We start from the raw sequence: 56,191 nt of genomic DNA on the forward strand, positions 1-56,191 counted from the left end.
GGGGAGAGGCGGGCGGGCCGCTCGGCCGCACGGGAGACCGCGATGCCGTCGAGGACCGCGAGGAGAAGCGCGGCGTCGTCGGCGCCGAACGACGCCGAGGGATGCGCAGCGCGCAGCAGCTCCAGGACGACGTCCTCCGTGCGCGACCAGCCGGCGGTGTGGATCGCGCGGATCTCCGGATCGGTGCCGGCGCGGGAGGCGAAGGCGGTCCACACGATCGCATCGGGGACGTCCTCGTCCGCGACGCACGCGATCTCGTCGCAGAAGACGCGCAGCCGCACCTCGGCCGAGGGTTCGGCCTCCAGGCGGCTCCGCATCCGCTCGCGGAAGCGCTCCTCGACCCGGGCCATCGCGCCGGCCAGCAGCGCCTGCTTCGTCGGGAAGTGGTGCTGGACGGCCCCCACCGAGACGCCGGCCTCGGCCGCGACGGTGCGGATGCTGAGGTGCTCCGCCCCGCGGGTCGAGAGGACGGCGACGACCGCCGAGAGGATGTCGCTCCTGCTCTCGCGCCGATCCGGCATGGCGTCCCTCTCGTTCGACTGCTCGAGCAGGCTACGCTCTCGGACATGACCAATACGACCGTATTGCCACCCCGTGCCGGAGCCGGCCGCCGCAACGCGACCCTGGACGTCGTCCGCGGTGTCGCGATCATCGGGACCCTCGGCACGAACATCTGGATCTTCTCCCACCCCTGGGGGATGCTCGGACTGCTCTCCGTCCCGGTGACGCCGGAGACCTCCTCCTCCGCCGGGACCGCGCAGCTCCTGCTGATGGCGCTGGCGCAGGGCAAGTTCCTCGCCCTCCTCTCCCTCGCCTTCGGGATGGGCCTCGCGATCCAGCACGCCTCCGCGGTCCGGCGCGGGACGCGGTGGCCGGGCCGCTACCTCTGGCGCGCGACGCTCCTCCTCCTGGACGGCGCGGTCAACTACGTGCTGATCGCGGAGTTCGACGTCCTCATGGGATACGCCGTCACCGGAGCGGTCGTCGCCTGGCTGCTGCTCACCCGGCCGACGACGCAGCGCCGCGTGATCCTCGTCTGCGGCGCTCTGCACGTCGTCCTGATCTCGGCGCTCGTGGCGCTCGTGGCGGCGAGCCCGGACGGTGCCGGACAGGGGCCGACCGGCCGGAGCCCCTACGCGGACGCGTCGTTCCTCGGCCTCGCCGTCTTCCGGCTGCAGAACGCTGGCGTCTTCCGTGCGGAGCCGGTGCTCATCGGGCTCCTCAGCATCGCGATGTTCCTCCTCGGCGTGCGCCTCCATCGGGCGGGGGTCCTCGCCCCCGAGGGCGCGACACTCCGCCGCCGCCTGATGGTCCTCGGCGCCCTCGCCCTCCCCGTCGACCTCGCGCTGGGCGTCGGGGGGAGCGCCGCCGGTCTGCTCGCCGAGCGCTACCTCGTCGCGCCCCTGGTCGGGCTCGGCGTGCTTGCGGCCCTCGCCGAGGCCTGCCTCCGCCGGGGCGCTGAGGGCTGGGCGGCACGCCGGGCGCGGGAGGTCGGCCGGGTCGCCCTGAGCGCCTACCTCCTGCAGAACCTGCTCGGCGGCGCCCTCTTCTACGGCTGGGGACTCGGGCTGGCGGTGACCGCCGCGCAGTGGCGCGTCCCGGCGACCGTCGGAGCGTTCCTGCTCATCGCGGCGGTCGTCGTGCTCGCGGCGCACCTGTGGCTGCGCCGGTTCGAGCTCGGTCCGGTGGAGTGGCTCTGGAAGCGGGGCGAGCGGATCGGTGTCCGCGCGCCCCGCTGACCGGAGGGGGACCTACGCGAGGAGCTCCGCGGCGCCGGTGCGCAGGGCGGCGAGGCGGGACGAGACGGCCGACCGGCGGGCGTCGGCGTCGGAGTCGTGCGACCAGGCGTCGAGGTAGAGCTTGACCTTCGGCTCCGTGCCGCTCGGGCGCGCGATGAGACGGGCACCGTCCAGGGAGAAGCGGAGCGCGTCGGTCGGAGGCAGCGCGCCGCCCTCGGCGAGCAGGTCCTCGCTCCGCTCGACGGCGAGCCCGCCGATCGCGGTCGGAGGCGTCGCGCGCAGTCCGGCCATGATCCGGCCGATCTCGGAGAGGTCGGTGACGCGGAGCGAGATCTGCTCCGATCCGAAGAGCCCGAACCGCTCGGCGAACGACTCCAGCTCGTCGTCGATCGTGCGCTCCTCGGCGGCGAGCCCGCTCGCGAGGGAGAGGAAGGCGAGCGCGGCCGAGACGCCGTCCTTGTCGCGGACCGTCCCGGGGTTCACCAGGTAGCCGAGCGCCTCCTCGTAGCCGAAGACGAGGTCGGGGACGCGCGAGATCCACTTGAAGCCCGTGAGCGTCTCGGCGAAGTCGAGGCCGTAGTCGGCCGCCACAGCACCGAGGGCGGGGGAGGAGACGATCGAGCAGGCGAGCGCTCCTCCGGTGCGGCCCTCGCGGCGGGCCTGCTCGGCGGCGCGCCAGCCGAGCAGCGCTCCGACCTCGTTGCCGGTGAGGCGCCGGAAGCCCTCCGGGGCGGAGGCGTCGGGCACGGCGGCGGCGAAGCGGTCGGCGTCCGGGTCGTTCGCCACGATCAGCTGCGCGCGACCGGAGCGCGCGGTCGAGAAGGCGAGGTCGAGGGCGCCCGCCTCCTCCGGGTTCGGGAACGCGACCGTGGGGAACGCCGCGTCGGGCTCGATCTGCTCGACCACGACGGCCGGCTCGTCGAATCCCGCCGCGGAGAGCACCCGGTGCGCCGTCTCCCAGCCGACCCCGTGCATCGCCGTGTAGACGACGCGCAGCGGAGCGGACTGGCGGCCGACGGAGGCCGTCGCCTCGATGTAGGCGGCGACCACGGACTCGTCCGCGAGCCGGTACTCGCCGCGCGGAAGCTCCGGAACGCGCCGGTCCCGCGCGACCGCGAGGATCCGCTCGGCGATCTCGGAGTCGACCGGCGGGACGATCTGCGAGCCCTCGTCGGCGCCGCCGAGGTACACCTTGTAGCCGTTGTCCTGCGGCGGGTTGTGGCTCGCCGTGACCATCACTCCGGCGTCGGCGCCGAGGTGGCGCACGGCGAAGGCCAGCACGGGGGTGGGCAGGAGCCGGGGCAGCAGCACCGCGTCCACGCCGGCGCCCGCCATCAGCGCGGCGGAGTCCTCCGCGAAGACGCGCGAGTTCCTCCGGCCGTCGTAGCCGATCACGACCACGGGCCGCTGGACGCCCTGCGCCAGCAGGAAGTCGGCCAGGCCGACGGCGGCCTGCGAGACCAGCACGCGGTTCATCCGGTTGGATCCCGCCGCGATGGCGCCGCGCAGGCCCGCGGTGCCGAACGCCAGGCGGGCGCCGAAGCGGTCCTCGAGCTCGGCGCGGGCGGAGGCGTCGCCCGAGTCGGAGGCGGTCAGCAGGCCGACCAGCTCCTCCCGCGTCTCCGGGTCGGGGTCCTGGGCGAGCCAGGCCTCGGCGAGCTCCCGGACGTCGGCGCTCACAGGGCGCCCGTGATCCCGGCGAGCAGGCGGGCGAGGTCGTCCTCGGCGTCGCGGCCGGCCTCGAGCACCTCCTCGTGGCTGAGGGGGGTCTTCTGGATGCCGGCGGCGAGGTTCGTGATGAGCGACATGCCCAGCACCTCCATGCCCGCCTCGCGCGCGGCGATGGCCTCGAGGGCGGTCGACATGCCGACGATGTGGCCGCCGATGATCCTCGCCATCTGCACCTCGGCCGGGCTCTCGTAGTGCGGCCCGCGGAACTGCACGTACACGCCCTCGTCCAGCTCAGGACGCGTCCCCCGGGCGAGGTCGCGCAGGCGCGAGGAGTAGAGGTCGGTGAGGTCGACGAAGGTCGCGCCCTCGAGCGGCGAGTCGGCGGTGAGGTTGATGTGGTCGCTGATCAGCACGGGGGTCCCGGGCGTCCAGTGCTCCTTGATGCCGCCCGCGCCGTTGGTGAGGATCATCACCGTCGCGCCCGTCGCGGCGGCGGTGCGGACGCTGTGCGCGACGCGGCGCACGCCGTAGCCCTCGTAGTAGTGGGTGCGGGCGCCGATGATCAGCGCGCGCCTGCCGGTGGGGAGCAGGACGGAGCGCAGGGTGCCGCCGTGCCCGTGCACGGCCGGCTTGGAGAAGCCGAGGATCTCGGTGGCCTCCACCGTCGCGGTCGTCTCGCCGATCGCGTCGGCGGCCTTGCCCCAGCCGCTGCCGAGGGTGAGGGCGATGTCGTGCTTCTCGACCCCTGTCGCCTCGGCGATCTGAGCGGCCGCGCGGGCCGCGATCTCGAAGGGATCGGCGTCGGGGGCGTCGAGCGGGTGCAGGGTCTGGTCGGACATCCTCCCACCCTACCGACGGGCTGCGCGGCGGCGGAGGGCGACTCCCGCGGCCGATCCGACACCCCGCGATTGGGCGAACACTCAGTAAGAGAGGACAATGGGAAGCATGGCTTACGAGTTCGAGCGCGCGCAGAGGATCGCTGTACTCGGAGGGGGGCCGGGCGGCTACGAAGCCGCCATCGCGGGAGCGCAGCTCGGCGCCGAGGTCACCCTGGTCGAGCGGGTCGGAGTGGGCGGCTCGGCCGTCATCACCGACGTCGTCCCGTCGAAGTCGCTCATCGCGACAGCGGAGGCCACCAACGCCATCGGCGAGGCCGCCGACCTGGGCGTGCAGTTCTTCACCCGCTCGGAGCTGAACAAGCCGGTGCGCCCGGACGTGGCGGTCAACCTGGCGACGGTGAACAAGCGCCTGCTCGGCCTCGCGCGCCAGCAGTCCGAGGACATGCGCGCGAACCTGGTGCACCACGGCGTTCGCATCGTCCAGGGGGACGGGCGCCTGGACGGCTCGAACGCCCTGATCGTCTCGACGGCGGCCGGTGGCGAGGGCATGGACTTCGACCGCATCGAGGCGGACACGATCGTGGTCTCGGTGGGGGCCAGCCCGCGTGTGCTCCCGACCGCGGCACCCGACGGCGAGCGCATCCTCAGCTGGACCCAGCTCTACAACCTCAAGTCGGTCCCCGAGCACCTGATCGTGGTGGGCTCCGGCGTGACCGGCGCGGAGTTCGCCTCCGCCTACCGTGCGCTCGGCGCCCGCGTGACCCTCATCTCCTCCCGCGACCAGGTGCTGCCCGGCGAGGACGCCGACGCGGCCGCTGTGATCGAGAACGTCTTCAAGCGCAACGGTATGGTCGTGCTCTCGAAGTCGCGCGCCGACCGCGTCGAGCGGACCGAGAAGGGCGTGCAGGCCGTGCTCTCGGACGGACGCGTCGTCGAGGGCTCGCACTGCCTGATGGCCGTCGGGTCCGTGCCGAACACGGCGGGCATCGGCCTCGAGGAGGCGGGGGTGCAGCTGACGGAGTCGGGGCACATCCGCGTCAACCGCGTCGCCCGCACCAGCGTCCCCTCGATCTACGCGGCCGGGGACTGCACCACGTTCCTCCCGCTCGCCTCCGTCGCCGCCATGCAGGGCCGCACCGGCGTGTTCCACGCCATGGGCGACGCCGTGAACCCGACCGAGGTGCGCAACGTCGCGGCGAACATCTTCACGCAGCCCGAGATCGCGACCGTCGGGTGGAGCCAGCGCGAGATCGAGGAGGGCATCGCGCAGGGCGAGATCTACAAGCTCCCGCTCGCCGCGAACCCGCGGGCGAAGATGATGGGCATCCGCGACGGCTTCGTGAAGCTGTTCGCGCGCACCGGCTCCGGCACCGTCATCGGAGGCGTCATCGTCGCTCCGAAGGCGAGCGAGCTGATCTTCCCGCTCGCCCTCGCCGTGGAGCACCGCCTGACCGTCGACCAGGTCGCGCGGGCCTTCACCGTCTACCCGAGCCTCACCGGCTCGATCTCGGACGCCGCGCGCGCCATGCACATCGTCACCTGACGCGCCCCTCCGCCGGGCCGCGCGAGGTGCGGCCCTTCATCGGCAGAGCGCGCGACCGGGAATCGCGTGCGAAGCGATTCACGGCAGCGCGACGCGACCCGCTCTGCGGTACCCCCCCCACGTCGAGGAGCCGACCGCGCCGGGCCGCGCGGGGAGCGGCCCGGAACGGGTTCAGACGATCTGGAGGAGCACGTGTCCCGCGGGGACGGTCGCTCCGGCCGTCGCGTCGAGGCCCTTCACGACACCGTCCTTGTGGGCGGTGAGCGGCTGCTCCATCTTCATCGCCTCGAGGACGACGACCAGGTCGCCGGTGACGACCGTGTCGCCCTCGGCGACGGCGACCTTGACGATGGTGGCCTGCATGGGCGAGGCGACGGAGTCGCCCGTGACGGTGCTGACGGAGGAGGAGCCGCGGCGCTTCGGGGAGGCGGCAGCGGCCCCGCGGGCGGGTCCCGAGCCGACGAGGTCGCCGGGGAGCGTGACCTCGACGCGGCGCCCGTCCACCTCGACGACCACGTTCCGGCGGGCCGCCGGCTCGTCGGTCGCTCCGGGCTCGCCGCTCCAGGCCGGGATCGTGTTCTCGAACTCGGTCTCGATCCAGCGGGTGTAGATCGTGAAGGGCGCGCCGCCCTCGGGGGCGAAGGCCGGGTCCTCGACGATCGCGCGGTGGAAGGGGAGGACGGTCGGCAGTCCGGTGACCTCGAACTCGGCGAGGGCGCGGCGCGAGCGCTCCAGCGCCTGCTCGCGGCTGTCACCGGTGACGATCAGCTTCGCGAGGAGCGAGTCGAAGGAGCCGGAGATCACGTCGCCGGCGACGACGCCGGAGTCGACGCGGACGCCGGGTCCGCCGGGGGCCTTGAAGACGTGCACCGGGCCCGGAGCGGGGAGGAAGCCGCGGCCCGCGTCCTCGCCGTTGATGCGGAACTCGAAGGAGTGGCCGCGGGGCGCCGGGTCGTCGTAGTCGAGCACGCCGCCCTCGGCGAGGCGGAACTGCTCGCGCACGAGGTCGATGCCGGTGATCTCCTCCGACACGGGGTGCTCGACCTGGAGGCGGGTGTTCACCTCGAGGAAGGACACCGTGCCGTCCTTGCCGATCAGGAACTCGCAGGTCCCGGCGCCGAGGTAGCCGACCTCCTGCAGGATCGCCTTCGAGGCGCGGTAGAGCTCGGTGTTCTGCGCGTCCGTCAGGAACGGCGCGGGCGCCTCCTCGACGAGCTTCTGGTGGCGGCGCTGGAGGGAGCAGTCGCGGGTGGAGACCACGACGACGTTGCCGTGCGCGTCGGCCAGGCACTGGGTCTCGACGTGGCGCGGCTGGTCGAGGTACTTCTCGACGAAGCACTCGCCGCGGCCGAAGGCGGCGACGGCCTCGCGCGTGGCGGAGGCGAACAGCTCCTCGACCTCGTCGCGCTCGCGGGCGACCTTGAGGCCGCGACCGCCGCCGCCGAAGGCCGCCTTGATCGCGACGGGGAGGCCGTACTGGTCCACGAACTCGAGCACCTCGGCGGCACCGGAGACGGGGTTGAGGGTTCCCGGGGCCAGCGGCGCGCCGACCTTCTCGGCGACGTGGCGGGCCGAGACCTTGTCGCCGAGGCGCTCGATGGCCTCGGGGCCGGGGCCGATCCAGATCAGGCCGGCGTCTATGACGGCGCGGGCGAAGTCGGCGTTCTCGGCGAGGAAGCCGTAGCCGGGGTGCACGGCGTCGGCACCGGAGCGGCGCGCCACCGAGAGCAGCTTGTCGATGACGAGGTAGGTCTCGGCGCTGGTCGTCCCGCCGAGGGCGTAGGCCTCGTCGGCGAGGCGGCTGTGCACGGCGTCGCGGTCCTGGTCGGCGTAGACGGCCACGGAGGCGATCCCGCTGTCGCGGGCGGCGCGGATGACTCGGACGGCGATCTCGCCCCGGTTGGCGACGAGCACCTTCGTAATCTTCGGCATGGTCCCCAACCCTAGGGGGCGGCTCCGCCCGGCCCGGCGCGGCTCACCACAAAGAAGCGGAGGGCCTTCGTCGGTTCCTCACAAGGGCGGGACGGGCCTCAGCGGTTCCAGAGCGCGGTCCAGTCGACGCCGAGGCTCCGCACCAGAGTGCGGAGGGTCGGCACCGACATCCCGATCACCGTCGAGGGGTCGCCCTCGATCGCGGTGATGAAGCCGGCGCCGCGGCCGTCGATGGTGAAGGCGCCGGCCACCTCGAGGGGCTCGCCGGTGGCGACGTAGGCGTCGATCTCGGCGTCGTCGATGTCGTCGGCGAACGTGACGGCGGCGGAGGTGACCGCTCCGGCCTCGGCGACGATACTCCCGCCGCGGTGGTCGACGAGCCAGTGGCCGGAGTGGAGGCGGCCGGTGCGTCCGCGCTGGGCGCGCCAGCGCTCCCGGGCCCGCTCGGGCTCGTGCGGCTTGCCGTGGACGACGCCGTCGAGGACGAACGCGGAGTCGCCGCCGAGCACCAGACCGTCGATGTCCGGGCGCAGGACGGCGTGCGCCTTGGCGCGGGCGAGCAGCGAGACGGTGGCGTCCGCGTCCAGCGCCGCGCCCCGCTCCTGCTCGGCCCGGGCGACGGCCGCGGGCTCGTCCACCTCGGAGGGGACGACGACGGGCTCGATCCCGGAGGCCCGCAGCAGCGCGAGGCGCGCGGGGGAGGTGGAGGCGAGGTAGAGGCGCACGAGGGCTCCCTGCGGCCGGGCCCACGCTGTGGGATGCTCGACGGATGGCACAGACCCCGTCCCGAGCATCCGCCCGCCCCGACGGGGCCGACGACGCACTCGGGACCGAGATCGAGCTCGACATTAGCAACGTCGCCCACGGCGGCGTGTTCGTCGCCCGGCACGAGGGCCGCGTCGTCTTCGTCCCGGACGTCCTCCCCGGCGAGCGCGTGCGGGCGCGGATCAGCGAGGTCCGGCACGACAGCTTCTGGCGTGCCGAGGCGCTCGAGGTGCTCGAGGCGTCCGAGCACCGGGTGGAGCACGTCTGGCCCGAGGCCGCCCTCGACCGCCGCCCGGGGGAGCGCGTCGGCGGCGCCGAGCTCGGCCACGCCGACCTGGCCTACCAGCGCGAGCTGAAGCGCCTCGTGCTCGTCGACTCCTTCTCCCGCTTCGCCCGTCGCGAGGTCGAGGTGGAGGTCTCGCCGATCGGCGGGGACGACGCGTCCGGCGGCCTCGGCTGGCGCACGCGGAACCGCCTCCACGTCGACGACGACGGACGGGTCGGCCCCTACGCGGCACGCAGCCACCACGTCGTCACCGTGGAGTCGCTGCCCCTCGCGACCGCCGACTCCTCCCTGGCCGCACCGCTCGGCGAGCGCCTCGCTCCCGGCTCGGTGGTCGACCTCGTCGACGCGGCCGGGTCCGAGGGGGCCGCGGTGCTCGTGCACGACCCCTCCGACAAGCGCGCCCGCCGCGACCGCGCGGTGGTGAGCGAGTTCGTCGCCGACCGCACCTTCCGGGTCGACCGCACCGGCTTCTGGCAGGTGCACCGCGGAGCCGCCGCCGCGCTCTTCGAGGCCGTGCAGGCCGCCGTCGACGCGGACGCGGCGGACCCGTCGGCCGCCAACCACGACCTCTACGGCGGGGTGGGCCTGCTCGCCGCGGCGCTGGCCGACCGCCTCGGCGCCGGAGTGCGCGTGACCAGCGTCGAGAGCGACTCCCGCGCCACCGAGCACGCGCTCGAGAACCTGGCCGACCAGGTCGGCGCCCGCGCGGTGACCGCCCGCGTCGACCGCTACCTCCGCGACGTCGTCGCCCAGGCCGATGCGCGCGAGCGGGCGCGGTGGCGCGCGGCGACCGTGGTCCTCGACCCGCCGCGCTCGGGCGCCGGCCGAGCGGTCACCGACGCTCTGGCGGAGCTGCGGCCGGCGCAGCTCGTCTACGTCGCCTGCGACCCGGTCGCGCTCGCCCGCGACGTGGGCGCCCTGACCGGGGCCGGCTACGAGCTGGAGCGCCTCGAGGGCTTCGACCTCTTCCCGCACACCTCCCACGTGGAGGCCGTTGCGCGACTGGTCCGCCGAGAGGACTGACCGCGGGCCCGCGCCTGCGTACCATGGGCGGGATGGAGCCCCACGTCGACGCAGCCGAGGCCCCGCGCGTGCGCGTGGCGATCGTGGACGACCACGAGTCGGTGCGCCTGGGCGTGGCCGCCGCCGTCGAGAGCGCGGGGATGCAGGTGGTCGCCGCCGCCGAGACCGTCCAGGCCCTCGAGAGCACGATCGGCGGCGCCGAGATCGAGGTGCTCGTCCTCGACCTGTCCCTGAACGACGGCTCGAGCATCACCAGCAACGTCAAGTGGGGGCAGGTGCGCGGCTCCGCCGTCCTCGTCCACAGCATCGCGGACCGCGTCGTGGCCGTGCGGGAGGCGCTCGCCGCGGGAGCGGCCGGCGTCATCCCGAAGTCCTCGCCCATGTCGACGGTCGTCGCCGCCATCCGCACGGTCGCCCGCGGCGAGGTCCTCAACAATCTGGAGTGGGCCTCGGCCATCGACGCCGACGACGACTTCGCACGGGCCGTGCTCGGTCGTCGCGAGCGCGACGTCCTGCACCTCTACGCCTCGGGGCTGCCGCTGAAGCTGGTGGCCGAGCGGCTGCAGATCTCGGTGTCGACGGCGAAGGAGTACCTCGACCGGATCCGCGACAAGTACGTCGAGATCGGCCGTCCCGCCCCGACGAAGGTCGATCTGCTGCGGCGCGCGGTGGAGGACGGCATCCTGCCGGGCATCGACCCGGACGACGGCGATGGCGGGCGCTGAGGCGCCGATCGCCCGCCGCAACGCCGGGCGCGAGCGGATCGACCGGATCATCAGCACGGTCGTGTCGTTCTTCGGCTTCGGCTTCGGCGTGCAGACCGTCCCGCCGATCCTCGCCCAGCTGCCCCTGCTGCGCCCCGAGGTGGCCTGGCCGGTGCTGGTGCTGGTCTTCGGATCGCTCACCGCCGCCGTGGTCACCGCCGTGCTGCGGCGGGGCACGCGGATCACGGCGGTCCTGGTCGCCGTCGGTGTCCTCATCGCCCTCCTGACCTGGCCGGCCGCCGTCTCCACCGGGGGCGCGGACCGCGAGACCCCGTGGATCTGGTACCTGCTGACCATCGGCACCGCCTTCTGCACGATCGCGGCTCCCCTCCGGATCGCGATCGCGTACGTGTCGGTGACGACCGTGCTGTTCGGGCTGCTGCGCGTCCTCCCCTCCGGCGGCGGGGCGGAGCCGACCCGCGCGATCCTCGACGCCGCCTACGTGGGCATCGTCGGCTTCGTGATGCTGGTGCTGATCACCGTGCTCCGGCAGTCGGCCGACCAGATCGATCGCGCGCAGACGACGGCCATGGAGCAGTACGAGGCGGCGATGCGCCAGCACGCCGGCGAGGTGGAGCGGGTCGAGGTCGACGCCCTGGTGCACGACAACGTGCTCGCGACGCTGCTCTCCGCCGCCTCCGCCGAGTCGCCGGCCGAGCGTGCGCTGGTCTCCTCGATGGCGCAGCGCACCCTCGCCGTGCTGCTGCCCGACCACGAGCCGGAGCCGCCCGAGGGGCTGGTCCCGCTCGAGCTCCTGCAGCGCCAGCTCGCCCACGCGGCGTCCACCTTCGGGACCGAGATCGCGGTCGCGACGGCCGCCGGAGTGGATCCGCGCGCGACGACGCTGCCGCGCCCGGTGGCCGAGGCGCTGCTCGGCGCGGTCTGGCAGGCGCTCGCCAACAGCGTCCAGCACGCGGGTCCGAGCGGCAGCGTCCACCGCGCCGTGCACGGGCTGCTGGGCGACGGCGCGGTGGAGGTCGTGGTGGAGGACGACGGCCGCGGCTTCCGGCTCGCCGACGTCCCGCGCGAGCGGCTGGGCATCCGGCTCTCCATCCTCGAGCGGGTGCACAACGCGCGGGGATCGGCGCGGGTCGACTCGACTCCGGGCGAGGGCACCCGAGTCCTCCTCTCCTGGCGGGCGGACGCGGGAGGAGGGCCGTGATCGCCTACCCGCGCCCCCTGCTCCAGGCGCTCGGCGCCGGCTTCTCGCTGTACCACGTGGTGCTCGCCTTCTTCTCCTTCCGCATCGCCCCGGCCACGCCGGCCGACCTCGTCGCGGTCGCGCTGTACGTCGCGGCGACCGTCGTCGCCCTCTGGCCGGGAGCGACGACCCGGCTCGCCCTGCCCGTCGCGGTCGGGATGACTGCGGTCGCCGTCGCGCTGCCGCTGCTGGTCGCGCCCTCGCTCGATCCGGGTGCCTCCAACGGCTACTCCACCTGGTACATCGCCGCGGTCGGCACCCTCATGACGATCGTGTGCGCCCGCCGGCGCGCGGCCTGCGCCTGGGTCGGCGTCGGGTTCCTGATCGTGCACACCGTGTTCTGGGCCGGCCCGGCCGCGCTGGCCACTCTCGGCGTCGTCGGGGGGATCGCCTGGGTCGCGATCGCGCAGCTGCTCATCGTCGAGCTCGGGCGCGCGGGCTCCGAGGCGCGCGTGCTCGAGGCGGCCGAGCGCGCGGCCGCGTCGTGGCGGGCCGCGGAGGAGGCGCACCTCACGGAGCGCGAGGTCCGGCTGGAGCAGACCCGCGCCCTCGCCGCCGACATGCTGCTGCGCATCGCCGAGCCGGGACCGGGCCTCACCGACGAGGAGCGGCGCGAGTGCCGGCTGCTCGAGGCGGCCGTGCGCGACGAGATCCGCGGCCGGCGGCTGCTGGACGACGAGGTGCGGCGTCTCGTGCTCGACGCGCGGCGGCGGGGGGTGACCGTGTCGGTGCTCGACGACGGCGGCCTCGACCGCACCTCCGAGGGCGAGAGCCGACGGGTGCTGGGGGAGCTCGCTCAGGCTCTGAGCGGGATCCGCGAGGAGGTCGACCGCGTGGTGGTGCGCACCGCGTCGGCCGATTCGGCCTCAGCCGTCACGGTCGTGGGCCTGCGGACGGCCGGCGACGGCAGCGCGGGCGCCCTCGGCTCCGACGACGCCGGGGACGAGGTCGACGCCTGGGTCGAGATCCGGCGCGACGGCGTCGGCGGACGGGACGTCTGAGCGGCGGAGCGCGCGCGGATGTCGGATCGGTGCCGCGGGCGGGACGCTCCGGCTCTCAGCACGGCTCAGGTCTCGGCGCGTCCGGTCTCTCGGCGCGGACCGATCGATGGCGCGGCACGAGGGTGAGCAGAGCCGTCATGAGCAGGGCCCGTCGAGCGCACAGCGCGTGATGAGAAGAGCCTGTCAACGGAGTGCGGCGGGCCGTCCACTCCTCCGAAGAGGGGGCCCGGCCCGCCGTCAAACCCCGAGTGAGGGTAACAACCCGAATATTACCCTCACTCGCCCCCAACACACCCGCCTGCTTACCCTGGTCGGCGAGTGATTGGCGGTGCCCCTTCCGAAGGAGGAGCACCGTACGTCCACTAGTGTGCTCGCTCCGCCAGGAGGCGCATAGTCAGCACTTTAGGGGACTAATCGGGGGACAAATTTCACGTTCCGCGTCGCGGATCGCTCGTTCCCCGACGGGCTGCGTCTGCGAGTCCGCTCAGCCGGAGAAGGAGCGCCACGCTCCGGGTGCCGGCCGGAGCGGCCTGCGGACCGCCGCGGCGCGGTCGTTCCAGCCCCCGCTGAGCTCCTGCGGGGTCTCCGGCTCGGCCTCGGTGCGCGAGGTCAGTGCGGTGACGACGGCCGTGACGGCGGCGATCTCGGCGGCGTCGAGGCCGGGGGTGGAGATGACGACGGCGGGTGCGGAGTCGGAGGCGGTCATCCCGTGACGCTATCGCATGCCGTTCACGGCGCCGGTCGGCGGGGCATGGCTATGCTGACGCCGGATGCCGCCGGAGCGTCGTCCGTCCGTTGCGAACAGGAGCGTCCCCGCATGCCGACGTGGTTCCCGAGGAGCGGTGCCGCGGCGCTGCGCCCCCTGCGTCTGCTGGTCCGGAGGTCGCCCGCGGCCGTCTCGGTCGTCCTGGTCCTCCTGGCCGCGAGCGCGATCACGGGGACGCTCGTCGCCCCCGCAGGAGCCGAGACGACGTCCTGGTGGGCGGCGGGCCCGATGACGACCCTCGACGGCCGTCCGTGGACAGCGGTGACCGCCCTCCTGATCGCGGCGGACCCGCTGCAGCTGCTCCTGGACGTCGTGCTCGTGCTCCCGATGCTCCTCGCCGCGGAGCGCCGCCTCGGCTCGGCCCGCACCCTCCTCGCCTTCCTCGCGACCGGCGCCGTCGGGATCGTCGTCGGGTCCTCCGTGCAGTCGATCGGCGCTCTCGCCGGCGAGTGGTGGGCGGGCGACACCGTCGGCGACCACACCTTCGACCCGCTGATCGGCGCGGTCGGCGCCCTCATCGCCTCGACCGCCTTCATGGGCGCTCTGTGGCGTCGCCGGCTCCGGGTGACCGTCTTCGCCGTCGTGCTGATGTTCGTTCTCTACGCGGGCGACTCCGCCGACGCGTACCGGCTCCTCGCGGGCGGCGCGGGGCTCGTGCTCGGCGCGGTGCTCGCGCGGGGAGCGGCGGGGCTGCGTCCGCAGCGTCCGGCGCCGAGCTCGCACCGCGAGTCCCGGGGGCTGCTGGCGGCGGTCGTCGTCGTCACCGCGATCGGTCCGCTCGTCGCCGTCCTCTCGGACTCGGGCTACGGTCCGTTCTCGTTCCTCGGCCGACTGCTGCAGAGCGCCTTCACGGGGACGACGGACCTCGAGGACCCGTGCAGCCGCGCCCTCCGGCACTGCGCGCACCACGTGAAGCTGAGCCTGGTCGCCCCCGGGCCGATCCTGCTGACGTTCGTCCCGCTCCTCCTCCTGCTCGTCGCCGCCTACGGCCTGCGCTCCGGGCGCCGCCTGGGCCTGCTGCTGGCGGTCGGGGTGAACATCGCGATCGCGATCCTGGAGGTCTTCTCCCTCCAGCGCGCCGCCCGTCACCCCGAGTTCCTGTACTACGCCGAGTACCTGCTCTGGGTGGCGACGACGGTGCTGGTGCCGCTGGCCGTCGTGGCGATGCTCGTGTTCGGGAGGAGGCACTTCCGCATCCGCGCGCCCCGTGCCGCCGCGAGGCTCTGGACGCGGGTCGTCGCCATCGCCTTCGTCGTGTCCCTCGGCGGCTACCTGGCGCTCTCGGCCGGCGTGCGCACGAGCTTCGAGCCGCTCCTGGGCCTCGGGAGGCTCCTCCTGGACGGGCTGCTGCGCTTCGTCCCGGTGAGCTTCCTCGGCGGCGCCGGACTGCTCGCCGTGCCGCGGGAGCCCGTTGCGCGGATCGTCTTCGAGTGGGTCGGCCCGGTGTTCTGGCTCGTGGTCGTCGTGGCGGTGGTCGCTCTGCTCCGGGCCACCGACGTGCAGCGGAACCGCGGCGACGAGGCGCGGTACCGCGCGCTCCTGTCCCTGCACGGCGCCGGCAGCCTCGGCCACCAGGGGACCTGGGAGGGCAACGCGCACTGGATCTCGGCCGACGGGACCGGCGGAGTCGCCTACCGGGTGATCGGCGGCGTGGCGATCACCCTCTCCGACCCCGCCTGCGCTCCCGAGCGGCGGGAGGACGTCGTGGCCGAGTTCGTGCGGTTCTGCGACGAGCGCAGCTGGACGCCCGTGTTCTACAGCATCCACGACGAGCTGCTCCCCGTCTTCGACCGGCTCGGCTGGTCGCGCCTCTCGGTCGGCGAGGAGACGATCATCGAGCTCTCCTCCTTCGAGCTCACCGGCAAGCGGTGGCAGAAGGTGCGCTACCCGCTCACGCGCGGCATCAAGCTGGGCATCGAGGCGCAGTGGACCAGCTGGCCCGAGCTCTCCCTCGGCATGGCCAACCAGATCGTCGACCTGTCGGAGCGCTGGGTCGCCGAGAAGGCGCTGCCCGAGATGGGCTTCACCCTCGGCGGCATCGACGAGGTCCGCGATCCCGACGTCGCCCTCCTGCTCGCGGTCGGACCGGACGGCGTGCTGCAGGGGGTGACGAGCTGGCTGCCCGTGCACCGGGAGGGGCGCGTGGTCGGCTGGACCCTCGACTTCATGCGCCGCTCCGACGACTCGATGCCCGGCATCATGGAGTTCCTCATCGCCTCCGCGGCGCTGCGCGTCAAGGAGGAGGGCGCCGAGTTCCTCTCGCTCTCGGGCGCACCGCTCGCCACCGCACCGGTCGAGGAGGGGGAGGAGCCTCCGGAGCCGACGGTCCTCTCGCGCCTGCTCGAGTTCCTCTCGCGGACGCTCGAGCCGGCCTACGGCTTCACGTCGCTGTTCCGCTTCAAGGCCAAGTTCCACCCGCGCTACGCGGGCCTCTGGATGACCTACCCCGACGCGCTGCAGCTGCCCCGGATCGGAGCCGCGCTGGGTCGCGCCTATCTGCCCGACCTCTCCGCCGCGCAGGCGCTGGCGTTCGCGCGGGTGGTCGGGGCGAAGCCGGAGGAGAAGCCGTCCGAGGCGTCCGCGGCGAAGCCGGATGCTCCGGCCGCCAGGGCAGGCGCTCCTGCGGCGAAGGCGGGTGCTCCGACAGCCGAGCCGGACGGTCCTGGGGTGAAGGCGGGTGGTCCTGCGGTGAAGGCGGGTGCTCCGGCTGCGAGGGCGGATGCCCGGGAAGCGAAGCCCGATTCCGCGACAGGGGAGCCGGATGCTCCGGCTGCGGAGCCGGGCGCTTTCGTCGTGCGGCCCGATGCTCCCGCGGAGTCCGCTGCCCGGCTGCCCGGCCCCGGCCCCTCCGACTGATCGTTCCGCCCCTCCGCCCCGCGAGGAGGTGGTCGCAGCGGAACGCCGCGGCACGGACGGTCTCCCGTCTCCTGCCGCGGCGTCCGAGCGAGCCGGGTCAGAGCGGGATGTTGCCGTGCTTCTTCGCGGGCAGGTTGGCGCGCTTGGTGCGCAGCGCCCGCAGCGCCTTGATGACGGAGACACGCGTCGCCGAGGGCTCGATCACGCCGTCGAGCTCGCCGCGCTCGGCCGCGAGGAACGGGCTCGCGACGTTGTAGGTGTACTCGTTCGCCAGGCGCGTCCGGACGGCTGCGACGTCCTCGCCGGCCTCCTCCGCCTTGCGGATCTCGTTGCGGTAGAGGATGTTCACCGCGCCCTGGCCGCCCATGACGGCGATCTCGGCGGTCGGCCACGCGAGGTTGATGTCGGCTCCCAGCTGCTTGGACCCCATCACGATGTACGCGCCGCCGTAGGCCTTGCGCAGGATGACCGTGACCAGCGGCACGGTCGCCTCGGCGTAGGCGTAGAGCAGCTTCGCGCCGCGGCGGATGACGCCGGTCCACTCCTGGTCGGTGCCGGGCAGGTAGCCCGGGACGTCGACCAGGGTCAGGATCGGCAGCGAGAACGCGTCGCAGAAGCGGACGAAGCGGGACGCCTTCTCGCCTGCCTCGATGTTCAGCGTGCCCGCCATGGCGCTCGGCTGGTTCGCGATGATGCCGACGGAGCGGCCCTCGACGCGGCCGAAGCCGATCACGATGTTCGGCGCGAACAGCGGCTGCACCTCGAGGAAGTCGCCCTCGTCGACGATGTGCTCGATGACGGCGCGCATGTCGTACGGCTGGTTCGGGCTGTCCGGGATGACCGTGTCGAGGAAGCGGTCCGCGTCGGTCGTCTCGAGATCGACCTCGGTCTCGAAGACGGGTACCGGCGACAGGTTGTTGTCCGGGAGGAAGGAGAGGAGCGTCCGCGCGTAGTCGAGCGCGTCGTTCTCGTCGCTCGCGAGGTAGTGCGAGACGCCCGAGATCTTGTTGTGGGTCAGCGCGCCGCCGAGCTCCTCCATGCCGACGTCCTCGCCGGTGACGGTCTTGATCACGTCGGGCCCGGTGACGAACATCTGGCTGGTCTTGTCGACCATGATCACGAAGTCGGTCAGGGCGGGGGAGTAGACCGCGCCTCCCGCGGCAGGGCCGCAGATGATCGAGATCTGGGGGATCACGCCGCTCGCCGCGGTGTTGCGGCGGAAGATCTCGCCGTACTTGCCGAGGGCGACCACGCCCTCCTGGATCCGTGCTCCGCCGGAGTCGAGGATGCCGATGATCGGGACGCCGGTCTTCAGGGCGAGGTCCATCACCTTGATGATCTTCTCGCCGGCCACCTCGCCGAGCGAGCCGCCGAAGATCGTGAAGTCCTGCGAGTACACGGCGACCTGGCGGCCGTGGATGGTGCCGGTGCCGGTGACGACGGCGTCGCCGTAGGGTCGCTTCTTCTCCATGCCGAAGGCGTGGGTGCGGTGGCGGACGAACTCGTCCAGCTCGACGAACGAGCCCGGGTCGAGGAGGGTGTCGATCCGCTCCCGTGCGGTCATCTTGCCCTTGGCGTGCTGCTTCTCGATCGCCGCCTCGCCACTGGCCGTGACGGCCTCGTGGTAGCGGTTCCTGAGGTCCGCGATCTTCCCCGCGGTCGTGTACAGATCGGGCGCGGGACGTTCGGTGTTCGCGGTCACCCGCTCACCCTACCGGCGGGGCGGACGCCTCCTCTTGTCGCACTCGCACAGGGAGGGCCGCTCCGAACGGGAGGATCCGGACAAGGGCGGGACGTCGCGAGCGGCGCTCGGAGCGGCCTCGCGGGAGCCGCCGCTACCGTGGCGGCATGCTCCTCCCGCTCTCCTCCGCCGTCTCCCCCCGCGTCCTCGCGCTCGAGTCTGCGGGGTCGACGAACGACGAGCTCCGCGAGCGGGCGGCCGCCGACCCCGCCGCGTGGCCGCACCTCTCCGTCGTCGCCACCGCCGACCAGCGCGCCGGGCGCGGCCGGCTGGGGCGCGTCTGGCAGGCGCCCGCGGGCCGCACGCTCGCGGCCTCGACTCTGGTCGACGCCTCCGCCCTCGGCGCCGAGGCCTCCGGCTGGCTGCCGCTCGTGGCCGGCGCCGCTCTCGCCCGGGCCCTCGCACCCCTCGTCGACGGGGACGTCGCCGTCAAGTGGCCCAACGACGTCCTGATCGACGGCCGGAAGGTCGCGGGGATCCTCGCCGAGCGCCTGCCGGACGGGCGGGTCGTCGTCGGCACCGGCGTGAACCTGCTGCTGACGGAGGCGGAGCTGCCGGTCCCGACCGCCACCTCGCTCGCCCTCGCCGGAGCACGGACGACGAGCGCCGACGAGGTGCTCGCCGCGTTCCTGACCGGATTCCAGGGGCTGCTGGCTCCGCTGCTCGCCCAGGGCGACGCCGAGGCCTCCGGAGCGGCCGCCGCCGTCCGCGCCTCCTGCGGCACCCTCGGCACGCGCGTCCGGCTCGAGCTGCCCGACGGCACGCAGGAGGAGGGGACCGCCGCCGCACTCGCCCCGGACGGCTCGCTCCTGCTCGAGCAGGGCGGCGCGCTGCGCTCGTTCCCGGCCGGCGACGTCACGCATCTGCGCTCCTGATGGCCAGGACCGACCCGGCCGACCGCGAGCTGGCGCGGCTGACCCCGCGCGCCCGCCGGGCGGTCGCACCTGTCGTCGGCCTCCTCCTGCTCACCTGGACGGGCTTCTACTTCGCCGCGCAGTTCGAGCTCGCCCTGCAGCGCTGGATCATCGGGCTCGGCACCGCACTTCTGGTGCTTCTCCTCTGCGCTCCCGGGATCGCGGGCTGGGCGAGCGTGCGCTACCGCGTGACCGCCTCCGGCCTCAGCGCGCGCCGGGGCGTGGCGTCGATCCGGCGGGCCGAGGTGGTCTTCGATCGGAGGATGGAGGTCGCGGTCGAGCGCTCCCTCGGCCAGCGCCTCGCCCGGTGCGGCGACGTCCGGATCCTGCAGGCGGGAGCCGAGGTGTTCGTGCTGCGGGACCTGCCGGATCCGGAGCTCACGGCCGACCTGCTGCGGGAGGCGATCGGCGCGGCTCCCGCTCTCGAGCAGGAGTGGCCGCCGCCCGCGTGAGCGCGTCGGGGCCTCGGTAGCATGGAGCCGCCCCGCGCCAGCGGGCGGAGACGGAGGAGCGCCATGCGCATCGGCGTGATCGGGGGCGGCCAGCTCGCTCGGATGATGATCCCCGCGGCGGTGGAGCTCGGCATCGAGATCGCCGTGCTCGCCGAGAGCGAGGGCGCCCCGGCGGGGCTCGCCGCGACACGGGTCGGCGACCACCGCGACGAGGCGACCGTGCTCGCCTTCGCCGAGACCGTGGACGTGGTCACGTTCGACCACGAGCACGTTCCCCAGCCGATCCTCCGCGAGCTCGTCGCCCGCGGCGTCGCCGTGCACCCCGGGCCCGACGCCCTGCTGTTCGCCCAGGACAAGCTGATGATGCGGCGCCGCCTGACCGAGCTCGGCGTGCCCGTGCCCGAGTGGGCCGAGGTCTCCTCCGCCGAGGAGCTGGGGGAGTTCCTGGCCGAGCACGGCGGCAGCGCCGTGGTGAAGACCGCGCGCGGCGGCTACGACGGCAAGGGCGTTCGCGTGGTGCGCGGCGCCCACGAGGCGGACGACTGGTTCACCGCCCTCGCCGAGGACGGCCGGGGCGGCTCGCTCCTGGTCGAGGAGCTGGTGGGCTTCCGCCGCGAGCTCGCGCAGCTCGTCGCCCGGCGTCCCTCCGGCGAGAGCATCCTCTGGCCGGTGGTGGAGTCCGTGCAGCGCGACGGCGTCTGCGCCGAGGTGATCGCTCCGGCCCCCGCGTCCGCCGGCCGGCTCGCAGCCGCCGCGGCCGAGATCGCGCAGACGATCGCCGACAGCCTCGGGGTCACCGGCGTCCTGGCCGTCGAGCTGTTCGAGACGACGGACGACCGGATCCTGGTCAACGAGCTGGCCATGCGCCCGCACAACAGCGGCCACTGGACGATGGACGGATCGACCACGTCGCAGTTCGAGCAGCACCTGCGCGCGGTCCTCGACCTGCCGCTCGGCGCGACGGGCTGCCGGGATCCGTGGACCGTGATGGTCAACGTGCTCGGCGGCCCGGTGGGGGAGTCGCTGACCGACCGCTACCCGCGGGTGCTCGCCGATCATCCGGGCGTGAAGGTGCACAACTACGGCAAGGAGCCGCGACCGGGCCGCAAGGTCGGGCACGTGAACGCCACCGGCGACGACCTCGACCTCGTGGTCTACGAGGCTCGCGCGGCGGCGGCCGTTCTCACGGACTGACCCGTACGATGGTCGCCGTGACGAGCCTGCCGACCTCCCCGACCCCTGCCGGAGCCCTCTCGTGAGCGCGGACGCGCTCGTGAACGGGCCCGCGCCGCTCGTCGGCGTCGTGATGGGCTCGGACTCGGACTGGTCCGTCATGCAGGCGGCGTCCGCCGTCCTCGCCGAGTTCGGCGTGGCGCACGAGGTCCGCGTCGTCTCCGCGCACCGCACCCCGGAGGCGATGATCGCGTACGGACGCGAGGCCCGCGGCCGCGGCCTGAAGGTCGTCATCGCCGGGGCGGGCGGAGCCGCCCACCTCCCCGGCATGCTCGCCGCCGTGACCTCGCTCCCCGTCGTCGGAGTGCCGGTCCCGCTCGCCCGACTCGACGGGCTCGACTCCCTCCTCTCGATCGTGCAGATGCCCGCGGGCGTCCCCGTCGCCACCGTCTCCATCGGCGGAGCGCGGAACGCCGGACTGCTCGCGGTGAAGATCCTCGCGACCGCGGACGACGCCCTCTCCGCAGCGCTCGACGCCTTCGCCGCCGACCTCGAGGTGCAGGTCGCCGCGAAGAACGACGCCCTGGTGGCGGGCCTGTGACGGCCGTCGCCCTGCCGCTGCGGCACCCGGACGTCGCCTCCCGCGCCTTCATGACGCGGCGGGCGTGGTGGCTGCTGATCGTCAACCTGCTGGTGCCCGGGTCCGCTCAGGTCCTCGCGGGCAACCGCCGGCTCGGGCGCCTGGGGCTCGGCTTCACCCTCGGGCTCTGGGTCGCCCTCCTGGTCGCGGTGCTCCTCTACTTCGTCTTCCCGACCGGCCTCTACACGCTCGCGACCTTCGACCTCTCGATGCTCGCGCTCCAGGCCGCGCTCGTCGTCTACGGGGTGGTCTGGGCCGTGCTGACGCTCGACACCCTCCGCCTGATCCGCGTCGTCCGGGTGCGCCCGCGGATGCGCGGCGTGCTCGCGTTCGCGACGATCGCGCTGATGGCGGTCTCGGTCGGCACCACCGCCTACGGCACCTACCTGCTCGGCGTGACCCGGGGGACGCTGTCGTCGATCTTCGGCGGCGGAGCGATCGAGCAGCCGATCGACGGCCGCTACAACGTGATGCTCCTCGGCGGCGACGCGGGGGAGGACCGCGACGGTCTGCGCCCCGACAGCATCTCGGTGGTCAGCATCGACGCGTCGAGCGGCAAGGCCTCGATCATCGGCGTCTCGCGCGAGTTCGTCGACTTCCCGTTCCCCGAGACCAGCCCGATGCACGAGCTCTATCCCGACGGCTACGACACCGACAACTGCGCCGTCGACGTCTGCAAGCTCAACTCGGTCTACACCGAGGTCGAGCTGAAGCACCCGGAGCTCTACCCCGACGCCGTCGACCACGGCAGCGAGCCCGGCATCGAGGCGATGCGCGACGCGGTCGAGGGCATCCTCGATCTGAGGATCCAGTACTACGCGCTGATCGACATGGAGGGCTTCGCCCAGCTGATCGACGCGCTCGGCGGCATCGACATCGACTACGTGGCCGACGAGCCGCTGCCCCTGGGCGGGCTGCCCGACTCCGACGGCGTGATGCAGGGCGTCAACCAGTGGATCGATCCCGGGCACTGGCACTTCAACGGCGAGCAGGCCCTCGCCTACGCCCGGTCTCGCTACACCACGAGCGACTACGACCGGATGGCGCGCCAGCGGCAGGTGCAGGAGGCGCTGCTCGCCCAGTTCGAGCCGGGCAACGTCCTCGCCAAGTTCCAGGACGTCGCGTCCGCCGGGTCCCAGGTCATCAAGACGGACGTCCCGCAGGGGATGCTCGGCTACTTCGTCCAGCTGGGGCTCAAGACGAAGTCGCAGCCGGTGGATCCGATCGAGCTGGTCCCGCCGGCCGTCGACCCGGAGGACCCGGACTACGACGTCGTGCACTCGCTGGTGAGTGCCGGACTGTCGGGCGACTCCGCGCCGTAGACGGCCGGGTGCCGCACGCCTCAGAGGTCGGCGTGCAGCGCCCAGACGCGCTCCGCGGAGTCGCGCCAGCTGAAGGCGCGGGAGCGGTCGCGGCCGGCCACCGACATCCGCTCGCGCAGACCGGTGTCGGCGAGCACGCTGCTCATGGCGAGGGCGAGGCGGTCCGGGTAGTCCTTCGCGTCGCCGCGCTCGACGGCGACGCCGGCGTCCGCGGCGACCTCCATCAGCGCGGGGTCGTCGGAGTGCACCACCGGCACTCCGAAGTGCATCGCCTCGAGCACGGGCAGGCCGAAGCCCTCGGCGATGCTCGGGTAGACGAAGAGCGTGGCACGGGAGAGGACGACGGCGAGGTCGGCGTCGCTGAGGACTCCCAGGGCGCGCACGCGCGTCTCGTCGAGGCCCTGCTCATCGGCGACGGAGGCCACATCGAGGTCGCCCCAGCCGGTCGGGCCGACCAGGAGCAGCGGGATCGCCGGCGCGGACGCTCCTCCGAAAGCCGCGATCAGCGAGACCAGGCCCTTGCGCGGCTCCAGCGTGCCGACGCTCAGCACGTACTCCGGGGGGAGGCCCAGCGCCGTGGCGCGCTCGTCGGCGTCCTCCGTCACGACCAGGCCGGAGCCGACGGCTCCGCCGATCACGCGCAGTCGATCGCCGAAGTCCATCAGCTGGGAGAGCTGGTGGGCGACCGCGTGGGTGGGGACGACGACGGCGTCCGCGTGCTTGCGGGCGCGCTTGGCCATCGCCCGGTGCCACTTCGCGCCGTGCGGGGTGAGAGTCTCGGGATGTGTCCACGGCACCGTGTCGTGGATCGTGACGGCGATCTGCTGGCCCTCGCTCCCGTCGTGGCTGCGCAGCGGAGCGAAGAGGCTCGGGGCGTGCATCATGCCGCCGCCGGCCGGGATGGCGATCCCGTACTGCCAGGCGCGCGAGAGCTCGCGGCGCCCGAGCGGCAGCCGGTGGATGCGCGCGAGGCCGGGCAGGCGCAGGCGCAGCTCCTCCTCCTTCTCGGGCGGGTGGGCGGAGACGACGGCCTCCACCTCGCAGTCGCGGGGAGCCGTCGCGATCAGCTCGCGGGTGAGCTCCTCGGTGTAGCGGCCGATGCCGCCGGGCACGCGGGCGAGCATCTGGTCGACGACGACGCGGAGGGTGGTGGTCACGGGGTCACCGCCTCGAGGGGTGCGGCGGCGAGCGCGTCCTGCCAGGAGCGCAACGGCGGCAGGCCCGCCCGGCTCCAGCCGTCGTGTCCGAGGACCGAGTAGGCCGGACGCGGAGCGGGGCGGACGAACGAGCCGCTGTCGGTCGGGCGCAGGCGCTCGGGATCGAGGCCCGCCTTGGCGAAGACGGCACGGGCGAAGCCGAGCCAGGTCGTCTCGCCGGAGCTGGTGCCGTGGTAGACGCCGGCCGGGGCCTCCGCGTCGACCAGCTCGATCAGGCGCGCGGCGAGGTCGGCGGTCCAGGTGGGCTGGCCGTGCTGGTCGTCGACCACGGTCAGCGTCTCGTGCGCGCCCGCCAGTCGCACCATCGTCTTCGCGAAGTTGCCGCCGTGCTCGCCGTAGAGCCAGGCCGTGCGGACGACGTACCCGCGCTCCGGGTTGGCCTCGAGCACCAGGCGCTCGCCCTCGGCCTTCGTGCGGCCGTAGGCCGAGATCGGGTTCCGGGGGTGGTCCTCGGAGTAGGGGGTCGTCGCGGAGCCGTCGAAGACGTAGTCGGTGGAGACCTGCACGAGTGCGGCTCCCGTCTCGGCGGTGGCGAGGGCGAGGTTGCGCGCTCCGACGGCGTTGACGCGGTGCGCCTCCTCCTCGTCGGTCTCGGCGTCGTCGACGCGGGTGTACGCGGCGCAGTTCACCACGGCGTCGTGTCCCGCGACGGCGGCGCGCACGGCGTCGAGGTCGGTCACGTCGAGGTCGGAGCGGCCGAGGGCGGTGCTGGGGCGGGAGCCGAGGGCCGCGCGCAGGTCGGTGCCGAGCATGCCGGAGGCGCCCGTGATGAGGAAGGTCACCTCCTCATCATGCCCGAGCGGTCCGTCGGCCGACGGTCGGCGCTCCGGCACGCCGCCGGGTGGCGCAGAGGGGCGTCGCGGGCCCGTGACACGCCGTCGTTACACTGGCGACCGTGCAGATCCGAGAGCTCGACATCCCCGACGTCTACGAAGTGACTCCGCGCCAGTTCCCCGACGATCGCGGGGTCTTCTACGAGTTCTACCGCTTCGACCGCCTGGCCGAGAAGGTCGGGCACCCGCTCTCGCTGCGGCAGGGCAACACCTCCGTCTCGCGGCGCGGCACCGTCCGCGGCATCCACTTCGCGCAGATCCCGCCGTCGCAGGCCAAGTACGTCTCGTGCTTCTCCGGCGCGGTCCTCGACTACGTGATCGACGTGCGCGTCGGGTCGCCGACCTTCGGGCGCTGGGAGTCGATCCTGCTCGACGACGTCGACCGCCGCTCCGTCTACATCGCCGAGGGGGTCGCGCACGCCTTCGTGGCGCTGACCGAGGGCGCCGTGGTCTCGTACCTCGTGAACGCCACCTTCGACCCGGTGCGGGAGAAGGGGATCGACCCGCTCGACGAGCAGATCGGCCTGCGCTTCCCGGAGGAGGCCGGCGAGCTGCTCCTCTCGCCGAAGGACACCGACGCACCGACGCTGGCCGAGGCCGAGGCGCAGGGCCTGCTGCCGACCTGGGACGAGGCGCGGGCCTTCTACACGGAGCTCGACTCCGCGTCCTGACCGCCGATCCGGTGGGCGGGCCGCCCGGCGCCGGCCAGGCGGCCCGCCCGATCGGAGCGGATCAGCTCTTCGAGCGCAGGCGCATCAGCGCGACCCGGGCGCCCAGCCCGGCGCGGACCGCCGCGCGAATCGGCGCCTGATACCAGGCGCCGTACTTCTGCGCGAGGTAGAGGTAGGCGCTGCGGTGGTGGACCGCGAGCATCCGCGCCGAGGCCAGGCGGGTGGAGTGCCCGCCGAGGTGGGAGACGACCGCGTCGGCGAGGTAGACGTTGGTCCAGCCGCGCTGTCCGAGCGAGTCGCCCAGCTGGACGTCCTCGAAGTACATGAAGTAGCGGTCGTCGAACCCGCCGATCTCCTCGAAGGCCGTGCGGCGCACCATCACGCAGGCGCCGGAGAGCCAGCCCGCCTCCATCCGGCCGTGGCGGAGGGTCTCGACCGCGCGCGAGCGCCGGTAGGTCGCCGACCACGGGTTGCCGGGCCAGACGTGGGCGAAGACGGCGTGCCCGACGCCCGTGCCGAGCGAGGGCAGAGCGCGGGCGGAGGGGTAGATCGTGCCGTCGGAGTCGAGGATCCGCGGCCCGATCGAGCCGATCCGGTCGTCCGCCGTCGCGGCGGCGTAGAGTGCGTCGATCGAGCCGGGGAGGAAGACCGTGTCCGGGTTGGTCACCAGGATCCACTCGACCTCGGGCCCGAGGCGGTCGACCGCGTAGTTGACGGCCCGGCCGTAGCCGAGGTTCTGCCCGGTCTCGTGGAACTCGACGTGGGGCAGGCGCTCGACGACGCTGCGGACGGAGTCGTCCGTGGTCAGGTTGTCGACCACCACGATGCGCACGTCGTGCTCCGTCGCCTCCGGCACGGACTCGAGGCACGCGCGGAGGACCTCACCCGAGAAGTGGGTGACGACGACGACCGCGATGGGCAACGTCGAGCGGGCGATGGGAGCCTCCGGGTGGTGCGGCGTCGACGGGAGGAGTGCCCCGTCGGAAGAACTCGACGAGGCTAGCACGCGGCTCGAGCGGTGCCCGGGAGCCTGCGGCCCTCAGCGGACGATGTCGACGGGCTCGGTGCTGACGGCCACGGCGGCGGGGGAGACCGTCTCGATCGCGGGCAGAGCATCGTGCGCCGGACGGCGGAAGACGACGAACTTGTACATGCAGAAGTTCCACACCAGTCCCACGAGGACGGCGACGGCCTTGGCGATGTTGATCGCGAGGAAGGCGTTCTCGCCGGAGCTGGGGAGGAAGAGCAGCGAGTTGCCGAAGCGGGTGTCGAAGAAGACCTCGAAGCCGTAGATGATCGCCGACTGCAGGACCAGCGAGCTGAACCCGGTGACGAGGAAGAACTTCGCGAACGTGGCGACCGAGACCCTGCCCGGGTGGCGGAAGACGAAGAAGTGGTTCAGCGCGTACGAGATCGTGATGCCGACCAGGACGGAGAAGACGTTGGCGACGAGGGTCGGCAGACCGAGCAGGAGCACGAGCGTGTTGAGGATGAGGAAGTCGATCGCCGTGTTGGTGCAGCCCGCGATGAGGAAGCGGACCTTCTGCGATTCGAGGAGTCTCTTCATCTGCGGTGCTCTTTCCCGTCCCCCTCTGGCGTCGATGCCCGACCGTCGGGCTCCGACGGGCGTCCATCGGGGCAGGCGAACAAGGGGTGAACCGCCGTGCACTGTCGTCCATCGTAACCGCGGAGCCCTGCCGGGCGGTCGAACGGCCGGTGCCATGTTCCTGAGAGAGTGCGCGGGCGGGGCGGCGGGCCGCGGGGCGCGCTCGGAGGCTCGCGAGCACCGCCTCGTTATACTCGCAGGGCTCTCACCGGTCAGCCGGTGCACCGGAAGAACGGATCCTCCCCGCCTCATGCGCTCCCTCGCCGTCGTCGTCCCCACCTACAACGAAGTCGCGAACATCGCGACGGCGCTGCCGCGGGTCGCGCTCGCGGCGTCCCGCAACCCCGACTTCCACGTGACCGTCGCCGTCATCGACGACAGCTCCCCCGACGGCACCGCGGACCGCGCGCGCGAGCTCGCGGCCGAGCTCGGATCCGACACCTTCGAGGTCCTCGTGCTGTCGCGCGAGAAGAAGGAGGGGCTCGGCGCGGCGTACATCTGGGCCTTCCAGCACCTCCTCGCGGCCGAGCGCCGCTACGACTACCTGCTGCAGATGGACGCCGACCTCTCGCACGACCCGGACTACATCGACGCCTTCCTCCGCGAGGTGCGCGCGGGCGCCGACTTCGTGGTCGCCTCCCGCTACATCGCGGGCGGGGGCACTCCCGACTGGACGCTCGACCGCAAGCTGCTGAGCGGTGGCGGCAACCTCTACACGCGCCTCTTCCTCGGCTCGAAGATCACCGACTGGACCGGCGGCTTCAACCTCTTCAGCGCGGACCTCCTGCGCACCCTCCACCTCGAGACGATCCGCGCAGCCGGCTACGGCTTCCAGATCGTGCTCAAGTACCGGGCGCTGCGCCGGGCCCGCGGAGTGAAGGAGATCCCGATCGTCTTCCTCGACCGCACGGTCGGCAACTCCAAGATCCCGAGCGACACCCTCCTGAAGAACCTCCTGCTCGTCCTGGCCATCCGGTTCGGCGGGAAGCACCGGTGACGGCGGGTCCGACGGGATCCCCTCGGACCCGGAGGGCCCTCCTCGAGCTCGCCGCCCTCGCCGTCGTCGTCAGCGGGACCCTGCTCGTGCTCGGATTCATGGTCGGCACGCCGTGGCGGCCGCTGCTCTTCCGCGACGGCGACTCGCTGGCGCTGCCGCTGATCCTGCAGTCCTTCGCCGAGGGCCGCCCGGCGGCGTGGGTGATGACGAGCCAGCTCTTCCTCTTCCCCGAGCTCCCCGTCTTCGGCGTCGCGTGGCTGCTGACCGGTGGCGATCCCGCGGCGGCGCTCGCGGTCAACGCCGTGCTCAACGTCGTTCTCCTCTACGGCGTGCTCCGGATGCTCGCGCGACGGCTCGTCGCGGACCGGCACCGCCGGCTGCGGCCCGCGGCCGCGCTCGCCGGCATCGCCGTGCTGCTGGTGCTCTGCTTGACGGAGGGCCGCGCGCTCAACAACGAGGGGGCCCTGGCGACCACCTTCCTCCTCACGACCTACTACTACGGCGCGGTGCTCACAGGCCTCGCCGGGCTCGCCGTCGCTGTGGGCGCGCTGCGCGAGCGCCGTCCGGCGGCGCGTCCGCTGCTCCTGGTCGGAGCGGCCGTCGCCGCGACGACCCTCTCCGATCCGCTCCTCCTCGTGCAGTTCGTCGGCCCCCTGCTGGTGGTCCTCGTCGTGCTGCTGGTGCTCGCTCTCGCTGCTCCCCGAGCGGTGCTGATCGTCGCGGGAACGGTCCTCGGGGCCGCCGCGCTCGGGGCCGCGCTGCGGATCCCGCTCGGCTTCCTGATCGGGACCGACGCCGGCGGGTACCTCCGGCTGCCGCTCGCCGGGACGGCCCTGGACGACCTGATCGTGCAGTTCCTGGTGCTGAAGGCGCCGCTGATCGGCAAGCTCGAGGTGGCGCTGCTGGGTCTGCTGCTGCTGGCGGCCCTCGCCGTCGTCGTGGCCGGTGTCGCCCGACTGGCGCGGGGAGCCGCCCTCGACGAGGCGGCCCGTGCGCGCTTCGCGGTGTGCGCGTTCCTGCCGGCGCAGACGGCGGTGCTCCTGGTGGTGCAGGTCTTCACCGGCAGCTCGGTCAGCCGCTACCTGATGCCGATCCCGGTGACCGCGACCGTGGTCGTGATCGCCCTGATCGGCGCCGCGGCGGCGCACCGGCGTGCTGCGGGCGCGCGGCTGGCGCCGGTCGTCCGCGTCGTCGCCCCGCTGGCCGCCGCAGGCCTCGTCGTCGCCGCCGTGCCGGCCACAACGGCGGTCGCCTCCGCGGCGGCCGAGGCGCGATCGGACCCGGACGCCGACTGCCTGGAGCGCTGGATCGACGGCCGCGAGCTCGCGGGCGTCGGCTCGTTCTGGTCCACGCGGCCGCTGGACCTCTACGGGCCGGCCTCGCTGCACGTCCAGCAGGTCAACTTCGACTTCACGGTGCAGCTGTGGATGAACAACCTGAGCGACTACCGCGACCGGCAGTACAGCTTCGTCCTGGCCGACCGCTCGCCCGACTGGGCGGGGCTCGCGCGCGGGACGCTCGGCGCTCCCTCCGATATCGTCGCCTGCGGGGGGTTCGACATCTACGACTACGCGGGCACCGACGGCGAGACCGAGCTGAACCGGATCGTCCAGACCAGCGTGGAGGAGCAGCGCCGTGAGCGCGGCTACTGACGTGCGCGGCCCGCGGACGGCGAGTCGGCGGCGCCGGACGCTCGTCGAGCTCGGATGGGCCCTCGTCGCCGCCCTCGTCTCGGTCGTCGCCGCCGTGCTCGCGCTCGGGATCGGGCCGCAGGACCTGACGGCCCGCTGGACCGTGGGCGGCGACGACCAGATCCTGCACTACACGCTCTTCACCAGCGCCACGCAGGCGTTCCCGTTCGACGGCAACGCGGCGCTCGGCTTCCCCGACGGGTTCAACGCCTTCTTCAGCGCGCAGTTCGACGTCGCCTCCGCCCTCGCCGTGTCGGTCCTGGCCCTCGTGGTGCGCGACGGGACGACGCTCCTGAACGTCTTCTACCTGGGCACGTTCGCGACGGTCGCCGTCAGCGGCTACGTGTTCTTCCGCGCCCTCCGCACGCGGCCCTGGGTCGCGGCGTTCTCCGCGGTCCTGCTGTCGCTGCTGCCGTACCACTTCCTCCGGATCGGATTCGGCCACGCGTTCCTCGCCAACTACTGGGCCATCCCGCTCCTGGGCGTGATGGTGCTGATGGTCGCCGGACCGCGCACCGATCCTCTCCGAGCCTGGTCCGAGCGGGGCGCGACGCGGAGGAGCCGCGTGCTGCGCTCCGTCGTCCCGGGAGTCGTGCTCGGGCTCCTGGTGGCGAGCACGGGCGGCTACTACTACGTCTTCGCGGTCCTGGTCCTCGGAGCGACCTGGGCGGTGAGCACGGCCGCCGGGCTCCTCTCCCGCGAGCGGCTGCGCGTGCTCGCGGTCTCGTCGGTGCCGATCCTCGCGCTCGGCGTGTTCGTCGGGCTCTCGCTGCTGCTGCTCTCGCTCGACTTCGGGGAGCGCTACAGCCCGTACTTCACGTCGCGGACCGTGGGGGAGTCGGAGGCCTACGCCGGCAAGCTGGTGCTGCTGGGCCTGCCCTGGTCGGGGACCGGGCTGCCGCAGGGGTACGGCCTGCTGAACACCTACGCGGGCCAGTCCGGCGTGGCGCCGACGACGGAGCCGCCCGGGTTCTCGATCCTCGCCAGCGTCGCGCTCCTGATCACGCTCGTGGCGCTCCCGATCACCGCGCTCGGCGGCGGACGGGCGCTCCGTGCGACCGCGGTCGGCCGGTTCTTCTCGGACGCCCGCGTGCGCGTCCTCGCCGTGGCGACACTGGCCGCGCTCCTCTTCTACACGGTGACGGGCCTGGGCGTCGTGGTCTCGCTGGTGGCGGGGCCGACGATCCGTGCGTGGGCGCGGATGTCGATCGTCATCGCGGTCCTCGTCCTCGGCGTGCTCGCGCTCCTGCTCGATCGGATCACGGCCCGTGGCGGTGTCCGGATCCTCGTGGCGGCGCTGCTCGCCGCCGTCGCCGTGGTCGATCAGCTGGCCGGAGTATCGGCCGCGGTGCCGATCGCTCCGACCGACGACTCCGAGATGCGCTCGTTCGTGTCGGAGGCCGACGCGCAGCTGGACGACGGCTGCGGAGTGGTGGAGCTCCCCCTGAAGAGCTTCCCCGACAGCGGGCGGATCGGAGCGCTCTCCGACTACGACGAGGCGCTGCCCTACCTCGCGACCGAGGAGGGACGCCTCCGCTGGAGCTACGGGGCTGTGGAGGGCACCTACGGCTGGGACGTCTGGGGCGACGTCGACGACCCCGCGGAGTTCGCCGACGCGGTGGCGGGCAGCGGCGCCTGCGCCGTCTACGTGGACACAGCCGGCTACACCGACGACCCCGACGGCTGGCGGGCCTACGTCGAGGCGGCGACGGGGGACGTCGAGCCCGAGGTCGCCTCCGCCTCCGGGCGCTGGCTGCTGTTCACGACCCGGCGCTGATCAGCGGTCATCGAAGGCCAGCTCGAGCAGGCGCCGGGCGGTGCGGTCCCACCCCGGGATGGGCTCCGGTGCGAGTCGCCGGGGGCGGCGCAGCGCCTCTCCGATCGCGGCCGACCACCCGGTGCGGTCCGCCGGGTCGATGAAGACGGCGGCGGACTCCCGCCCGGCGAGCGCGTCGCGGAGGCCGGGGATGTCTGCCGCGAGCACCGGAGTGCCGCAGGCGACGGCCTCGAGGGCGGGCAGGCCGAAGCCCTCGTGCCAGGAGGGCATGGCGACGGCGTCGGCGCCCGTGAGCAGGGCCGGCAGATCCTCGTCGGCGACGTAGGAGGAGGCGAAGCGCACGTCGGCTCCTGCGGCGACCGCGCGGGCGACGGCGGAGTGGACGTCCTCGTTGTCCCAGCCGTCCCCGCCGACCAGGAGCAGTGTGTGGTTCTCCGGCCGCTCGGCCTGCCGGTACGCGTCCACCAGGGTGACGAGGTTCTTGCGGCGCTCGATCGATCCGACGAAGAGCAGGTAGGACCCGAGCCCGTGCTGCGCGCGGACCCGCGCCACCTCCTCCTCCCCGCGGGCATGGAAGAGGTCGGCGTCGATCGTGGTCGGCAGCACGCGGACGCGCTCGGGAGCGACGCCCAGAGCGCTCTCGACCTCGGCTGCGGACGACGGGGTGCCGGTCAGGACCAGATCGCTGCGCCGGATCCACCGGGGCACCGACCGCGACAGCAGCTCTCGGCGCTCGCGAGGAACGAGCTCGGGCATCACAGCGAAGCAGACGTCGTGCACGAAGGTGAGCGAGCGGGAGCGGGCGAGCGGCCAGCTCCGGAAGTTCGGGAAGAAGTAGGCGCCGCGGCCGAGCAGGAGGTCGATCCCGGGCGCGGGCAGTCGGGTCAGTGCGCTCCACACCGGCCGGGGCAGCGGCACCGGTCGGACGCGCAGCGTACGGAAGCCGAAGCGCTCGATCGAGCCCGCCTCGCTCGCCGGCACGACGAGGAGCACCTCGACGTCTGCGGCGGTCGCGTCGGTGTCCAGCGCGTGCAGCAGGCCGAGCAGGACGCGGCCGACCCCGGTCAGGCGCGGCGCCGCGAGGGCGGTCGCGTCGACCAGGAGGCGGCGGCGCCGCGCGGTCACGGCCTGCTGAGGCGGACGGTGGAGTCGATGTCGACGACGCCGTCGTGCACGGAGGCCCGCTCGACCGTGAAGGTCGCGGCGACCGGGATCCGCATGGTCTCGCCCTGCGAGAAGGTGGCCGAGGAGGCGTGCACGGCGTAGTTGCCGGCGCCGAGGTGCAGGTCGGGGAGGGTGAACGTGACCGTCATCTCTCCGTCGACCGCGCTCAGCGGCGTGCCGATGCGCTCGGTGTTCGTCCCGAAGACGCGCTGGCCGAGGGGGGTGTCGATGCCCATGCCGATGTTCCAGTCGTCGACCGGGCGGCTGGTGCGCACCGTGACGTCGAACTCGAGGGTCTCGCCGCTGCGGACGACCGTGCCGCCGTGCTCGATCGATCCGCCGCGCAGTCGGCAGCCCAGGATCTCGATGAGCTGGGGGGCGGGCTCGTCCGCGGCCTCGGCGGCCTCGGCCTCGCGCTCCTGGCGGGCGGCCCGACGGTCCTCGAAGCTCTCGCGGAGGACCTGGAGTCCCTCGGAGGTCTCGCCGTCGAAGACGACGGTGCCCTTCTCGAGGACGATGGTGCGGTCGCAGAGCTCGCCGACCTGCTCGAGCGAGTGGGTGACCAGCACGATGGTCTTCCCCGCGCGCTGGAAGGCGCGGATGCGGTCCATGCACTTGCGCTGGAACGGCTCGTCGCCGACGGCGAGCACCTCGTCGACCAGCAGCAGGTCGGGATCGGTGTGGATCGCGATAGCGAAGGCGAGCCGCACGTACATGCCCGACGAGTAGAACTTGACCTGGGTGTCGATGAACTCGGCGATCTCGGAGAAGTCGACGATCGAGTCGAACTTGCTGTCCAGCTCGCTGCGCGAGAGTCCGAGGATCGCGCCGTTGAGGTAGACGTTCTCGCGCCCGGTGAGGTCGGGGTGGAAGCCCGCTCCGAGCTCGAGGAGCGCGGCGAGGCGCCCGCGGCGCTCCACGGTGCCGGTCGTCGGCTGCACGATGCCGCCGATGAGCTTGAGGAGGGTGCTCTTGCCCGAGCCGTTCGCGCCGATGAGGCCGACGGTCGAGCCCAGGGGGATCTCGAGGTCGACGTCGCGGAGCGCCCAGAACTCGTCGCGGTGCTTGCGCCCGCGGCCGAAGTTGACGATCCGCTCCTTGAACGACTTGTCCTTGCGGATGACGAAGCGCTTGGAGGCGTTGCGCACCCGGACGACGGTCGGGGTGCCGGAGGAGGCGGGCACGGACTCCTGCTTGCTGGTGAGGGTCACGATCAGATCTCCTGGGCGAAGTTGCCCTCGAGGCGGCGGAAGATCCGGTGGCCGATCCACACGAACACCAGCCCGACGACGAGGACGATGAGAAGGCGCAGCTCCATGTCCGGCGGCCACACCTGGGGGGCGATCTCGTTGCCGTCGATGATGCTGACGCGCGAGCCGTCTCCCCAGATCGCGCGCTGGAAGGCGAGGATCGCGTTCGAGATCGGGTTGATCAGGTAGAGCTGCTCGGCCCAGCCGTGGCCCGCTCCGGTGGAGGCGGCGACGACGAAGTTCCACGCGTAGACGATGGGGGAGAGCCAGAAGAAGATCTGCAGCCCCACCTCGACGAGGAACTGGACGTCGCGGAGGTAGACGTTGAGGGCCGAGAGGGCCAGGGCCAGCGCGAGGCCGTACACGAGCACGATCGCCAGCGCGGGCACGATGTAGAGGAGCTGGACGCCGAAGATCAGCGAGCCCGTGAGGACGGCTCCCGCGATCAGGACGACGAACTGCACACCGAAGTTGAAGAGGGCCGAGCCGATGGCCGCCACCGGGAAGATCTCCCGCGGCAGGTACACCTTCTTGATCAGTCCGCCGTTGCCGAGGATCGACGTGGTGCCCGCGGTCACGATCTCGCTGAACAGGCCCCAGAGGGTGAGCCCCGAGAAGACGAAGATCGCGAAGTTCGGGACGCCGCGAGAGGCGCCGAGGATCTGGCCGATCGCCACGTAGTAGATGAGAAGCATGATCAGCGGCCGGACGAGGCTCCAGACGAAGCCCAGGCTGCTGTCCTTGTAGCGCGACTTCAGCTCGCGCCCCACGAGCAGGCGGAGCAGCTCGCGGTGCCGCAGGATCTCGGCGAGGGAGGCGACGAAGCCGCCCGAGCCGCCGCCGACGGCCGACGTGGTGCCGGCGATCTGGAACGGCTCGTCGGCGATCGCGCGCGCGCGATCCACAGCTTTGCTGGGCATGGAACTCCAAGCTCTCGGCCTCCGCCGGGCGACGGACCGCATCATTATACGTGCGGCCCACCCTGGAGCCCCCTGGCTGGCGTGCCGGTGCGCGGCGCATGGCGGGTAGTCTTGCTCCCGCTCGCCGACTGAACGACACGAACGAGGTGTTCGCCATGCCCACGCAGCCTTCCGACGTCCCCCTGGACCCGGCGCCGCAGAGCGCTGGGGACCCCGCCCCCGTCCTCGGCGGCACGGGCGAGGACGCTCCTCCCGCTCCCGACCCGAGCCTCGAGTCGGCCGTCGGCGACGCCGCTCCCGCAGCCGTCCCGGCGGAGCCCGCGCGCACGTCCGGGGTTCCGGTGGAGCCCCGTCTCGCCGAGCCCGAGTCCCCGGACGAGGAGCTCGCCCGCCTGCGCGCGCAGGTCGACTCCCTCCTCAACGACCCCTTCGACGAGTGGGTCGAGCGGATCCAGGTGGGCGGAGTGACCGCCTCCGGCTTCGAGCGCACCCTCTCCTGGCGGGTGACGAAGCCGCTCCGCCTGGTGCGCACCTTCCAGATCCGCGTCGAGCAGCTCGGGCTGTCGGGCGCCGTCGGCCACAGCGCGCGCTTCGTGAAGCGCCGCCTGTCCGGTCGGGCGCGATGAGCGACCGGTCGCAGGTCTCGGCCGCCGGCTCGGCCGCCGCGCGCGCCCACCGCACGGAGGCGATGCTGCAGCGCCTGGAGCAGATCGGCGCGCTCCTCTTCGACGAGGAGCGCCGCGCCTCGCTGCGCACCCGCGGGCCCGGCCCGTACCTCGACGAGGTGGCCCGAGAGATCCGCTCGCGCCAGGACGACGAGCTGACCTGGGTCGCGCTGGTGTCGTTCACGGCCGCGTACCCGACGAGCGAGCTGTTCGACTGGTTCCGCCGCGCCCTCGAGCTCGCCCCCGAGGAGGCGGCGCTGCGCATCTTCCTCGAGGCGGGCTCCCGCACCGCGACCGGGTTCGCCGATCTGGACGCCCGCGTCGAGGTCGTCACCGGGGCCGTCCTGATCGACGTCGACTTCCCCGCCCGCCACGGGCACAACACCGGCGTCCAGCGGGTCGTGCGCCAGACCGTGTCCCGCTGGGACGCCGAGCACGAGATCGTCCCGGTCGCCTGGGTCCACGGATCGATGTCCTTCCGGCGGCTGAGCGCGATCGAGCACGAGCGCGTCGTCGACTGGTCCTCCGCCGGGCGGCGCGACTGGGAGCACGGCGATCCGGAGCGCATCGAGTTCGTCGTGCCCTACCGCAGCGTCGTCGTCATCCCCTCGGTGCCCGACTACAACCAGTGCGGGCCGCTCGCGGCCCTCGCCGAGTACTCCGGCAACGAGGTCGTCGTCCTCGGCCACGACGCCATCCCCGTCGTCAGCGCCGACACGGTGCCGCCGGAGGAGACGGTGCGCTTCGTCAACTTCCTTTCCGTGGTCAAGCACGCCGAGCGCGTCGCCACGGTGAGCGCCGCGGCCGCGCTGGAGTTCGAGGGCTTCGTGCGAGCGCTCCCCGCTCAGGGCCTCACCGGCCCGACCGTCGTCCCGGTCCCGTTGCCCGTGGAGCTCCCGGACGGCCTTCGCTCCGAGGGCCGGAGCGCGTCCGGCCTGCCGCTCGTGCTCTGCGTCGGCAGCCAGGAGCCCCGCAAGAACCACCTCGCGGTGCTGCACGCCGCCGAGGTCCTCTGGCGCGAGGGCCTGCGCTTCCGCGTCCGCTTCATCGGCGGGGCCAACCCATGGGCGCACCAGGTCTTCGATCCCCGCGTGCGCGAGCTGGTCGCCGCCGGACGCCCGGTCGAGGTGCTCCGCGGAGCCGACGACGACGTCCTGATCGCGAGCTACCGGGAGGCGCTGTTCCTGGCGTTCCCGTCGCTGCACGAGGGGTACGGCCTGCCGGTCGCCGAGGCGCTGTCGATCGGGCTCCCCGTGCTGACCTCGCGCTACGGCAGCACGGCGCAGATCGCCGAGCACGGCGGATGCGTCCTGATCGACCCGGAGTCCGACGAGGAGATCACCGACGGCATGCGCCGCCTGCTGACGTCGCCGGAGCTCGTCGACGAGCTCCGCCTCGAGGCGGCCGAGCGGCCCGAGCGCACCTGGGACGACTACGCCCGGGAGCTGTGGGCCGCCCTGATCGGCCCCTCGGCCCTCATCGAGCACGAGGAGGCGCCCCGTGCGCTCTAAGCAGTACCTGGTCGACCGTCTCGCCACCCTGGTGCGCACCCTGGCCCCCACCGTGGAGCCGCTGGGCAGCGTCGACGCCCTCACGGGACAGCTGAGCGTTCTGCTGCCCGCCCCCACCGACCGCGAGGTCTGGCTGGTGCTCGCCGTCCTCCGCGGCACGCTCCCGCGCCGGGAGGACGTCGTCGACGGCCGCCGCCGGGCCCGGCTGGACGGCACCGCCGGTCTGCTCACCCACGCCGCGTCCACCATCGCCTCGAACCGGGTCTTCGCCCGCTTCCACCACCCCGAGGTCGAGGTGGTCGTCGGCGCGGTCGTCGTCGACGTTCACCACACCGCGCGCACGGGACTGGCCACGGGCATCCAGCGCGTGGTGCGCCAGAGCCTCGTCCGCTGGACGCGCGACCACGAGATCCTGCTCGCCGGCTGGGACTCGACCCACGAGTCGCTCGTCATGCTCACCCCGGAGCAGAGCCGGAACGCCGTCTCGGGCGACGTGCCCGACGCCGCGGAGGACCGCTCCCGCGTGATCGTCCCGTGGCAGGGCACCTACCTCCTGCCCGAGCTCGCCGTGGAGGACGAGCGGACGTCGCGCGTCTCCGCTCTGGCCGAGTTCAGCGGCAACCGCACGGGCACCATCGGCTTCGACTGCGTGCCTGTCACCACCGCCGAGACGGCGAGCACCGGCATCAGTGCCGCCTTCTCGCGCACGCTCGTCGCCGTGTCGCACATGGACCGCATCGCGACCATCTCCGAGGCGGCCGCGACCGAGTACTCCGGCTGGCGCCACATGCTCGGCAGCGTCGGGATGCAGGGGCCGGACATCCGGCCGATCCTGCTGCCCTCGCAGCCGGAGAGCGTCTCGGACGAGGAGCTGGCCACCGCCGCGCGCTCGCTGGTGACCGGCGACCTCCCGCTCGTCGTCTGCGTCGGCAGCCACGAGCCGCGGAAGAACCACCTGGCGGTGCTCCAGGCCGCCGAGCTGCTCTGGCGCCGGGGCGTTCGCTTCAGCCTGGTCTTCATCGGCGGCAACGCCTGGAGCAGCGCCGAGTTCGAGTACCGACTCGAGGTCCTCGAGGGCCAGGGCCGTCCGGTCCGCTCGCTCTCCAAGATCACCGACGCGCTGCTCTGGAGCGCCTACCGCCTGGCCCGGTGCACCGTGTTCCCCTCGATCAACGAGGGCTACGGTCTCCCGATCGTGGAGTCGATCTCGGTCGGCACCCCGGTCGTGACCTCCGGCTTCGGCAGCATGCACGAGGTCTCCGCCTCGGGCGGCGCGCTGTTCGTCGATCCGCACGACGACCACGACATCGCCGCGGCCCTCGAGCGGCTGCTGACCGACGACGAGCTGCACGCGCGGCTCTCGGCGGAGGCGCTCGCGATCGACGGCGGCACCTGGGACGAGTACGCCGCCCGCGTCTGGTCGTACCTCGTCGAGGGCGAGGGCGTCGACGAGCGGGGCCGGGCCGCGCAGTCGGACGCGACCGCCTAGGCGTCCTCGACCCACCGCGTGCAGAAGGCCCCCGCTCCAGGAGCGGGGGCCTTCTGCACGCGGTGGGCGCGGCTCAGCGGGAGCGGCGCGCCAGCTCGAGGTCGTTCTCGACCATGCGGGCGACGATCTCCTCGAAGCCGACGGTCGGCGCCCAGCCGAGCACCTCGCGGGCCCGGGAGGCGTCCCCGCGCATCTCGGGGGCGTCCACGGGGCGCGCGAACCGCGGGTCGATCGTGACCCGCTGCTCCCAGTCGTCGATGCCGGCCGCGGTGAAGGCGGCACGGACGAAGTCGCGGACCGAGTGCGCGACTCCGGTCGCCACGACGTAGTCGCCCGCCTCCTCGGCGCGCGAGGCGCGCACGAGGGCGTCCACGTAGTCGGGAGCCCAGCCCCAGTCGCGGCGCGCGTCGAGATTGCCGAGCGAGAGCTCCGACTCGGCGCCCGTCGCGATCGCCGCGACTCCGGCGGTGATCTTGCGGGTGACGAAGCCCAGCGGCCGTCGGGGCGACTCGTGGTTGTAGAGGATGCCGGACGAGGCGTGCAGCCCGCGGCCGCGGTAGACCGCGACGAGGTGGTGCGCGAACGCCTTCGCGGCTCCGTAGGGCGAGACCGGGCGGATCGGGGTCCGCTCGGTCTGCGGGTTCTCGGTCGCGGCCCCGAAGATCTCGGAGGACGAGGCCTGGACGAAGCGGACCTCCCGGCCCGCCGACTCCTGGAGCGCCAGCGAGGCCTCCAGGAGCGCGGCGACCGCGGTGCCGGTCACCTCGGCCGTGAGCACGGGCTCCTTCCACGAGAGCGCGACGGAGGAGAGGCCGGCGAGGTGGAAGACCGTGTCCGGCCGCGCCTCCGCGACGATGCGGCCGAGGCCGGAGGCGTCGCGGAGATCGCCCTCGAAGGGGCGGACGGCGGCGGGAAGAGCGGCGTCGTCGGTCCCGCGCACGAGCGCGGAGACCTCCCAGCCGTCGGCGAGCAGGCGCTCGACGAGGTAGCCCCCGTCCTGACCGCTCGCTCCGGTGACGAGAGCGGCAGGCATGACTACTTGATCAGCGCGGACTGCTCGGCGAGGTCGTTCTCGACCATCATCGCCACGAGCTCGGGGAACGAGACCTTCGGCTCCCAGCCGAGTACGTCGCGCGCCTTCGCCGGGTCGCCGATCAGCAGGTCCACCTCGGCGGGACGCATGAACGCGGGGTTCTGGGTCACGTACGGGGTCCAGTCCTCGATGCCGACGTGGTTGAAGGCGATGTCGAGGTACTCGCGGATCTCGTGGGTCTCGCCGGTCGCGACCACGTAGTCGTCGCCCTCGGGCTGCTGCAGCATGCGCCACATCGCGTCGACGTAGTCGCCGGCGAAGCCCCAGTCGCGCTTCGCGTCGAGGTTGCCGAGCTCCAGCGTCTCCTGGAGGCCGAGCTTGATGCGGGCGACCGCGAGGCTGATCTTGCGGGTGACGAACTCCGGGCCGCGGCGGGGCGACTCGTGGTTGAAGAGGATGCCGGAGGAGGCGTGCATGCCGTACGACTCGCGGTAGTTGATGGTCATGTAGTGGCCGAAGACCTTGGCCACTCCGTAGGGCGAGCGCGGCCAGAGCAGCGTCTCCTCGCTCTGCGGGACCTGCTGGACCTTGCCGAACATCTCGGAGGAGGAGGCCTGGTAGAACTTCACGCGCGACATGTCGGAGCCGGCGTAGAGGCGGGTCGCCTCGAGGATGTTGAGCACGCCCTTGCCGGTCACATCGGTGGTGAGCGACGCGTTCTCCCACGAGTAGGCGACGAATGAGATCGCACCGAGGTTGTAGACCTCGTCGGGCTGGGCGGCGGCGAGCACGCGCACGAGGCTCGACACGTCGGTCAGGTCGCCGGTGAGCAGGGTCACCTCGGGCACGGTGCGGCGGACCAGCTCGTACTTGGGGTTGTTCTGCCCGCGGACGAGCCCGAAGACCTCGTAGCCCTTCGAGAGGAGGAGCTCGGCGAGGTAGAGGCCGTCCTGGCCGGTGATTCCGGTGATCAAAGCGCGGGGCACGTGGTGGTCCAATTCGTCGGGGTCGATGACAGCGGGACACATACTACCCACGGGCACGGCCGGGCGCCGGGAGCGGTGCGGCCCGCCGGTATCCTGGCCGGGCTTCGGACCGATTGGACGCCATGCCGGAACTCCGCCCCGTCACGCTCGCCGTGCTCACCGTCGACCCGGGCGGGATGGGCGGCGGCGAGACCTACGCGCGCGCGCTCACGCGCCTCCTGGCGCCGCGGCCGGGGGAGGAGGGACCCGCCGTGCAGGTGCTCGTCCCCGAGAACGCCCGCGGCTTCAGCGAGGGCGTGCCCGAGGTCGTGGCCGAAGGGGTCGTCAGCGGGGCGGGCCACCGCCGCCGGGCCGTGGGGATGCTCCAGGCGCTCCTGCGCACGCCGCGCCTGCGCCGGCGCCTCGGCCGGGACGCGGTGCTCTACTTCCCGTTCACGGTCCCGCTCCCGTGGCCGTCGCGGCGGCAGGGGCACGTGCAGATGCTGTTCGACCTGCAGCACCGCGACCTCCCGCACCTCTTCCCCCGCGTCGAGCGCGTCTTCCGCCGGCTCGCCTACGAGGCGACCGCTCGCCGCGCCGACGCGGTCATCACCATCAGCGCCTTCACCAAGGGGCGGATCGTCGAGCTGCTGGGCATCCCGGAGGAGCGGATCCACGTGTCGCATCTCGGCGTGGACACCCGGCGCTTCGTCGCGAATCTGGGCACACGCGAGGACTTCGTCTTCTACCCGGCGCGCGCCTGGCCGCACAAGAACCACGCCCGCCTGTTCGAGGCGGTGCGCCTCCTGCGGGAGCAGGGGCACGCCCTCCGGCTCGTGCTGACCGGAGGGGATCTGGACCGCCTCGGCCCGCTGCCGGACTTCGTCGAGTGGCGCGGCCACGTCACTCCGGAGGAGCTCGCCGACCTCTACCGCCGAGCCGCGGTGCTGGCGTTCCCGAGCCTCTACGAGGGCTTCGGCCTCCCGCCGATCGAGGCGATGGCGTCCGGATGCCCGGTGGCCGCCTCCGACGCGGGCTCGCTCCCGGAGATCTGCGGGAACGCCGCGGTCTACGTCGATCCGCTCGAGCCGCGCTCGATCGCGGACGGGATCCTCGAGGCGATCGAGCGGACCGGCGAGCTCGGCCCGCTCGGCGTCGAGCGCGCCCGGTCCTTCAGCTGGGAGCGCTGCCGGGAGGAGCACCTCGCCGTGCTCCGCCAGGTGGCGCGGCGGCGCGGGCGCTGAGGAGTCCGGTCAGTCCCGCGGGTGCAGGAGCCGGCGCCAGCTCAGTCCCTGGGCCGCGCGCATCGCGCAGAGCACCACGAGCAGCCAGCCGGCGTCGAGCAGGATCGAGCTCTCGGCCAGCGCGGTGACCATCAGCACGGTCAGCACCAGCACCGGCCAGACGTGCACGACCGCCTTGCGCTCGGAGGCGATCAGCCAGGAGCGCCAGAGCGCGAGGCCGATCAGCACGACGAAGAGGACCACCCCGACCGCGCCGACCTGCAGGGCCACGTCGAAGAGCGCGTTGAGGCTCGACGAGTGCGGGCGGCCCGAGAGGTAGTCGATGGCGGTGAAGGGGTAGAGGTCGGGCCGCCAGTAGCCCACCCAGCCCCAGCCGACGATCGGAGCGAGGTCCGTGAAGCGCCAGACCTGCTGCCAGAGCCGCAGCCGGAACTCGAACTCGCTGCCCGCGTTCAGCAGCTCGATCACCCGGTAGCGCAGGAGCCACACGGTGAGGGAGGCCGCGGCGGCGACGCCGAGCACCGCGAACTGCCGCCGACGGCGGTGGGCGCCGTCGCCGTGGCGCACCCAGCGCAGAGCGAGGGCGACGACGACGGCCACGGCGAGCACGCCCGCGCTCACGGCGGAGCGCGTGAAGAGGAGGGTGACCGCGGCGAGGGCGATCGAGGCGACGGCCGGCCCGCGGGCGACGGAGCGGGTCATCAGCTCCACCGAGAACGTCACGATCGCCAGCAGGCAGACCAGCCCGAGCTGGTTGCGCGTGCCGACGAGTCCCTGGATCGGCCCGCCGACCGCGAGCAGACCCTCCACGCCGAGGAAGCGCAGCGGCTGGTCGATCAGCACCCCCGAGAGCACCTCCACGGCCAGCGAGGCGATCAGCACGACCCGCAGCACGTCGCCGACCGAGCGGATGATCTGGATGATGTCGCGCGTGAGGCCGATCGCGATCGCCAGGAACGCCAGGGCGAACTGGTAGACGACGCTCGAGACCGTGGCCCAGGTGTAGTCGCTCCACAGCACGCTGAGCGCGATCCAGCCGAGGAACACCAGGATGCTCGTGGGCAGCAGGCCCTCCCAGTCGAGCCGCCCGCGCCGCAGGACGAGCATGACCGCGGCGAGGGCGGTGAGCGTGGCGACGGCGGCGATGTAGCCGGGCCAGCCGATGAGCCCGCGGACCGCCGGGGCGCAGAGGACGGTGACGAGAGTGGTCTGCGCGAGGGCCGCCGCGAACTGCGGGGACGCCGTCGCGTCGGCGACGGAGGCGGGGAGCGAGGGGCGGCGGGGCCTCATCGCCTCGGGGAGGCGTCGGCGAGGGGGAGCGGGGTCGCGGCGAGGACCTCGGGCGTCTCGGTCGCCGGTCGCTTGGTCTGCACCGCGAAGAGGACGAGGAGCAGCCAGCCTCCCTCGATCAGGATCCGGCTCTCGAACAGCGACTGCGCCAGGAGGGCGACCACGATCAGCAGCGGAGCGAGGCTGACGGCCGTGTAGGGGAGGGTCGAGGTCGCGTCGCGCCGCGGGCGGTCGACCGCGCGGAACCAGGAGCGCCACAGCGTCGAGACGGCGAGCGCCGCGAAGAGGACGAGGCCGACCGCTCCGAGCTGGAGGGCGACGTCGAGCCAGGCGTCGTGGGCCTGCAGGTAGAGCACGCCCTTGCGCTCGGCGAGGGTGTCGAACGGGGCGGCCCAGGGAGCCCAGTAGCTGACCCAGCCCCAGCCGAGGACCGGGCGCTGCAGCGTGAGCGCGATCACCGAGTCCCAGATGTCGAGGCGGCCCGTGGCGTCCTCGCTCTTGCCGAGCAGGCCGAGGAGGGCGCCCCAGCCCGCGGCGCCTCCGGCGACGGCGGCCACCGCCAGCCCCGCGGCGGTCAGGTAGACGGGACGGCGGCGGGACTCGCCCCTCCGGCGAGCCCAGAGCGCGAACGCGGCCGCGAGGACGACGGCGACGAGGCAGAGCAGGACGGTGGCCGAGCGGGTGAGCAGGAGGGTCGCGACGAACAGGGCGACCCAGACCGCTCCCCAGCGGCGCCGGACCGAGTGGGCCGCCAGCTCGATCGCGATCACGATCAGGCCGAGCAGGGCGAGGAAGCCGAGGAGGTTGCGGTTGCCGACGATCCCCTGGACGGGCTCGCCGGTGAAGAGGGCTGCCTGCGACCAGTAGAAGGCGTCGGGCGTCGGTCCGTCGGCGGGAGGCTCGACGCCGAACGGCAGGACGGGCTGCCGCACGACGACCGCGATCACGAGCTCGAAGAGGAGCGAGAGGCCGACGGAGAGGCGCAGGGCCCGTCCGAGAGCCGTGAGCAGTTCCCGGCTGCTCAGCGTGACGGCGAGGACGACGCCGCCGAGCGTCGTCGCGAGCTGCGCCGTGACTCCGATCGCGCTCGCTCCCGGATAGGCGGACCACAGCAGCGAGAGCACCGCGAGCCCGAGGAAGAGGACCAGCGACTTCGGCGTGCGGGCCCAGCGCGGGCGGGGGCGGGCGCGGACGAGCACGGCGATCGAGGCGCCCAGGAGCAGCGCGACGACGACGCCCCAGCCCCACCATCCGGCGAGGTTCCGCAGCGACTGGCCGGCCAGCAGCACGGCCAGCACCGCCACCGCGAGCGCTCGGGGAGCGGCGGGGGCGGCGCGTCGGATCATGGCGACCAGTCTAGGGAGCGGGGGCGGCGCGGCGGCGTGCCGGGCGCGCCGCCGCACCCTCCCCGGCCGGGGAGGCTCAGACGAACGCAGCGGTGCCGGTGATCGAGCGGCCGACGATCAGCGTGTTCATCTCGCGGGTGCCCTCGTAGGAGTAGAGGGCCTCCGCGTCGGCGAAGAAGCGGGCGACGCCGTAGTCGAGGACGATGCCGTTGCCGCCCATCACCTCGCGGCACCAGGCGACGGTCTCGCGCATCCGGGCCGTCGCGTAGGCCTTCGCGAGGGCGGAGTGCTCGTCGCGCTGCTCGCCGGCGTCGAGCATCTCGGACACGCGGGTCGCCAGGGCGATGCTGGCCGTGATGTTGCCGATGCTCTTGACCAGGAGGTCCTGCACCAGCTGGTGCCCGACGAGCGGCTTGCCGAACTGCACGCGCTCCTTCGCGTAGCGCAGCGCCGCGTCGTAGGCGCCGATCGCGACGCCGATGGCCTGCCAGGCGACCTCGGCACGGGTGAGCCGGAGCACCTTCGCGGTGTCGCGGAACGAGTTCGCGCCCTGCAGGCGCAGCGACTCCGGGACGCGGACGCCCTCGAGCACGATGTCGGCGTTCTGCACCGTGCGCAGGCTCTGCTTGCGCGCGATGGCGGTGGCGCGGTAGCCCGGTGTCGAGGTGGGGACGAGGAAGCCCTTCACCTGGCCGTCCTCCGCGTCCTTCGCCCAGATCACGGTCACGTCGCTGAAGGTCGCATTGCCGATCCAGCGCTTCTCGCCGTCGAGGATCCAGTCGTCGCCGTCCCGGCGGGCGGTGGTGCGCAGGCCCTGGGCGGAGTCGGAGCCGGAGTGCGGCTCGGTGAGGCCGAAGGCGCCGACGACCTCGCCCGAGGCGAGCTTCGGCAGCCACTCGGCGCGCTGCTCCTCGGAGCCGGCGACGCCGACCGTGCCCATCACCAGGCCGTTCTGCACGCCGACGTAGGTCGCGATGCCCGCGTCCACCCGGCCCAGCTCGAGCGCCACCCAGCCGCGGAACACGGCGGAGTTCTCGATCGCGCGGGTCTCGGGCCAGGAGAGGCCGATGACGCCGGTGGCGTGGATCCCGGGGATCAGCTGCCGTGGGAACTCCGCGCGCTCCCAGTACTCGTCGGCGATCGGCCGCACCTGCTCCTCGAGGAACGCGCGGACGCCGACCAGCAGCTCCTTCTCGGCGGGCGTGAGCGCCGCCTCGAACCCGTAGAAGTCGGCCCCCAGGGTCTCGAAGGTCGTGCTGTCCATGCTCTGTGCTCCCTCGCTCGTCGGATGCGGCACGGCGACCGCTCCGACGGCGACAGTGCTGCGACTCCCAGCGTACGAAGCGCGCCTGCGAGTGCCGCGTCCTCTGGCGGAGAGCACCAACAGGCGGGCCCTCCTCCCGGGCCCGCGTTGTGGATCCTGCTAGCGTCGCAGCGGAGCGGCCCCGGCGCGTCCGGCTGAGCGGCTCGGACCCACCCCTCGGACGGAAGGCCAGCGCTCCCGTGTTCATCCCGATCGGCAACACCCCCCGCGACTACGCCTGGGGCTCGCTCACCGGCATCTCGGAGGCCCTCGGCACCGCGCCCTCCGGCGCCCCCGAGGCCGAGCTCTGGCTCGGCGCGCACCCGGGCTCGCCCGCGCGCGTCCTCGACCCCGCCTCGGTCGGCGTCGGCACGCTCGCCGAGTGGATCGCCGAGCACCCCGAGGCGGCGCTCGCCGGAGTGGAGGGGTCGGTCGATCCGGTCTCGGGCGCTCCCCGTCTGCCGTTCCTGCTCAAGATCCTCGCGGCGGGCGGGCCGCTGTCTCTCCAGGCCCACCCCTCGTCCGAGCGGGCCCGGCGCCGGTTCGTCGAGGAGGAGGAGGCCGGCATCCCGCACGACGCCGCCGATCGCAACTACAAGGACCCGTTCCACAAGCCCGAGCTGATCTACGCGCTCAGCGAGAGCTTCGACGCGCTCTGCGGCTTCCGCGAGCCGGCGGACGCCCGGGCGCTGCTCGCCGAGCTGGCCGGGCGCGCCCCGGCGGAGGAGGCGGCCGCGATCGCGCGGTTCGCCCGGACGCTCGAGGGCGAGCCCTCGGAGGTCCTCCGCGGCGCCGTGTCGTGGCTGCTCGCCGACGGCGACCGCGCCGAGGTCGCCGCGCTGGTGTCCGCGGTCGTCGCGGCGTCCGCGGGCGACGACCGCCTCGAGACGACCACGGTCCGGGACCTGGCCGAGAGCTACCCGGGCGACCCCGGCATCGTGCTCTCGCTCCTGCTCAACCGCGTCCGCCTCGCCCGTGGCGAGGTGCTCTACCTGCCCGCCGGCAACATCCACGCCTACCTCGCGGGCACGGGCGTGGAGCTGATGGCCGCCTCCGACAACGTGCTGCGCGGGGGCCTCACGCCCAAGCACATCGACGTGCCCGAGCTGGTGAGCGTGCTCGAGTTCTCGCCGCTGCCCGTGCCCTACCTCCCGGCCGAGGAGGCCGGGCCGGGCGTGCGCGTCTACCGTCCGGACGTCCCCGACTTCGTGCTCGCCGTCGTGGAGCCCGAGTCGGAGGAGCCGGCCCGCGTCGCCCTGCACGGGCCCGCCATCGCGATCGCGACCGAGGGCTCGTTCTCGCTCGAGGGCGCCGAGGGCTCGGTCCGCGTCGAGCGCGGCGGCAGCGTATTCGTGACCCCGTCGGAGGGCGCTCTCGCCGCCACCGGACGGGGCACGCTCTTCGTCGCGACGGTCTGACCCCTCCAACGACCCGGCCGCTCAGGCGGCGAACGTGCGGCGGTAGGCCGCCGGCGTGGTCCGCAGGACGCGCGTGAAGTGGTGGCGCATCACCGCGGCCGTGCCGAAGCCGACCCGCGCGGCGACCGCCTCGAGGGTCAGCTCCGTCTCCTCCAGCAGCACCTGCGCCCGGAGGAGGCGCTGGCGGGTGAGCCAGGTGAGCGGAGTCGTGCCGAGGTCGGCCCGGAAGCGGCGCGCGAAGGTGCGGGGGGCCATCAGGGCCCGACGGGCCAGCGCCTCGATCGAGAGGTCCTCGTCGAGGTGCTCCAGCATCCACTCGGTGACCTCGGCCAGCGAGTCCGCGCGCGCCTCGGGAACGGGGGTCCGCAGGTACTGCGCCTGCCCGCCGTGGCGCTGCGGGGGCACGACCATCCGCCGGGCGACGACGCTCGCCGCCGTCGCGCCCAGCTCCTCGCGCACCACGTGCAGCGCCGCGTCGATGCCGGCCGCGGTGCCCGCGCTCGTCACGATGCGCCCCTCCTGCACGTAGAGGACCTCGGGGTCCACCGTGACGGAGGGGAAGCGCCGGGCGAGCTCCGCGGCGTGCATCCAGTGCGTGGTCGCGCGCCGGCCGTCGAGCAGGCCCGCCTGCGCCAGGGTGAAGGCCCCGCTGCAGACGCTGAGGATCCACGCGCCGCGCTCGTGAGCCTCGCGGAGAAGGTCGAGGACCCGCTCGTCGGCCGGCCCGCGGCCGTGGGCGGGGACGGCGATCAGGTCCGCGTCCCGGGCCGCGTCGAGACCATCGGCGATCAGCAGGTCGAATCCGAGGCTCGTCCGGACGGGGCCCGGATCGGGAGTGGCGATCCGGAAGTCGAGGGCGGGCCCTCCGTCGGCGCCGCGGTCGATCCCGAACACCTCGCAGACGACCCCGAACTCGAACGGCGCGAGGCCGGGCAGGGCGAGGAGGGCGACGGAGCGGAGCACGGCGGCAGGATATCGCCACCCGTCGTCATCCGGCCTATCCACGCCGTCGATCCCCGCCGCTAGGGTGTCTTCCGGCGCGCGGAGTCGCGGGCCCGCACCGAGGAGGATCCACATGGCATGGCTGGTCACCGGGGGAGCCGGGTACATCGGGGCGCACGTGGTGCGCGCGTTCTCGGAGCAGGGCATCGACCCCGTCGTCCTCGACGACCTCTCCTCGGGGCACGCGTCGTTCGTGCCCGAGGGCGTCCCGTTCCACCAGGGCTCGATCCTCGACGAGGCCCTGCTCGACCGCGTGCTCGCCGAGCACGACATCGAGGGCGTCGTCCACGTCGCCGGGTTCAAGTACGCCGGAGTCTCGGTGCAGCGCCCTCTGCACACCTACGAGCAGAACGTCACCGGCACCATGCGCGTGCTGGCGGCGATGGAGCGCGCCGGGGTCTCCTCGATCGTCTTCTCCTCGAGCGCTGCCGTCTACGGCGCGGTCGACGTCGAGATCGTCACCGAGGACACCCCCAAGAGCCCGGAGTCGCCCTACGGCGAGTCGAAGCTGATCGGCGAGTGGCTGCTCGCGGACGCGGGGCGGGCGCACGGCGTCAGGCACGCCTCCCTGCGCTACTTCAACGTCGTCGGGTCCGGCTACCCGGACGTCTACGACACCAGCCCCCACAATCTCTTCCCCCTCGTCTTCGAGGCGCTGCTGGACGGCCGCACGCCCCGGATCAACGGCGACGACTACCCGACACCGGACGGCACCTGCGTCCGCGACTACATCCACGTCGCCGACCTGGCGCTCGCGCACGTCGCCGCGGCGCGCCGCCTGGCCGCCGGCGAGCCGATCGACCCGGTCTACAACCTGGGCAGCGGATCCGGGGCCTCCGTCGGGGAGATCATGCGCGCGATCGCCGACAGCACCGGCATCGCCTTCACACCCGAGGTCGCCCCGCGGCGGCCGGGCGATCCGCCCCGCATCGTCGCCTCCGGCGCGACAGCGGCCCGCGACCTGGGCTGGGAGATGCGCCACACGGTCGCCGAGATGGTGGAGAGCGCCTGGCGCGCACGGAGCGCCGCGACCGCCTGATCGGATCTCACGTTCGCGACACGCCGGTGTGTCGTGAACCCTCCACGGCGGGTTGAGGGTTTATGGTCCGCGACTTGACCTGAGCGAATGACACCGCTGTAATTACCTAGGCAGCGGCTCCGGGAGGAGCGGCCGCCGATCATCGGTTCGCAGGCGGGGTAGGAGACGGCATGACGCTTCCGGAACAGCACTCCGGAGTCCCCGAGGACTGGTTCGTCGATCCGGTCCGTCTGGGCGTGCCCGGGGTCCGACCCGGGATCGACACCGCGACCGAGGCGCCGGGGGGCGCGCTCTCCTGGCAGGTCGACTCGCTGTGCGCGCAGACCGATCCCGAGGCCTTCTTCCCCGAGAAGGGCGGCTCGACCCGCGACGCCAAGAAGATCTGCACCTCGTGCGAGGTCCGGGCGCAGTGCCTCGAGTACGCGCTCGAGAACGACGAGCGCTTCGGCATCTGGGGCGGCCTCTCCGAGCGCGAGCGCCGGAAGCTGCGCCGCCGGGCCTAGTCCCCTCCTCGCCGCGACCCGACAAACGGGGCGGCGAGCCGCAGGCGGGCGGCGCGGCGGCATCGCTTAGGGTGGTCCGCGATGTATCCACGAGTCACCGCCGTCCTCGTCGCGCGCAACGGCGCGGCCTATCTGGAACGAACCCTCGCGGCCCTGCGGGCGCAGACCCGTCAGCCCGACGCGACGGTGTTCGTCGACGGAGGCTCGAAGGACACGACCGACGAGCTCCTCGCGTCCTGGGGTCCGACGCAGCTCGTGCAGGTCGCCGAGCACCTCCCCTTCGGCCAGGCCGTGGCCCGCGCTGTCCGCGTGATGCAGCCGCCGGCCGGAGAGGACGAGTGGCTGTGGCTGCTCGCGCAGGACTCCGCCCCCGAGCCCGGCGCCCTCGCGGCGCTGCTGGGAGCCGTCGAGGTCGCCCCCTCCGTCGCCGTCGCCGGTCCCAAGATCATGGACTGGACGCGCTCCGGCTACATTCGCAGCTACGGCGAATCGATCACCAAGCACGGCACTACCGTCCACCTCGTCGAGGACGAGCTCGACCAGGGCCAGCACGACTCCACGCCCGACGTCCTGGCCGTCGCCGCCGGCGGCATGCTCGTGCGCCACTCCCTCTGGGAGGAGCTCGGCGGCTTCGACCCCGGCCTGCCGGTCGTCGACGACGCGCTCGACTTCTCGATCCGCACCCGGCTCGCCGGGCACCGGGTCAGCCGCGTGCCGGACGCCCGCGTCACCACCGCCCGCATCGGGCTGCAGCGCCCCGACGGCCGCCGCATCGACAGCGGGGAGCGGCGCCGCGCGCGCCAGCACCGCACCGCGCAGCTGCACCGCCGGCTCGCCTACGCGCCCGTCGCGCTCCTCCTCCTGCACTGGCTCTCGCTCGTCCCCCTGGCGATCGGCCGCGCGGTCGTGCGCCTGCTGCGCAAGCAGCCCGGGCTGGTCGGAGGAGAGCTACTCGCGGCCCTCGTCGTCGCCTTCGGGGGGACGAAGGTGCTGCGGGCCCGCACGGTGCTGCGCTCGTCGAAGAACGTGGGCTGGAAGGCCGTCGCGCCGCTGCGCATCCCGCTGGACGTGGTGCGGCAGCTGCGCTCGGTGCGCCACGACGCCGTGCGCGTGCAGGCCGGGCGGGACCGCCATCCGCTGCACTTCTTCCAGGGCGGGGGAGTGTGGGTCGTCCTCGTCGCCGCGCTCGCCGGCCTGGTGATCTACACGCCGCTCCTCGCTGCTCCCGCGCTCAGCGGCGGCGGTCTGCTGACGCTCTCGCCGACCGTCGGCGAGCTGTGGCGCAACGCGGCCTACGGCTGGCGCGACCTCGGCTCGGGGTTCATCGGCGCGGCGGACCCGTTCGCCGCCGTCCTCGCCGTGCTCGGCTCGCTGACCTTCTGGTCGCCCAGCTACTCGATGGTGCTGCTCTATCTCGTCGCGCTCCCCGCTGCCGCCCTCGGCGCCTGGCTGATGATCGCGCGGCTCACCCCGCGCGCGACCGCCCGCGCCGCCGGAGCCCTCGTCTACATCCTCGCTCCCGCCTTCTTCGCCGCGCAGGCCGACGGGCGCCCCGCCCCGCTGCTGGTGCACGTGCTGCTTCCCTGGCTCTTCTTCGCCGGGTTCGGCGCGTACCGCTCCTGGTCCGCCTCCGCGAGCGCCTCGATCCTGGCTGCGGCCGTCGTCGCGTGCGCGCCGGTGCTGGCCGTGCCGCTCCTGGTGATCTGGCTCGTCGTCGTCGCCACCTCGGGGCGGCGGATCGGCCGCTTCCTCGGCCTGCCGATCCCCGCGGCCGTCCTGCTCTTCCCGCTGGTGGTCGCCCGCGCACCGCGGGGCGACTGGCTCGGCGTCCTCGCGGATCCGGGCGTCCCGCTGCCCTCCGCGCAGTCGGACCTCGTCGCGCTGCTCGCCGGCTTCCCGGCCGGTCTGCCCGACGGATGGCTCGCGTTCCTCGGCGGTCTGGGGATCGGCGCCTCCGCCGCCCCGCTGGTCACGGCCGTGCTCGTCGTGCCGCTGATCGTCGCGGCGCTGGCCGCCCTCCTCCTCCCGAACAACCTCTCGGCCCTCGGCGGCGTCGGCGTCGCGGCGGCGGGTCTCGTGACCGCCTCGCTCGCCCAGGGCGTGCAGGTCGCGACCACCGGCTCCGAGGCGGTCTCCGTCTGGAGCGGCACCGGTCTCAGCCTCTACTGGCTCGGCCTGGTGATCGGCGCGTCGCTCTCGCTCGCCGCCGTGCGCTCGGTGCGCGTGGTGCCGGCGCTCGTCGTCACGGCCGCGGCGGCAGCACTGGTCGGTCCGCTCGTGGTGGCCTTCCCGACCGGCGCCGGCACGTCGGTGTCGACCACGTCGGACCGCTCGCTCCCCGCCTACGTGGCGGCCGAGGCCCGGAACGACCCGCGGGTGGGCACGATCGTGCTCGTCCCGCAGGCGGACGGCGGCGTCCTCGCCCGGCTGGAGCGCGGAGCGGGCGCGACCCTCGACCAGCAGTCGACCCTCGCGAACACCGGCGCCGAGAGCACGGACGCGATCGACGAGCTGGCGGGCAACCTCGTTTCGCGGACGGGCTACGACGTCCCCTCCGCGCTCGAGAGCCTCGGCGTGCGCTTCGTCGTGCTGACCGCGCCGGCCGGCACCCAGGTCGGCGACGCGGCCGCCGCCGTGCGCGCGCGGGCGGCCGTCTCCCTCGACGGCAACGCGGCGTTCTCGGCCGTCGGCGACACCCGCTACGGGCTCCTCTGGACGGCCGTCGACACCGAGGGGACCCGCACCGAGGCCGCTCCGTCCGGCGTGGTCGGGCCCTTCGGGATCGCCTACACGATCGCCCTCCTCCTCGTCTTCGTCGTCGCCCTCCTGCTGGCGGTGCCCACCGGGCTCTCGCTCGAGCGGGGCCGCTCCAGCGGCGCGGTCGCCGGGATCGACGACGAGCCGGGCGAGGCCACCGGCCAGTTCGACGACGGGAACGACGATGTCTGACCCCGCCGACCAGGAGAAGCAGATGCCCGAGTCCTCCGCCCGCCGCTCCCGCGCGGAGCGCCGCGCCGATCGCGCCGCGGCCTCGACGCCCGATCGCGCACCCTCGGCCGCCCGTCGGCGCCGGACGGCCCTGCGCGGTGCGGTGGGCGCGGCCGGAGTCGTGATCGCCGCGGCCGCCGTGGTCGTGCCCCAGCTCCTCCCGTCCCCCCTGGTCTCGAGCGCCGCGGAGGGCGTCGTCGTGACGCCCGTCGCGGCCGACAGTTCGCTGGTCTGCGGCGGCGATCTGATCGACGCCGGAGAGCCGGAGCAGCTGCGCGCCCTCGACGGCGCGGCGACCGCAGTCCGGCCCGAGGGCTCCACCTCGGACCCCACGGTCCTCGACGAGGACGATGTCGCCGCACCGGGCACCGGCATCACCGGTCTGAGCGTGCCCGCGGGCTCCGACCCCGCTCCCGGTGGAGCCACCGTCCAGGCCATCGGCACGGACACCCTCTCCGGACTGTCCGCCCGCGCCTGCGCCGAGCCCTCGGCCGACAGCTGGCTCGTGGCCGGCTCGACCGACGTCGGGCGCACCTCCGTGCTGATCCTGGCGAACCCGAGCGAGGTCGCCTCCACCGTCGACCTCACGCTCTTCTCCGAGACCGGCACCGTCCAGGCCACCGGCGCCACGGGCATCGTCGTTCCGGCCGGAGCGGTCCGCGCGCTCCCGCTCGCGGGGCTCGCCCCCGGGGTCGTCCAGCCCGTCGTGCACGTGACCGCCCGTGGCGGCGAGGTCGCCGCGAGCATGCAGAGCAGCGCCATCTCCGGGCTCACCCCGGAGGGCGTCGAGACCACCGGCCCCTCCGCCGGCCCGGACACGCTCGCCGTGATCGCCGGCTTCACCGTCACGTCGCCTCCGGCCGAGACCGCGAGCGACGACGGCAGCGGTGGCGCGGGCAGCCCCGTGCTGCGCATCCTCACCCCCGGCGACGCCGACAGCACGGTCTCGGTCGAGGTCACCAACGAGGACCCGAGCGGGTCGGGCGCCTCCACCCAGGTCGTCGTCCCCGCCGGCCTCGTCGGCGAGGTCCCGCTCACGGGCCTGGCGGACGGCTCCTACCGCATCGTCCTGCGGGCCGATCAGCCGATCGTCGCGGCGGGGCGGACGACCTCGACCGGCTCGGCCGGCACGGACTTCGCCTGGTTCGCCTCCGGCACCGCGACCACGACGCCCTTCGGCGTCGCCGGAACGAGCGAGGGCGACGCGCGGCTGCACCTGGTCAACGGCAGCGACTCGACCGCCTCGGTCGAGATCGAGGCACCGGGCGGCACCCGCACCCTCGAGCTCGGCCCGTTCGCGGCTCTCGCGACCCCGCTGGACGGCGACGGCGCGGTCGTCAGCAGCACTCAGCCGGTGCAGGCCTCAATCTCGATCGCGCGCGACGGGCGGATCGCCTCGTACACGATCGTCCCGCCGGGACCGCTCTCCTCGCCGATCACGGTCTACTCGCACTGAGTCGCGGGGCGGCGGCGCCTCGGCCGTGCCGGCGCCTCGGCCGTGCCGGCGCCTCGGCGGTGCCGGCGCCACTGAGCTGCCGACGCCTCAGGGGTGCCGGTAGCGGTCCGGGGAGATGTCCCACGGGTCGCGGCCGAGCAGCTCCGCGACGGCGCGGAACACGTAGCTCTCGATCAGCATGCGCTGATGCCACTCGTCGCGGCGGTGCAGCTTCGCCAGGCGCTCGATCGGCACGCGGTAGAGCGTGATGCGGCGCGCGGCGTGGTCGACGCGCCACCGCGCGATGCCCGTGCCCTGCAGCCGGTCGGGGTCGACGTCGGGAGTCGCCGCGACGTCGACGCGGATGCCGGCGAGCTCCTCCGGCCAGGTGTCGCGGAGGTAGTCGAAGGCCGAGCCGATCGTCGCCTCGAAGAAGTCGGAGCGGGTCTGCAGCAGGGGGAGGTGCGGACCGGTGATCGGCCCTCGTGCGCCGCGGCCGTGCCGGTCGCGGGAGCCTCCGCGCGACCCGCTCGTCGGGCGAGCGGCGGAACGACGAGCACGGGGCATGGCTCCAGCCTATTGCTACTGTGGGCGGCGATGACCGGACGGCACTGCTCGCGGACGGGCTGCCGCGCGCAGGCCGTCGTCACGCTGACCTACGACTACCGCGACTCGCTGGTGGCGGTCGGGCCGCTGAGTCCTGCGCCGGATCCGCACGGTTACGACCTCTGCGCCGAGCACGACCGGCGGCTCCTGGTCCCGCGCGGCTGGGAGACCGTCCGCTACGGCGCGGGGCCCGCCTAGGCCGCTGCCGCGCGCGTCAGGGCCGCTCGGGGAAGCCGCGCGGCGTGCTCGAGAGCACGGGGGCCAGCCGCTCGAGGCGCTGGTCGGACAGGAGCAGGGCGCGCTCCTCCCGCGCCCGGCGGAGTGCGGCCACGGCGAGGAGGAAGTCCTCCGCGGGCGCGGCGGGCAGCGGGGAGACGTGGACCGCGGTCTCGTCGGCCAGCGCGGCGGCGAGCTGCGAGCGCGACGGCTCCGTCATGCCGTGGCGCTGACGGAGGAACTGCGCCAGTCGGCGCGCCAGTGCGTCGGGGAGGCGCGCGGTGTCCGCCGTGACGGCCCAGCCCCGCAGCGGCTCCGGGATCTCGACGACCAGCGGCTCCGCGCGGGGAACGCGCTCGAGCTGGCTGTGCGTGCCCGCGAGGACGTCGCCGAGACGGCGCGATCGGCGCGAGAGGAGGCCGACGACCGCGGCGAGCCCGCCGAAGGTCATCAGGATCTCGAGGACGCCGGTGAGGCCGCGCACGAGGGCGTGCCGGAAGCCGATGGAACCGCCGTCGTCGCGGACGACGCGAGCGCCGACGGTGAGCTTCCCGAGCGAGCGGCCGCGACTGGCCGTCTCGACGGTGACCGGCACGATCACCACGGCGATGACGAGGGCCGCGATCGCCACGGCGGCCGAGGCGGCGGGGTCCAGGCCGCCGTCCCCGGAGAGGGAGGAGACCAGCAGGAACAGGCCCAGCGCGAGCAGGAGCTCCGCGATCAGGTCGATGATCGCGCCGACCGCGCGGAGCACGAACGAGGTGACGGGCACTTCGAGCGCGATCGCCTCGCCGGTGACCAGGTCGGCGTCGTCGAACTCGGTGCGCTGCTCCTCCACGGTGCTCCTCCCGGATGCTCGGCCTCGGCGGCGTGCCTGGCTATCCTGTCAGGAGATGGACATCGACGCTCTCTCGGCCGCCCGCGCTGCGCAGTGGACCCGCCTCGACGAGCTCTCGCGCAGGCGCCGCCTGACCGGAGCCGAGGCGGACGAGCTGATCGAGCGCTACCAGGCGGCATCCGCGGACCTCGCCACGATCTCCTCCACCGCCGGATCGACGGCCGTCGGCACGCGGCTCGCCGTCTCGCTCTCGCGGGCTCGGGGACGCCTGACCGGCACGCGAGACGAGCCGCTCGCCGCGGTCTCCCGCTTCGTCGTCCTCTCGCTCCCGGCCGCTCTGCACCGGCTGCGCTGGCTGACGCTCGCCGTCGCCCTCGCGACCGCGGTGGTGGCGACGCTCTACGCGCTCTGGATCCTCGGCGACCCGCGCCTGCTCGCCGCGCTGGGCGACGACGAGGAGCTGCGGCGCTTCGCCCGAGGCGACTTCATCGACTACTACTCCGAGAACCCCGCCGCCTCGTTCGCCGGGCAGGTCTGGACCAACAA

Annotated in this window: 49 protein-coding genes (1 of these 49 cut by a window edge); 27 read left to right on the top strand and 22 right to left on the bottom strand. The window is 73.5% G+C overall.

Features of this window, described 5'->3' with window-relative positions; all coding sequences use genetic code 11:
• Window positions 1–521 (bottom strand): TetR/AcrR family transcriptional regulator (locus C5D50_RS09225; protein ID WP_104288992.1); only part of this gene is annotated, 521 nt, incomplete at its 3' end.
• A gap of 45 nt (window positions 522–566) precedes the next feature.
• Here C5D50_RS09225 and C5D50_RS09230 point away from each other — a divergent pair.
• Window positions 567–1,739 carry a DUF418 domain-containing protein gene (locus C5D50_RS09230; RefSeq protein ID WP_104283335.1) on the top strand — a complete coding sequence of 391 codons (1,173 nt, stop codon included), beginning with the start codon at window positions 567–569 and terminating at the stop codon, window positions 1,737–1,739.
• Window positions 1,740–1,751: 12 nt separating this feature from the next.
• Here the strand turns inward: C5D50_RS09230 and C5D50_RS09235 are convergent, their stop codons facing one another.
• Both C5D50_RS09235 and C5D50_RS09240 read right to left on the bottom strand, forming a co-directional pair.
• Window positions 1,752–3,419 (bottom strand): phospho-sugar mutase, encoded by a 1,668-nt coding sequence (locus C5D50_RS09235; protein ID WP_104283336.1) that lies wholly within the window; start codon window positions 3,417–3,419, stop codon window positions 1,752–1,754.
• Window positions 3,416–4,249 carry a purine-nucleoside phosphorylase gene (locus C5D50_RS09240; RefSeq protein ID WP_104232831.1) on the bottom strand — a complete coding sequence of 278 codons (834 nt, stop codon included), beginning with the start codon at window positions 4,247–4,249 and terminating at the stop codon, window positions 3,416–3,418. The genes C5D50_RS09235 and C5D50_RS09240 overlap by 4 nt, the downstream gene beginning before the upstream one ends.
• Before the next feature lie 106 nt (window positions 4,250–4,355).
• Here C5D50_RS09240 and C5D50_RS09245 point away from each other — a divergent pair, with 106 nt between their 5' ends.
• Window positions 4,356–5,792, top strand: a complete 1,437-nt coding sequence (locus tag C5D50_RS09245) for an NAD(P)H-quinone dehydrogenase (RefSeq protein WP_104283337.1) — start codon at window positions 4,356–4,358, stop codon at window positions 5,790–5,792.
• Window positions 5,793–5,963: 171 nt separating this feature from the next.
• Here C5D50_RS09245 and C5D50_RS09250 read toward each other — a convergent pair whose 3' ends face one another.
• Both C5D50_RS09250 and C5D50_RS09255 read right to left on the bottom strand, forming a co-directional pair.
• On the bottom strand, window positions 5,964–7,724 hold the full coding sequence (locus C5D50_RS09250) for a biotin carboxylase N-terminal domain-containing protein (protein WP_104223170.1): 1,761 nt from the start codon (window positions 7,722–7,724) through the stop codon (window positions 5,964–5,966).
• A 98-nt stretch (window positions 7,725–7,822) separates the two neighbouring features.
• Window positions 7,823–8,449, bottom strand: coding sequence for a nucleoside triphosphate pyrophosphatase (locus tag C5D50_RS09255; RefSeq protein ID WP_181137327.1), 627 nt, complete (start codon window positions 8,447–8,449; stop codon window positions 7,823–7,825).
• 44 nt (window positions 8,450–8,493) lie between these two features.
• On the opposite strand from C5D50_RS09255, the gene C5D50_RS09260 reads away from it, so the two are divergent.
• Genes C5D50_RS09260 through C5D50_RS09275 form a run of 4 tightly spaced genes read left to right on the top strand, consistent with a single transcriptional unit; the run spans window position 8,494 to window position 12,764 of the window.
• The gene (locus tag C5D50_RS09260) at window positions 8,494–9,798 is read left to right on the top strand and encodes a class I SAM-dependent RNA methyltransferase (protein WP_146086910.1); all 1,305 of its coding nucleotides are present in this window, start codon (window positions 8,494–8,496) and stop codon (window positions 9,796–9,798) included.
• Between the two features lie 23 nt (window positions 9,799–9,821).
• Window positions 9,822–10,523, top strand: a complete 702-nt coding sequence (locus C5D50_RS09265; protein WP_104223169.1) for a response regulator transcription factor — start codon at window positions 9,822–9,824, stop codon at window positions 10,521–10,523.
• The gene (locus tag C5D50_RS09270; protein ID WP_104283340.1) at window positions 10,510–11,724 is read left to right on the top strand and encodes a sensor histidine kinase; all 1,215 of its coding nucleotides are present in this window, start codon (window positions 10,510–10,512) and stop codon (window positions 11,722–11,724) included. The genes C5D50_RS09265 and C5D50_RS09270 overlap by 14 nt, the downstream gene beginning before the upstream one ends.
• Complete coding sequence (locus C5D50_RS09275) at window positions 11,721–12,764, top strand: hypothetical protein (protein ID WP_104283341.1); 1,044 nt, start codon at window positions 11,721–11,723, stop codon at window positions 12,762–12,764. The genes C5D50_RS09270 and C5D50_RS09275 overlap by 4 nt, the downstream gene beginning before the upstream one ends.
• 484 nt (window positions 12,765–13,248) lie before the next feature.
• Here the strand turns inward: C5D50_RS09275 and C5D50_RS09280 are convergent, their stop codons facing one another.
• Complete coding sequence (locus C5D50_RS09280) at window positions 13,249–13,470, bottom strand: acyl-CoA carboxylase subunit epsilon (RefSeq protein WP_104225462.1); 222 nt, start codon at window positions 13,468–13,470, stop codon at window positions 13,249–13,251.
• Window positions 13,471–13,581: 111 nt separating this feature from the next.
• On the opposite strand from C5D50_RS09280, the gene C5D50_RS09285 reads away from it, so the two are divergent.
• Window positions 13,582–16,386 carry a bifunctional lysylphosphatidylglycerol flippase/synthetase MprF gene (locus C5D50_RS09285; protein WP_181137328.1) on the top strand — a complete coding sequence of 935 codons (2,805 nt, stop codon included), beginning with the start codon at window positions 13,582–13,584 and terminating at the stop codon, window positions 16,384–16,386.
• Between the two features lie 97 nt (window positions 16,387–16,483).
• Here C5D50_RS09285 and C5D50_RS09290 read toward each other — a convergent pair whose 3' ends face one another.
• Window positions 16,484–18,088, bottom strand: coding sequence for an acyl-CoA carboxylase subunit beta (locus tag C5D50_RS09290; protein WP_104223164.1), 1,605 nt, complete (start codon window positions 18,086–18,088; stop codon window positions 16,484–16,486).
• A 146-nt stretch (window positions 18,089–18,234) separates the two neighbouring features.
• Here C5D50_RS09290 and C5D50_RS09295 point away from each other — a divergent pair, with 146 nt between their 5' ends.
• The 5 genes from C5D50_RS09295 (at window position 18,235) to C5D50_RS09315 (ending at window position 22,628) form a co-directional block, all read left to right on the top strand.
• Entirely contained in the window at window positions 18,235–19,002 is a 768-nt protein-coding gene (locus C5D50_RS09295) for a biotin--[acetyl-CoA-carboxylase] ligase (protein ID WP_104283343.1), read from the top strand.
• Window positions 19,002–19,493, top strand: coding sequence for a PH domain-containing protein (locus tag C5D50_RS09300; RefSeq protein WP_104232824.1), 492 nt, complete (start codon window positions 19,002–19,004; stop codon window positions 19,491–19,493). The genes C5D50_RS09295 and C5D50_RS09300 overlap by 1 nt, the downstream gene beginning before the upstream one ends.
• A 63-nt stretch (window positions 19,494–19,556) precedes the next feature.
• Window positions 19,557–20,687 carry a 5-(carboxyamino)imidazole ribonucleotide synthase gene (locus C5D50_RS09305; protein WP_104283344.1) on the top strand — a complete coding sequence of 377 codons (1,131 nt, stop codon included), beginning with the start codon at window positions 19,557–19,559 and terminating at the stop codon, window positions 20,685–20,687.
• A gap of 112 nt (window positions 20,688–20,799) precedes the next feature.
• On the top strand, window positions 20,800–21,267 hold the full coding sequence (purE, locus tag C5D50_RS09310) for a 5-(carboxyamino)imidazole ribonucleotide mutase (RefSeq protein ID WP_104249647.1): 468 nt from the start codon (window positions 20,800–20,802) through the stop codon (window positions 21,265–21,267).
• On the top strand, window positions 21,264–22,628 hold the full coding sequence (locus tag C5D50_RS09315; protein ID WP_258062765.1) for an LCP family protein: 1,365 nt from the start codon (window positions 21,264–21,266) through the stop codon (window positions 22,626–22,628). Before purE ends, C5D50_RS09315 begins: the two co-directional genes overlap by 4 nt.
• A 20-nt stretch (window positions 22,629–22,648) precedes the next feature.
• Here C5D50_RS09315 and C5D50_RS09320 read toward each other — a convergent pair whose 3' ends face one another.
• Together C5D50_RS09320 and rfbD are read right to left on the bottom strand one after the other, a co-directional pair.
• Window positions 22,649–23,785, bottom strand: coding sequence for a glycosyltransferase family 1 protein (locus C5D50_RS09320; protein ID WP_258069588.1), 1,137 nt, complete (start codon window positions 23,783–23,785; stop codon window positions 22,649–22,651).
• A complete protein-coding gene (rfbD, locus tag C5D50_RS09325; RefSeq protein ID WP_104283345.1) occupies window positions 23,782–24,627 on the bottom strand; it encodes a dTDP-4-dehydrorhamnose reductase in 846 nt (281 codons plus the stop codon). Before rfbD ends, C5D50_RS09320 begins: the two co-directional genes overlap by 4 nt.
• Window positions 24,628–24,740: 113 nt before the next feature.
• On the opposite strand from rfbD, the gene C5D50_RS09330 reads away from it, so the two are divergent.
• Entirely contained in the window at window positions 24,741–25,349 is a 609-nt protein-coding gene (locus tag C5D50_RS09330) for a dTDP-4-dehydrorhamnose 3,5-epimerase family protein (RefSeq protein ID WP_104232821.1), read from the top strand.
• 61 nt (window positions 25,350–25,410) lie between these two features.
• On the opposite strand, the gene C5D50_RS09335 is transcribed toward C5D50_RS09330, so the two are convergent.
• Entirely contained in the window at window positions 25,411–26,271 is an 861-nt protein-coding gene (locus tag C5D50_RS09335; RefSeq protein ID WP_258061235.1) for a glycosyltransferase family 2 protein, read from the bottom strand.
• A gap of 117 nt (window positions 26,272–26,388) precedes the next feature.
• Window positions 26,389–26,916: a GtrA family protein gene (locus tag C5D50_RS09340; RefSeq protein ID WP_104223158.1), complete on the bottom strand. Its 528-nt coding sequence runs from the start codon at window positions 26,914–26,916 to the stop codon at window positions 26,389–26,391.
• A 289-nt stretch (window positions 26,917–27,205) separates the two neighbouring features.
• Here C5D50_RS09340 and C5D50_RS09345 point away from each other — a divergent pair, with 289 nt between their 5' ends.
• Genes C5D50_RS09345 through C5D50_RS09355 form a run of 3 tightly spaced genes read left to right on the top strand, consistent with a single transcriptional unit; the run spans window position 27,206 to window position 31,420 of the window.
• The gene (locus C5D50_RS09345) at window positions 27,206–27,952 is read left to right on the top strand and encodes a polyprenol monophosphomannose synthase (RefSeq protein ID WP_104223157.1); all 747 of its coding nucleotides are present in this window, start codon (window positions 27,206–27,208) and stop codon (window positions 27,950–27,952) included.
• Entirely contained in the window at window positions 27,949–29,604 is a 1,656-nt protein-coding gene (locus C5D50_RS09350; protein ID WP_104288994.1) for a hypothetical protein, read from the top strand. Before C5D50_RS09345 ends, C5D50_RS09350 begins: the two co-directional genes overlap by 4 nt.
• Window positions 29,588–31,420 carry a hypothetical protein gene (locus C5D50_RS09355; RefSeq protein WP_146086911.1) on the top strand — a complete coding sequence of 611 codons (1,833 nt, stop codon included), beginning with the start codon at window positions 29,588–29,590 and terminating at the stop codon, window positions 31,418–31,420. The genes C5D50_RS09350 and C5D50_RS09355 overlap by 17 nt, the downstream gene beginning before the upstream one ends.
• On the opposite strand, the gene C5D50_RS09360 is transcribed toward C5D50_RS09355, so the two are convergent.
• Genes C5D50_RS09360 through C5D50_RS09370 form a run of 3 tightly spaced genes read right to left on the bottom strand, consistent with a single transcriptional unit; the run spans window position 31,421 to window position 34,754 of the window.
• The gene (locus tag C5D50_RS09360; RefSeq protein WP_104283348.1) at window positions 31,421–32,545 is read right to left on the bottom strand and encodes a glycosyltransferase family 1 protein; all 1,125 of its coding nucleotides are present in this window, start codon (window positions 32,543–32,545) and stop codon (window positions 31,421–31,423) included.
• Window positions 32,542–33,795: an ABC transporter ATP-binding protein gene (locus C5D50_RS09365; RefSeq protein ID WP_244229465.1), complete on the bottom strand. Its 1,254-nt coding sequence runs from the start codon at window positions 33,793–33,795 to the stop codon at window positions 32,542–32,544. The genes C5D50_RS09360 and C5D50_RS09365 overlap by 4 nt, the downstream gene beginning before the upstream one ends.
• Before the next feature lie 2 nt (window positions 33,796–33,797).
• Window positions 33,798–34,754, bottom strand: coding sequence for an ABC transporter permease (locus C5D50_RS09370; RefSeq protein WP_104223153.1), 957 nt, complete (start codon window positions 34,752–34,754; stop codon window positions 33,798–33,800).
• A gap of 155 nt (window positions 34,755–34,909) precedes the next feature.
• Here C5D50_RS09370 and C5D50_RS09375 point away from each other — a divergent pair, with 155 nt between their 5' ends.
• Genes C5D50_RS09375 through C5D50_RS09385 form a run of 3 tightly spaced genes read left to right on the top strand, consistent with a single transcriptional unit; the run spans window position 34,910 to window position 38,419 of the window.
• A complete protein-coding gene (locus C5D50_RS09375) occupies window positions 34,910–35,380 on the top strand; it encodes a hypothetical protein (protein ID WP_104283350.1) in 471 nt (156 codons plus the stop codon).
• Entirely contained in the window at window positions 35,377–36,930 is a 1,554-nt protein-coding gene (locus C5D50_RS09380) for a glycosyltransferase (protein WP_104223151.1), read from the top strand. Before C5D50_RS09375 ends, C5D50_RS09380 begins: the two co-directional genes overlap by 4 nt.
• Window positions 36,920–38,419, top strand: a complete 1,500-nt coding sequence (locus C5D50_RS09385; protein WP_104283351.1) for a glycosyltransferase family 1 protein — start codon at window positions 36,920–36,922, stop codon at window positions 38,417–38,419. The genes C5D50_RS09380 and C5D50_RS09385 overlap by 11 nt, the downstream gene beginning before the upstream one ends.
• A 73-nt stretch (window positions 38,420–38,492) precedes the next feature.
• On the opposite strand, the gene C5D50_RS09390 is transcribed toward C5D50_RS09385, so the two are convergent.
• Window positions 38,493–39,452, bottom strand: coding sequence for a GDP-mannose 4,6-dehydratase (locus tag C5D50_RS09390; RefSeq protein ID WP_104283352.1), 960 nt, complete (start codon window positions 39,450–39,452; stop codon window positions 38,493–38,495).
• A gap of 2 nt (window positions 39,453–39,454) precedes the next feature.
• A complete protein-coding gene (locus C5D50_RS09395) occupies window positions 39,455–40,438 on the bottom strand; it encodes a GDP-mannose 4,6-dehydratase (protein WP_104275317.1) in 984 nt (327 codons plus the stop codon).
• A gap of 122 nt (window positions 40,439–40,560) precedes the next feature.
• On the opposite strand from C5D50_RS09395, the gene C5D50_RS09400 reads away from it, so the two are divergent.
• Window positions 40,561–41,661 carry a glycosyltransferase family 1 protein gene (locus tag C5D50_RS09400; protein WP_104283353.1) on the top strand — a complete coding sequence of 367 codons (1,101 nt, stop codon included), beginning with the start codon at window positions 40,561–40,563 and terminating at the stop codon, window positions 41,659–41,661.
• Between the two features lie 9 nt (window positions 41,662–41,670).
• Here C5D50_RS09400 and C5D50_RS09405 read toward each other — a convergent pair whose 3' ends face one another.
• The 3 genes from C5D50_RS09405 to C5D50_RS09415 form a co-directional block, all read right to left on the bottom strand.
• A complete protein-coding gene (locus C5D50_RS09405; protein WP_104288995.1) occupies window positions 41,671–42,951 on the bottom strand; it encodes an O-antigen ligase in 1,281 nt (426 codons plus the stop codon).
• Window positions 42,948–44,297: an O-antigen ligase gene (locus C5D50_RS09410; RefSeq protein WP_104283357.1), complete on the bottom strand. Its 1,350-nt coding sequence runs from the start codon at window positions 44,295–44,297 to the stop codon at window positions 42,948–42,950. Before C5D50_RS09410 ends, C5D50_RS09405 begins: the two co-directional genes overlap by 4 nt.
• Window positions 44,298–44,373: 76 nt before the next feature.
• Window positions 44,374–45,561, bottom strand: a complete 1,188-nt coding sequence (locus C5D50_RS09415) for an acyl-CoA dehydrogenase family protein (RefSeq protein WP_104255244.1) — start codon at window positions 45,559–45,561, stop codon at window positions 44,374–44,376.
• 239 nt (window positions 45,562–45,800) lie between these two features.
• On the opposite strand from C5D50_RS09415, the gene manA reads away from it, so the two are divergent.
• A complete protein-coding gene (gene manA, locus C5D50_RS09420; RefSeq protein WP_104283358.1) occupies window positions 45,801–47,018 on the top strand; it encodes a mannose-6-phosphate isomerase, class I in 1,218 nt (405 codons plus the stop codon).
• A gap of 21 nt (window positions 47,019–47,039) precedes the next feature.
• Here the strand turns inward: manA and C5D50_RS09425 are convergent, their stop codons facing one another.
• Window positions 47,040–47,981 (bottom strand): GlxA family transcriptional regulator, encoded by a 942-nt coding sequence (locus C5D50_RS09425; protein WP_104283359.1) that lies wholly within the window; start codon window positions 47,979–47,981, stop codon window positions 47,040–47,042.
• A 112-nt stretch (window positions 47,982–48,093) separates the two neighbouring features.
• On the opposite strand from C5D50_RS09425, the gene galE reads away from it, so the two are divergent.
• The 4 genes from galE (at window position 48,094) to C5D50_RS09445 (ending at window position 54,006) form a co-directional block, all read left to right on the top strand.
• Window positions 48,094–49,059: a UDP-glucose 4-epimerase GalE gene (gene galE / locus C5D50_RS09430; protein ID WP_104232806.1), complete on the top strand. Its 966-nt coding sequence runs from the start codon at window positions 48,094–48,096 to the stop codon at window positions 49,057–49,059.
• A 170-nt stretch (window positions 49,060–49,229) separates the two neighbouring features.
• Complete coding sequence (locus C5D50_RS09435) at window positions 49,230–49,562, top strand: WhiB family transcriptional regulator (protein WP_104224145.1); 333 nt, start codon at window positions 49,230–49,232, stop codon at window positions 49,560–49,562.
• An 81-nt stretch (window positions 49,563–49,643) separates the two neighbouring features.
• On the top strand, window positions 49,644–52,511 hold the full coding sequence (locus C5D50_RS09440; RefSeq protein WP_104283360.1) for a glycosyltransferase family 2 protein: 2,868 nt from the start codon (window positions 49,644–49,646) through the stop codon (window positions 52,509–52,511).
• A complete protein-coding gene (locus tag C5D50_RS09445; RefSeq protein ID WP_146086912.1) occupies window positions 52,504–54,006 on the top strand; it encodes a DUF5719 family protein in 1,503 nt (500 codons plus the stop codon). The genes C5D50_RS09440 and C5D50_RS09445 overlap by 8 nt, the downstream gene beginning before the upstream one ends.
• Window positions 54,007–54,093: 87 nt before the next feature.
• On the opposite strand, the gene C5D50_RS09450 is transcribed toward C5D50_RS09445, so the two are convergent.
• On the bottom strand, window positions 54,094–54,552 hold the full coding sequence (locus C5D50_RS09450; protein WP_104283362.1) for a metallopeptidase family protein: 459 nt from the start codon (window positions 54,550–54,552) through the stop codon (window positions 54,094–54,096).
• Window positions 54,553–54,582: 30 nt separating this feature from the next.
• On the opposite strand from C5D50_RS09450, the gene C5D50_RS09455 reads away from it, so the two are divergent.
• Window positions 54,583–54,789 carry a DUF3499 family protein gene (locus tag C5D50_RS09455; protein ID WP_104224141.1) on the top strand — a complete coding sequence of 69 codons (207 nt, stop codon included), beginning with the start codon at window positions 54,583–54,585 and terminating at the stop codon, window positions 54,787–54,789.
• Between the two features lie 16 nt (window positions 54,790–54,805).
• Here C5D50_RS09455 and C5D50_RS09460 read toward each other — a convergent pair whose 3' ends face one another.
• Window positions 54,806–55,645, bottom strand: coding sequence for an RDD family protein (locus C5D50_RS09460; RefSeq protein WP_104224140.1), 840 nt, complete (start codon window positions 55,643–55,645; stop codon window positions 54,806–54,808).
• 55 nt (window positions 55,646–55,700) lie between these two features.
• Between C5D50_RS09460 and C5D50_RS09465 the strand changes: the two genes are divergently transcribed.
• Window positions 55,701–56,191: the start of a stage II sporulation protein M gene (locus C5D50_RS09465; protein WP_104232803.1), read on the top strand. The gene runs 505 nt beyond the window's last position; 491 of the gene's 996 nt are visible here — the first part of the coding sequence; its start codon is at window positions 55,701–55,703; its stop codon lies off the right edge, out of view.

This window comes from Rathayibacter sp. RFBD1, from assembly GCF_002932915.1.
GTDB lineage: Bacteria > Actinomycetota > Actinomycetes > Actinomycetales > Microbacteriaceae > Rathayibacter.

Bases quoted from the DNA above. Each gene is read 5' to 3' on its own strand.
- C5D50_RS09230 (WP_104283335.1), top strand. From the start codon at position 567: ATGACCAATACGACCGTATTGCCACCCCGTGCCGGAGCCGGCCGCCGC.
- C5D50_RS09240 (WP_104232831.1), bottom strand. From the start codon at position 4,249: ATGTCCGACCAGACCCTGCACCCGCTCGACGCCCCCGACGCCGATCCC.
- C5D50_RS09245 (WP_104283337.1), top strand. From the start codon at position 4,356: ATGGCTTACGAGTTCGAGCGCGCGCAGAGGATCGCTGTACTCGGAGGG.
- C5D50_RS09250 (WP_104223170.1), bottom strand. From the start codon at position 7,724: ATGCCGAAGATTACGAAGGTGCTCGTCGCCAACCGGGGCGAGATCGCC.
- C5D50_RS09260 (WP_146086910.1), top strand. From the start codon at position 8,494: ATGGCACAGACCCCGTCCCGAGCATCCGCCCGCCCCGACGGGGCCGAC.
- C5D50_RS09265 (WP_104223169.1), top strand. From the start codon at position 9,822: ATGGGCGGGATGGAGCCCCACGTCGACGCAGCCGAGGCCCCGCGCGTG.
- C5D50_RS09270 (WP_104283340.1), top strand. From the start codon at position 10,510: ATGGCGGGCGCTGAGGCGCCGATCGCCCGCCGCAACGCCGGGCGCGAG.
- C5D50_RS09280 (WP_104225462.1), bottom strand. From the start codon at position 13,470: ATGACCGCCTCCGACTCCGCACCCGCCGTCGTCATCTCCACCCCCGGC.
- C5D50_RS09285 (WP_181137328.1), top strand. From the start codon at position 13,582: ATGCCGACGTGGTTCCCGAGGAGCGGTGCCGCGGCGCTGCGCCCCCTG.
- C5D50_RS09295 (WP_104283343.1), top strand. From the start codon at position 18,235: ATGCTCCTCCCGCTCTCCTCCGCCGTCTCCCCCCGCGTCCTCGCGCTC.
- C5D50_RS09300 (WP_104232824.1), top strand. From the start codon at position 19,002: ATGGCCAGGACCGACCCGGCCGACCGCGAGCTGGCGCGGCTGACCCCG.
- C5D50_RS09305 (WP_104283344.1), top strand. From the start codon at position 19,557: ATGCGCATCGGCGTGATCGGGGGCGGCCAGCTCGCTCGGATGATGATC.
- purE (WP_104249647.1), top strand. From the start codon at position 20,800: ATGGGCTCGGACTCGGACTGGTCCGTCATGCAGGCGGCGTCCGCCGTC.
- C5D50_RS09340 (WP_104223158.1), bottom strand. From the start codon at position 26,916: ATGAAGAGACTCCTCGAATCGCAGAAGGTCCGCTTCCTCATCGCGGGC.
- C5D50_RS09345 (WP_104223157.1), top strand. From the start codon at position 27,206: ATGCGCTCCCTCGCCGTCGTCGTCCCCACCTACAACGAAGTCGCGAAC.
- C5D50_RS09370 (WP_104223153.1), bottom strand. From the start codon at position 34,754: ATGCCCAGCAAAGCTGTGGATCGCGCGCGCGCGATCGCCGACGAGCCG.
- C5D50_RS09375 (WP_104283350.1), top strand. From the start codon at position 34,910: ATGCCCACGCAGCCTTCCGACGTCCCCCTGGACCCGGCGCCGCAGAGC.
- C5D50_RS09380 (WP_104223151.1), top strand. From the start codon at position 35,377: ATGAGCGACCGGTCGCAGGTCTCGGCCGCCGGCTCGGCCGCCGCGCGC.
- C5D50_RS09390 (WP_104283352.1), bottom strand. From the start codon at position 39,452: ATGCCTGCCGCTCTCGTCACCGGAGCGAGCGGTCAGGACGGGGGCTAC.
- C5D50_RS09400 (WP_104283353.1), top strand. From the start codon at position 40,561: ATGCCGGAACTCCGCCCCGTCACGCTCGCCGTGCTCACCGTCGACCCG.
- C5D50_RS09405 (WP_104288995.1), bottom strand. From the start codon at position 42,951: ATGAGGCCCCGCCGCCCCTCGCTCCCCGCCTCCGTCGCCGACGCGACG.
- C5D50_RS09410 (WP_104283357.1), bottom strand. From the start codon at position 44,297: ATGATCCGACGCGCCGCCCCCGCCGCTCCCCGAGCGCTCGCGGTGGCG.
- C5D50_RS09415 (WP_104255244.1), bottom strand. From the start codon at position 45,561: ATGGACAGCACGACCTTCGAGACCCTGGGGGCCGACTTCTACGGGTTC.
- galE (WP_104232806.1), top strand. From the start codon at position 48,094: ATGGCATGGCTGGTCACCGGGGGAGCCGGGTACATCGGGGCGCACGTG.
- C5D50_RS09435 (WP_104224145.1), top strand. From the start codon at position 49,230: ATGACGCTTCCGGAACAGCACTCCGGAGTCCCCGAGGACTGGTTCGTC.
- C5D50_RS09440 (WP_104283360.1), top strand. From the start codon at position 49,644: ATGTATCCACGAGTCACCGCCGTCCTCGTCGCGCGCAACGGCGCGGCC.
- C5D50_RS09445 (WP_146086912.1), top strand. From the start codon at position 52,504: ATGTCTGACCCCGCCGACCAGGAGAAGCAGATGCCCGAGTCCTCCGCC.
- C5D50_RS09450 (WP_104283362.1), bottom strand. From the start codon at position 54,552: ATGCCCCGTGCTCGTCGTTCCGCCGCTCGCCCGACGAGCGGGTCGCGC.
- C5D50_RS09455 (WP_104224141.1), top strand. From the start codon at position 54,583: ATGACCGGACGGCACTGCTCGCGGACGGGCTGCCGCGCGCAGGCCGTC.